Here is a 53432-nt window from a genome sequence, read left to right on the forward strand (position 1 = left end):
CGCTTCGCGATCGAGGGTGGAAACGGCGCCGATGTCATTGATATCGAAGAGGTTTCCTCGGCCGCTCCCGCCCGCCAGGGGGCCGGCTCGGTGCACCATATCGCCTTCGCGGTGGAGAACCGGGCGGCCCAGTTGGAGGTGCGCAAGGCGTTGATGGACACGGGCTATCAGGTCACGCCGGTGATCGACCGGGACTATTTCTGGGCGATCTACTTCCGCAGCCCCGGCGGCATTCTGTTCGAGGTGGCGACCAACGAGCCCGGCTTCGACCGGGACGAGGATACCGCCCATCTCGGCGAGGCCCTGAAGCTGCCGACCCGCTACGAGCAGTTCCGCGCGCAGATCGAGGACATCCTGACCCCGATCCGGGACTAACTCGGCTCCTTCCCTCCGGCCACAAGGGACTCACCGTCATGATCACGGACACCTATCACGCCCTGACCACGCAGCCGGCGCCCGGCGCGCCGCTGGTCTTTGCCTTCCACGGCACCGGCGGTGACGAGCATCAGTTCGCCCGCTTCGTCGAGGAGGCCCTGCCCGGCGCCGGCCTCGTTGCCCCGCGCGGCGATGTCTCGGAGCACGGCGCGCTGCGCTTCTTCCGCCGCACCGGCGAAGGCGTCTACGACATGGACGACCTCGCCCGGCGCACGCAGGCGATGGCCGGCTTCGTCGAGGCGCACCGCAAGGCCCATCCGGGCCGCCCGGTCTACGGCTTCGGCTATTCCAACGGCGCCAACATCCTGGCCTCCGTCGCCTTCCTGCGCCCGGAACTGTTCGACCGGATCGCGCTCCTGCATCCGCTGATCCCGTTCGAGCCAGCGACCCAGCCCGGCCTTGCCGGGCGAAAGGTGCTGATTTCCGCCGGCAAGCGGGACCCGATCTGCCCGCCGGCCGCGACCAGCGCACTGATCGACTGGTTCACGGCGCAGGGCGCAGACGTGACGCTCACCGCCCATGAGGGCGGGCACGAGTTGCGACAGACCGAAATCGACGCGCTGGTCGGCTTTCTGAAGGAGCCGCCGGACGCATGACGACGCATGACAAGGAGACGGAGCGATGGTGCTGATCCATGAGAACATGAGCCGCGGCCGCACCCAGAGCGGCTGGCTCGACGCCTGGCATACCTTCTCCTTCGGCGGTTTCCGCGATCCCGCCCGCATGGGCTACGCCGCCCTGCGGGTGCTCAACGAGGACCGCGTCGTCCCCGGCGCCGGCTTTTCCGAGCACGGCCATGCGGACATGGACATTCTCACCATGGTCCTGTCGGGCCGGCTGCGCCACACCGACACGCTGGGCAACGAGGCGGAGATTGCCGCCGGCGAACTCCAACTGATGTCGGCGGGACGCGGCATCCGCCATGCGGAGATGAACGCCTCCGGCAGCGAACCCGCCCATGTCCTGCAGATCTGGCTGATCCCGGACACCACCGGCGGCGCGCCGACCTATCAGCAGGTGAAGCTGCCGGCCCCGGAGACGGTGCGGGACTGGACGCTGCTGGCCAGCGGCAAGGACGGCGAGGCGCCGTTGCGGCTCCTGTCCGACACGCGCGTCTCGATTGCCGCGCCGCTGGCGGGAGACGCCACCGCGCTTCCCCTCGCCGATGGGCGGCGGCTCTTCGTCCATCTGGTCGAAGGCATCGCCACGGTCGAGGGCGAGCGTCTCGTCGCCGGCGACGGGTTGCAGGTCGGCGAGGAGGAGATCGGCGATCTCCTCTGGCAGACGGACGGCCGCGCCCTGCTCTTCGACATGAGCGCGCGCCACGGCGTCAGCCGGGTTGCGGGCTGACGGCACCGCCCGGTCCGGCGCTCGCGTCGGATCGGGCGCGCATCTCCTGCGCGGTCTGGCGCACCGCATCGGCGATCTGCTCCAGTTGCCGGGCGAGCGGGCTCGCCTTGCGCCAGATCATGCCGATGGTGCGCGAGGGCTGCGGCTCGTCGAAACGCGAGACGGAGACGGCGGCCGAGCGGGTTTCCACCGGCAGCGCCATTTCCGGGATCAAGGTCACGCCGATGCCGGCGCTGACCATCTGCACCAGCGTCGACAGCGAACTGCCATCCATCAGCTCTCGCGGCTGCGCCGGCCCCATGTTGCAGAAGGACAGCGCCTGCTCGCGGAAACAGTGCCCCTCCTCCAGCAGCAGCAGGCGCATCTCGCGCAAGGCTTCGCGATTCGGCACCGGCTTGCCTTCGTCCTCCGTCGGCCGGACCAGCACGAAACTCTCTGAAAACAGAGCCACTTCGCTGAGCGCCGGTTCGGAGACCGGCAGCGCGACGATGGCCGTGTCGAGCCGCCCCTCGGCGAGTTCCTGCACCAGGCGCGAGGTCACCGTCTCGCGCACATGGATGTCGAGCCCCTCGTTGGCGCGGGTCAGCCGGGCGATCACCGCCGGCAGCAGATAGGGCGCGATCGTCGGAATGATGCCGATGCGCAGGCGCCCGGCCAGCCGGTCGCGCGAGGCGCGCGCAAGGTCGCCGAGCTCGTCGACCGCCTGCAGGATGTCATTGGCCCGCCGCGCGAATTCCTCGCCGAACGCCGTCAGGCGAACCTGCCGGGCGGTGCGCTCGAACAGCTCCGTGCCGAGCGTCTCCTCCAGATCGCGGATCTGCACGGAGAGCGCCGGCTGCGAGATCGAGCAGGCTTCCGCCGCCCGGCCGAAATGGCCGTACTCGGCCAGCGCCCGGAAGTAGCGAAGCTGCTTGAGGGTGAGGTTTCTCATAATTAAAAACTATCGCGGCAATCAAAAAATACAACTTAAATTAATCATCCGACTGAGGCATAGTGAGCCTGCGAGGATGAGAAGCGACGACCTCGGCGCCCCGCTGGCGCAACGGTTTCCCCACGCACGCCGCGGCGTGCTTCGGAGGCCGGAAGGATCGTCGCCCCTCCCGGCAGTCAATGCTTCGGGACAGTCTCGAGAGGGAGAGTGCATGGCAGCGACACGAGGTCGCCATGCGGGTCACAGGGCGGGTCTCCGCCCCGTGCGCCATGATTTTCTCCTTCTCAGGCAGTCATTTACAACCTGACGAGTGAGAGACATGGACAGACCCGATTTCGACACCGCCGGCAAATGCCCGGTCGTTCACAACACCAGCCGGGCCCGGCAGAACTGGTGGCCCAACCAGCTCAACATCCGCGTCCTGCACCAGAACTCTTCCCTGTCCAACCCGATGGGCAAGGACTTCAACTATGCGGAAGAGTTCAAGAAACTCGATCTGGCCGCCGTCAAGGCCGACCTGACCGCGCTGATGACCGATAGCCAGGCCTGGTGGCCGGCGGACTGGGGCCATTACGGCCCGCTGTTCATCCGCATGGCCTGGCACAGCGCCGGCACCTACCGCACCTTCGACGGTCGCGGCGGCGGCGGCAACGGCCAGCAGCGTTTCGCCCCGCTGAACAGTTGGCCGGACAACGTCAACCTCGACAAGGCCCGTCGCCTGCTGTGGCCGGTCAAGCAGAAATACGGCGACAAGCTGTCCTGGGCCGACCTGATGATCCTGGCCGGCAATGTCGCGCTGGAGAGCATGGGTTTCAAGACCTTCGGCTTTGCCGGCGGCCGCGCCGACACCTGGGAGCCCGAGGAGCATGTCTACTGGGGCGCCGAGACCGAGTGGCTGGCCACCAGCGACAAGGCGAACAGCCGCTATTCCGGCGAGCGCGAGCTGGAAAATCCGCTGGCGGCGGTGCAGATGGGCCTGATCTACGTCAACCCGGAAGGCCCGGACGGCAATCCGGACCCGGTCGCCTCCGGCCGCGACATCCGCGAGACCTTCGCCCGCATGGCCATGAACGATGAGGAAACCGTCGCCCTGGTGGCCGGCGGCCACACGTTCGGCAAGTGCCACGGCGCGGGCGATGCCGCGCTGCTGGGCGCCGAGCCGGAGGGCGCGGGCCTTGAGGACATGGGCCTCGGCTGGACCAGCCGCTTTGCCTCGGGCCTGGCCGGCGACACGATTTCCAGCGGCATCGAGGGCGCCTGGAAGCCGAATCCGACGACCTGGGACATGGGCTATCTGAAGGTCCTGTTCAAATACGAGTGGGAACTGGTCAAGAGCCCGGCCGGCGCCAAGATGTGGCTGGCCAAGGACGTCGACGACGAGGACATGATCGTCGACGCCCACGACCCGTCGAAGAGGCATCGCCCGATGATGACGACGGCCGACCTGGCGCTGCGCTTCGACCCGATCTACGAGCCGATCTCCCGCCGCTTCCTGGCAAACCCGGCCGAGTTCGCCGACACCTTCGCCCGCGCCTGGTTCAAGCTGACCCACCGCGACATGGGCCCGAAGTCGCGCTACCTCGGCCCGGAGGTCCCGTCCGAAGACCTGATCTGGCAGGATCCGGTCCCGGCCGTCGACCATCCGCTGGTGAACGATGCGGATGTCGCCGAGCTCAAGGCCAAGGTCCTCGCCTCCGGCCTGACCGTCTCCGAACTGGTCTCGACCGCCTGGGCTTCGGCATCGAGCTTCCGCGGATCGGACAAGCGCGGCGGCGCCAACGGCGCGCGCATCCGTCTTGCCCCGCAGAAGGACTGGGAAGTCAACCAGCCGGCGCAGCTCGCCAAGGTGCTGGCGAAGCTGGAGGAGATCCGCTCCGCCTTCAACGCGGCCCAGTCCGGCGGCAAGAAGATCTCGCTTGCCGACCTGATCGTGCTGGCCGGCGGTGCCGCCGTCGAGAAGGCCGCCAAGGACGCCGGTCTCGATGTGACCGTGCCCTTCGCGCCGGGTCGCACCGACGCGAGCGCCGAGCAGACGGATGCGGAGTCCTTCGACGTGCTGGAGCCCAGCGCCGACGGCTTCCGCAACTATGTCTCGGCCAATCCGGTGCTGTCGCCCGAAGCGCTCTTGATCGACCGGGCCGAGCTGCTGACCCTGACCGCGCCGGAAATGACCGTGCTGATCGGCGGCCTGCGCGTGCTCGGCGCCAACCATGGCGGGTCGACCCACGGCGTCTTCACCGAGCGTCCGGGCACCCTCACCAACGACTTCTTCGTCAACCTGCTCGACATGGGGACAAAGTGGAAGCCGGTGTCGGATAAGCAGGACGTGTTCGAGGGCTCCGACCGGGCCACCGGCAAGGCGAAGTGGACCGGCACCCGCGTGGATCTGGTGTTCGGCTCGAACTCGCAATTGCGGGCGCTGTCGGAGGTTTACGGCCAGAACGACGCCAAGGAGAAGTTCGCCCGCGACTTCGTCGCCGCCTGGACCAAGGTGATGAACGCGGACCGCTTCGACCTGCGCTAAAGGCATGCTGTGCCCGCCGGCAGCCGGGGTTCTCCCCGCCCGCCGGCGCAGGCGACACGAGAGGCGCGGCGGACCCTCCGCCGCGCCTTTTTGTTTGGCAGCAGAGGCTTGCCGGCAATTGACTCCTGCCGCCCGCGGCCTACCATTCACGTCCCCGAGACGGGATGGGCGCGGAACTCCCCGCCGGCCCGCATGCCTCTCCACGCCCCTCGCGGATTTTGAGAAATTTTGCGCGGAATTTTGCAAAATTCCGTCTCGAAATCGCTGATTTTCGAGACTCCCGTCTCAATTCACCTCATGCGGAAGGACACCATGGCCCGACTGGACGAAAGTGCCCGCGGCGTCTACCTGATCGCCGTCACCCCCTTCACCGAGACCGGCGCGCTCGACCTCGAGGGCTGCGACCGGATGGTCGACTTCTACCTGGAGGCGGGCGCCACCGGGCTGACCCTCTTAGGGGTGATGGGCGAGGCGCCGAAGCTGACGACCGACGAGTCCGCCGCCGTGGTGGGCCGGGTGTTGAAACGCATTAACGGGCGGGTGCCGATCGTCGTCGGCGTGTCGTCGCCGGGCTTCGCCCAGATGCAGGCGCTGACGGGGCGCGTGATGGACGACGGCGCCGCCGGCGTGATGATCGCCCCGCCGGGCAGCCTTCGCACCGATGACCAGATCGCCGGCTACTACGAGCAGGCGGCCGAGATGATCGGAGATGTCCCCTTCGTGCTGCAGGACTTCCCGCTGACCACCGGCGTGCAGATGTCCGTGCCGGTGATCGCCCGCATCATCCGAGATATCCCCAGTTGCGTCTGCCTGAAGCACGAGGACTGGCCCGGCCTTGCCAAGATCACGGCGCTGCGCAAGGAGGGGGCGACCGCCCGCCGGGTGTCGATCCTGTGCGGCAATGGCGGCGTGTTCCTGCCCGAGGAGATGGAGCGCGGCGCCGACGGCGCGATGACCGGCTTCGCCTACCCCGAGATGATGACCGGCGTCGTCGAGAACCACGCCAGGGGCGACATGGAGCGGGCCCGCGACCTGTTCGACGCCTATCTGCCGCTCGCCCGCTTCGAACAGCAGCCGGGCCTCGGCCTTGCCATCCGCAAATACGTCCTTTACCGGCGCGGTGTGCTCGCCACCCCCGCCCTGCGCAAGCCGGGCGCCGCTCTCGATCCGCTGTCGCGGGCCGAGGTCGACCGGCTGATGGCCCGTCTCGACAAACGCCTGAAGGAGCTCAACTGATGGATCTCGGCCTGACGGGCAAGCGCGCCCTCGTCCTTGGCGCCAGCCGCGGCCTCGGCCGGGCCATCGCCGAAACGCTGGCGCGCGAGGGCGTCCGCGTCATCGCCGCCGCCCGCAACGAACCGGCAATCGCCGAATGGGCCGCAGCAACGCCCGATTGCGACGTGACCCCGCTGCGGATCGACCTTGCCGACATCGCCTCGATCGACGGCACGCTGGAGGCGATCCTGGCCGATGGCGGGGTCGACATCCTGATCAACAATGCCGGCGGCCCGCCCCCCGGAACGGCGCTGGCCGCAGACCATGCCGCCTGGACCGCCAATTTCTCGGCGATGGCGGCAAGCCTCTTCCACATCACCTCGAAGCTGGTGCCAGCGATGCGCGAGCGCGGCTTCGGCCGGGTGATCACCATCGGCTCGTCCGGCGTCGAGCAGCCGATCCCCAACCTTGCCATGTCGAACGGCATCCGCGCGGCGGTGCTGGCCTGGTCGAAGACGCTGGCGAGCGAGGTCGCGGGCGACGGCGTCACCGTCAACATGGTGGTGCCGGGCCGCATCCACACCGCCCGCGTCGACGAGCTGGACGCCGCCGCAGCCAAGCGCACCGGCAAGAGCGTCGAGGAGATCGCCAGGGCGTCCGCCGCCTCGATCCCGGCGGGACGCTACGGCCGGCCGCAGGAATTCGCCGACATGGTGGTGTTCCTCGCCTCCGAGCGCGCGTCCTATGTCACCGGCAGCCGCCTGCGCGTCGACGGCGGCGCGATCCGAAGCCTCTGACGGAACACGCCTTTTCGTATAACCCGCCGGGCCCCGCTCAAAAGGCGGTGATCCGGCGGGTGGTCTCCGGATCGAGGAAACCGGCGACCGTCGCCTCGGTCTCCAGATCGAGCGCGCGGTGAAGATCGCCGGCGGCGACCGCGTTGAGCACCCGCTTCATCGACCGCACGGCAAGCGGCGGCAGCTCGGCAAGCCGCCGGGCCAGCACCTCGGCTTCCGCCAGCAGCGCGTCGTCCGCCACCACCTTGTGGGCAAGGCCCATCGCGCCGAGCTCGGCCGCCGTGTAGCGCTCACCCAGAAACAGCATCTCGCGCGCCTTCATGAGGCCGACCAGCGCCGGCAGCAGCGCCGTCACCGCGCCGGTGACGAAGACGTTGAGCGAGACTTCCGGGAAGAAGGCCTTCGCCCCTTCGCCCCAGAGCGGAAAGTCGCAATTGATCGCCCATTCGAAACCGCCGCCCACAGCCCAGCCGTGGATCGCGCCGACCACCGGCTTCGGCCCGAAGGTAATGGCATGGGTCGCCCGCTGGATGGCGAGGACGAGATCGCGCGCGGCCTCCTCCGTCTCCGGGTGGACATGCGCGCGCCGGTCGTCGCCGGCGCAGAACGCCTTGCCGGTGCCGGTGAAAAGGATCGTCCGGGTAGCGGGATCGCGGTTGGCATCGTCGAAGGCGCGCGCCACATCGTCGACGAGCTGCCGGTTCATGGCGTTGAGGCTCGCCGGCCGGTTGAGGGCGATCGTGCGCACCCCGCCCTCGCTGAGCGTGCTCAGCACGGTCTCGTAAGCAAATTCGGTCATTGCCCCTCCCTGATGACGCGGCGCGTCTTGCCTTCGGTGCGCGGCAGGCTGCCGGCGGGCAGCAGCGTGACGCTGGCACTCGCCCCGAGCCGTGCCTTGATCTCGCCCGCCACCCGCATTGCGAGCTCCCCGCCCGCCACCCGGGCGGCAAGCTCCCCTGTCTCGGGCACGCCCTTCGCCAGTTCCGCCTCCACCGGCAGCGTGTCGTAGGGGGGCGGCGAGGCGAGGCGGATGCGGTATTCGCCCGACAGTTCGGCGAAGGAGTTGAGCACCGCCGCGACCATGGTCGGGAACATGTTGAGCCCGCGCACCACCACCATGTCGTCGGAGCGGCCGACGACGGAGAAGCGGAAGCCGGTGCGGCCGCAGGTACAGGGCGTGGTGGCGGCGACGCGGATGATGTCGCCGGTGCGAAAGCGCACCAAAGGCTGGCAGTCGCGCGCCAGGTGGGTGAGCACCAGTTCGCCGCTCTCGCCGGCCTCCAGGGCTTTCGGTGCGCCGCTGTCCGGGTCGATCAGCTCGGCATGCAGCACGTCGGCGGCCATGAAATGCAGATGCGTGTCGTGCTCGCATTCGGAGGCGAAATTGCAGAAGACGTCGGAAACGCCATAGTTGGAATTGCGCGGCTGCAGGCCCCAGGTCTCGGTCATGCGGGCGCGGAAGGCGGGATCGTCGACGCCGGGCTCGCCGCCGAACAGGCCGAGCCTGAGGCCGAGATCGCGCGGCAGCAGGCCGGGAAACTTCTGCGCGATCACCCGTTCCAGCACCGCCGGATAGGACGGGGTGCAGGAGATCGCCGTCACTCCGACCTCCAGGATCGTCCGCACCAGCAGTTCGGTCGAGCCGACGCCGAAGGGCACCACCGTCGCCCCCGCCTCCTCCAGCGTCAGATGGTCGGTCAGCCCGCCCATCCACATCTGGTAATTGAGACAGTGCACCACCGTGTCCTGCGGGCCGAGGCCGGCGGCGCGCTGGCAGCGGCCGCCGACTTCCTGGGTGATGCGGGCATCGCGCGCCGACAGGGCAAGGTTCATCGCCTGCCCGGTGGTGCCGGAGGTGCGGTGCAGCCGGTTGACCAGGGTGCGCGGGGCGGCGAGATAGTCGCCGAAGGGCGGATGGGCGGCCTGCGACAGGCGCAGTTGCGACTTGTCGGACAGCGGCAGCTCGGCAAGGTCGCGCAGCGAACAGGGCGGCACCGCGCCCTGCCACAGCGCCCGGTAGAACGGCGAATGCGCCATCACATGCGCCCGCTGCCGCGCCCAGGCGGCATCGATATGGGGCTGCAACTCGTGAAGCGGAACCCGGTCCGCCTGCGCAACGGTGCTCATATCGTCATCGCCCGTTTCCAGATGAGGGTGAGTGTGTCGACGACCGCCTCGTCGCGGCCCGAGATCGCGACGAGCGCGGGGTCCTGCGACAGGATGAGGCCGGAGAGATACTGGTCGACCATGCCGCCGAGCGCATAGGCGCGGCGTAGCAGCTCCTCGCGGTCGACCGCGCCGCCGCGCCCGAGGCGGGTGAGGCGGCGCTCGACCGCCGCCACCACGCTTTCCAGCCAGTCGCGGTTCAGCCGGTGAAAGGCCTCGCGCGCCTGCGGCAGCGTGTCGAGATGGTGGACGAGGCAGCGCATCAGGCCGCGATTGCCGCGAAACAGCGCGACATAGGCGCTGGTCGCCGCGCGCACCGGATCTTCCGGGTGGGCGGAGCCGGCAACCCGCATCGCCGCCTGCAGGAAGCCGACAAAGCCGACCAGCAACTCGTCGAGCAGCACGGTGCGGTCGGCGAAGTAGATGTAGAAGGTGCCGTTGGAGATGCCCGCCTCCTCGCAGACGGCGGAGACGGTGAACTCCTGCGGCCCCTGCCGGTCGAGCACGGCGCAGGCCGCCGCCTGGATCTGGGCGCGCGTGCGCTCGCCCTTGGGCCGCCCGGCGGCGCGCGCGGCGAGAGCCTGCGGATAGAACAGCACCTGATCCTCCCCCTGCCGGGGCGCGGCACGCGGCATCGCGGCGACCTCATAAATAAAAATGACATCAGTTTCATATTTCGCGGGTGGGCGAGAGTCAAACGGGATTTTGGGTGGGTCGCACCACCCAACGGCCGTCACACCGGGCAAGGCGCAGCCGCGACCCGGTGCCCATTGGCTGCCAGAGCGGCGGCGAGGACACCTCGGCGGGGAGCGTATCGGCGGGGAGCGCATGCCCGTTTTGCGCGCCCCCCGCGCGCAGGCCCCTCAGGCATCCTCCCGCACGAAGCGCCATTCGCGCGCAGACCCCTCCTTCGTCTTCCCGGACGGCGCGTAGCGCCGAGCCGGGATCGGAGAGCCAAGAACCTGTCGGGTACGCGCCCGGTGAAAACCCACAACCGCCGTGGCTCGCCGGTTCCGGATCTTCGGCCTTCGGCCTCGTCCGGAATGACGACGAGAGAGGCTGGAGCGTGCGGGAGGACGCGGGGGGCGTGCGTGGGGAAGTGCGTGGGTCATGCGGCAGGCTTGAGGCGGGACGGCGTCGCCCCCTTTCCGCTGTCACGCCTGCGCAGGCAGGCGTCCAGTATCCGCCGGGGCGGATGGTGGCACGCAGGCGGCAACCTCCAGCCTTCTGGCGGCGGCGCTGAGGCCTGAGCCGAACCGATCGGGGTTACTGGTTCCCGGTCTTCGGCTGCGCCGAAACCGGGATGACATCCTGCGTGTGGGGTTCCCGTCGGTGGGTCGGTTCCGCCTTGCGCACCGGCCCCTCCTTCGTCATTCCGGCCAAGCGAAGCGCGACCCGGTGCCCATTGGCTGCCAGAGCGGCGGCGAGGACACCTCGGCGGGGAGCGTATCGGCGGGGAGCGCATGCCCGTTTTGCGCGCCATCCCGCGCGCAGGCCCCTCCGGCGTCCTCCCGCACGAAGCGCCATTCGCGCGCAGGCCCCTCCTTCGTCTTCCCGGACGGCGCGTAGCGCCGAGCCGGGATCGGGGAGCCGAGAGCCTCACGAAGGCACTCCCGGACGAACCCACAACCGCCGTGGCTCGCCGGTTCCGGATCTTCGGCCTTCGGCCTCGTCCGGAATGACGACGAGAGAGGCTGGTGCGTGCGGGAGGACGCGGGGGGCGTGCGTGGGGAAGAGCGTGGGTCATGCGGCAGGCTTGAGGCGGGACGGCGTCGCCCCCCTTCCGCTGTCACGCCTGCGCAGGCAGGCGTCCAGTATCCGCCGGGGCGGATGGTGGCACGCAGGCGGCAACCTCCAGCCTTCTGGCGGCGGCGCTGAGGCCTGAGCCGAACCGATCGGGGTTACTGGTTCCCGGTCTTCGGCTGCGCCGAAACCGGGATGACATCCGAGAGGGAGGGGCTGCCCGCCCGCCCCGCGCCTACCGCGCTAGCGGTCTTCGAAGATCGCCAGCGCCACGAGCATCAACACGATGGCCGGGCCGGTCTTGACCAGCGCGCCGAGCGGCTCGATCCACATCTCCGGCGTGAGCACGGCCGCGCCCGCCATGTAGAAGAGCGACAGGGCGATGCCGGCAAGAAGCCCGGCGCGGCACCAGCGCCGGACCGCGATGGCGGCGCCGATGGCCATGTCGGCAAGGCTGGTGACCACGGTGATCGCTTTCGCCAGCAGCGGCGGGAAGGCATGCGCCGTCAGGATCGCCGCCGCCGCCTCGAAGGCCACCGTGAGCGCGATCAGCCCCGAGACGAACCAGAAGACGACGAGAATGCCGAGGATCGCCGGCTTGAGCATGTAGAGGCGGGCGAACCAGAGCTCCTGCACGCCGGCGGGATAACGGGCGAGCGCCGCCTCCAGCGAGCGCGGCTCAAGGCGTGTCGCCGCTACCCAAGAGCCGGGATCGCCGGCAACGCCGCGCCGCATCTCGGCAAGCGCCGTGCTGCGCACGGGCGGCGCCCAGCCGAGGCGGGCAGCAAGATCCCCCGCCCGCGCCCCCAGCGACAGGAGCGCGCGCGGCAGCCGCCAGCGCGGCGCCGGCCCGCCGATGCGGGCACGGAACGCGTCCACCACCTCGCCGACGGTGTGCGGGCGGCGCTCCATCACCTCCCAGGTCTCGCGCCAGTCGCGCCGCCCCTGCGCCCAGGCATCGGCGAGGAAAGCGACTGTGCGGGAAATGTCCGCGACATCCGTTGCGGCGAAGGGGCGGGAGGCCTCCTCCTGCGGCAGGCGCAGGGGCAGCGCGGCAAGGGCGCGGATCAGCGCGCTGCCGCCATAGGCAACGGGTGCGACGACGAAGCCGGGCCGCAGGATGGCGAAGGGAACGGTGCTGCCGGAAATCAGCCGCTCGGCCTCGCGCTTGGTGGCGGAAAAGGCGGTGCGGTCGCTCTCGGGCGCGCCTGGGATCGACAGATGCACCAGGAGCTGCGGCCGCGCGCCCTGCTGCCCCATCGCCGACAAAAGCCGCGAGACGAAGCCGCCATGCGCGTCGCTTGCCGTGCCCTTGCCCGGCATGTCCTGCAACACGCCGATGCAGTTGACGAGGATATCGACCTTGCGCCCGGCCAGCAGGCTGGCGAGGCCGCGCGCATCGAGATCGACCAGCGGCGCCTCGACGGCAGCGCCCCCGAGCGCGACCTTCTGTGCGCCGGTGAAGCGGCGGGCAAACGCGGCGACGGAGAAGCCCCGGCGCATGAGATCGAGCGCCACGGCCTGGCCGATCAGGCCGGAGGCGCCAAGAACGGCGATGCTGGGAGCGTCGGCGGCCATCGGTCAGAGCTCCGGTCTTGCGATCATCAGCCAGAGGATCGCCGCGACCGAGCCGAAGCCGGGAAAGCCGAAGACGAACCAGATGCGGAACAGGCGGTGATAGGCGGCGGGAAGCGGCGCGCCCTCAGTGGCGGCACCGCGCGCGAGATCGCGCATGCGCGCCTGGATCCACACCACCGGCAGCCAGAACGCGCCGGCGACGAGGTAAAGCCCCAGCGACAGGGCGATCCAGCCGTCGGTGAAGGCGTATCCGCTCTCGCGCATGAGCAGAGTGCCGGTGACCGGCTGCACCGCGACGGCGGTGGCGGTGAACAGCTTGTCGGCCAGCACGACCACCGCCGAGGTCTGCGCGATGAAGGCGGCGCTGCCGGAGCGATGCGCCATCAGCATGAAGAAGGCGATGCCGCTGCCCGTGCCGAGAATGACGATGGCGCCGAGGATGTGGAGATACTTGAGCAGCAGATAGGTCACGGCAGGCGGCCCCAAGAGGACGGGCTTTCGTCTTCGCATCCGCAGCAGGCGGGATCAAGCGGGGACGGACGACCTGCCCGCTCGCAAATCGCTGGCCGCATCGATCCCACGACCCTCGGCCTCGGCATTCCCGAAGCGGCGGAGCCGGCGGGCTGCAGCCATCACTAATAATCCTTGTTAGGAATTGTGAGGAATGCCATACTACCGGCATGAAAACGGCACCGATGAAAACACTCACCGTCTCCCTGTCTGCGCAGCAGGTGGCGCAGCTAAAGAGCGCGGTGGAATCCGGCTCCTATGCCTCGAACAGCGAGGTGGTTCGCGATGCGCTGCGCCTGTGGGAGCAGCGCCAGGAACTACGCAAGCTGGAGATGGCACGTTTGAAACACGCCTATAATGAAGGCATGGCCAGCGGCGAAGGCCGGTCGGTCGACGCCGACACCTTGTTGGCAGAGCTGAAGGCGGAAGCCGGGTCGCGTGGCTGACTACGTTCTAAGCCCTCGCGCCGAGCGGGATATTCGCGGCGTATGGCACGATATTGCGCCGGACAACGAAGCGGCGGCGGATGCCTTGCTGCGGCGATTGCTGGACAAGGCCGAGCTGGCGGCAGGTCAGCCTGAGATGGGCGCTCCCCGCCCGGAGCTAAGTCCTACCGCTCGCATCCTCGTCGAGGGCAGCTACATCATCATCTATGAGCCGATGCCGTACGGGATTTTCGTGGTTGCCGTGGTGTATGGCGGCCGGAATCCTGAAAACTGGCTTTGAATAGAAAGAGAGCTTCCAGCAGGCCGGATCAAGCGGTTGCGGGAGACCGCCCGCTCGCAAATCGGGTCGAACGGGGTGGGCGGCCTTCGTTAAATGCGCGCAACGCCGCCAGCGGAGCCTCAAATGCGCGCCCTCGACAGACTTGTCGCCTCGTCCTACGGACTGAACATCGCCGACCAGATCGCGCTGGTCGCCGTCCCCATCGTCGCCGCCACCGTCTTCGGGGCAAGCGCCAGCACCATCGGCCTGCTGGTCGCCTGCCAGTCGATGGCGCATCTGGTCGGCAGCCTGCCCTTCGGCGTGCTGGTCGACCGCACAGAGCCGCGCACGGCGATCCTTGCCTCGGCGGTGCTGTCGCTCGGAGGCTTTGCGGCGGCGGCGCTCGCCATCGGAGCCGGGGCGATCCTGCCCTTTGCCGGGGCGATCGCGCTCGCCGGCCTCGGCATCGTGCTTTACGGGCTGGCGAGCCTGTCGATGCTGCCGCGGATCGTGGCGCAGGCCGATCTTGCCCGTGCCAATGCGGCGATCTCGCTGCCGCGCTCGGTCGCCTCGCTGGCCGTGCCGCTCGCCCTCGGGTTGATGCTGGACGTAACGGGGGCCGCCGCCGTGTTCTGGTTTGCGGCCGCCTGCGCGCTCGCCGCGCTCATGCTGACCGCGCCGCTGCCGAAATCGGTGTCACGCCCGCAGCAGCGCGAGGCGCTGATCCGGCGGCTGGCGAAGGGGGCCGGCTTCGTGCTGCGCCACCCGATGCTGCTGCCGATCACCTTTTGCGCGGTGTTCTGGAACTTCGCCTTCGCGATGCTGGTGGTGCTGGCCGTGCCGGTGATCACGCAGGACCATGGCGGCGAGGCGACGCTCTTTGCCGGCGCGATGGCCGCCTTCGGCCTCGCCTCGGTCGCCGGCACCTATGTGGCGGGACGGATCGCAGGCCGCATTGCCCCGCGCCTGGTGCTGATGTTCGGCCCCGGAAGCTCGGTCGTTGCCGCCGCAATGCTCCTGGCGCTGCCTGAGGGCAATCCCGGCCCCTTGCTGATGGCGGCGTTCTTCGTGCTCGGTTTCGGCCCGTCGATGTGGCTGGTGACGCAGAACACGGTGCGCCAGTTGGTGACGCCGGCGCAGATGCTGGGGCGGGTCAACGCGGTGATCCAGACGGCGATCTACGGCACGCGGCCGCTCGGCGCGCTGGCGGGCGGGGCCATCGCCACCGCCGCCACCCCGCAGGCCGGGCTCGCCGTGGTGGCGGCCCTCTTCGCCCTCTCCTTCGCCGTGGTGCTGGCGAGCCGGCTGACGACGGTCGCCGACTATGGCGCGCTGGCGATCGCGCAGGAGAGTGTGTGAGACGCTTAGCCCCGGCCGCGATAGGGCGGCACGCCCTGGTCGGGGATCCAGACGTCCGTGGGCGCCGGGCCGGTCTGGTAGAAGACGTCGATGGGCATGCCGCCGCGCGGATACCAGTAGCCGCCGATGCGCAGCCACTCCGGCGCCAGCAGGCCGACGAGCCGCCGGCCGATGCTGACCGTGCAGTCCTCGTGGAAGGCGCCGTGGTTGCGGAACGAGGTGAGGTAGAGCTTCAGCGACTTGCTCTCCACCAGCCAGCCGGACGGCAGGTAGTCGATGACCAGATGCGCGAAATCGGGCTGGCCGGTCATCGGGCAGAGCGAGGTGAATTCCGGCGCGGTGAAGCGCACGGCATAGCGCACATCCGGCTGCGGATTGGGCACCCGCTCCAGCACCGCCGCTTCCGGGCTCGCCGGGATCTGCGTCGCGCTGCCGAGCTGGGTCAGGCCGGAATAGATGTCCTTGTCGCTCATCGCGCACCGTCCGTTGCTAGAATGCCGCAAGGCGCCCCCTGTAGCACCGCGCGGGGGATGCGGCAAACGGGGCGGTGAGGTCAGTGTTCGTCGTCGTCGATCAGTGTCGCATGCGGCTCGAACAGCTCGGCGAGTTGATCGACGGTCATCAGGTTCGCCATCAGATCCTTGATCGGCTGGGCAAAGAACCGCGGTTCCGGCTCCACGAGGTCGACGCCGTTGTGCTGCAGGAACAAGGTCGCCGCCAGGAAGCAGATGCGCTTGTTGCCGTCACCGAAGGCATGCGCCTTGCCGATGCCGAACGCATGCTCCGCCGCCAGGATCATCAGGTCGCTCTGATACTCGAACGCCCACTTGTTGCGGGCGCGATGAAGGCCAGCCTCCAGATCGCCGATCTTGTGGGGATAAAGCTCGATGAAATGGCCGGGAAACTCGGCCTCTATCGCCCGGACGATGACGTCGATGTCCTCAAGCGTGAGCCATGTCGGCTCGATCATTCGCCGAGCGCCTTAAGGGTCTCGGCGAAACGCTTCACATCCCGGCGGACGATCTCTTCGCTGGAACGGCGCGGCGCACCGTCCTTGCGCGCCCGCAGGACCTCCTCCGTGCTGAATTTCGGCGCGGGGCGGCCCTCGCCGTCGCGGGTCTCGCCCGGACGTTCCTCGACCTTGGGATCGTGAGCCATCGTCGCACCTCGCTGCCCGGCGGATGCCGTATCCGCGGGACCATCTTACGCCCACGCCGGGAACAACCGCAAGAACGCGGCCGTCTCACGACATATGGGACGGGATCAGGGCACCGACCAGGGCGGAACGCGGAAGGTCTCGACCAGATAGTCGATGAAGAGGCGCGCGCGCGGCAGAAGCTGGCGCTCGGGCAGATAGACCGCGTGAAAGGCGGTGTCGTCGCGCACCTGATAGTCGGCGAGCAGCGGCACCAACTCGCCGCGCGCGATGGCCGGATTGGCGAGATGCTCGGCCATGCGCATGACGCCGTGGCCGGCAAGGCAGAGCTGCACCAGCGACAGACCGTTGGCGCTGCGGAAATCCCCGGTCACCGTCACCGTCTCGACCGCACCGCCGACGAGAAACGGCCAGCGGTTGAGATGGCCGCGCCGCCCCTCCCACAGCAGGCAATTGGCGCGGGCAAGGTCGCGCGGATGGGCGATGGGCCCATGCGCGGCGAGATAGGCGGGCGCGGCGACGACGATCCGCTGCAGGTCGCAGAGCTTGCGGCTCATCAGCGAGGATCCCTCCAGCCGCCCCATGCGCACGGCGACGTCGATATTCTCCTCGATCAGGTTGGCGAAGCGGTCGGTCAGCGACAGGGCGAGGGTCAGCCCCGGATGCCGCTTCAGGAAGTCGGGAATGCGCGGCACGATCTGGTCGGTGCCGAAGGCGATGGGCGCGCTGACGCGCAGTTCGCCGGCGGCTGCCCGCGTGGCGGCGGAGACCTCCCCCTCCGCCGCCTCCACCATGTCGATGGCGCGCACGCAGGCCTCGAAATAGGCCCGCCCCTCGTCGGTCAGCCGATGCCCCCTCGTCGAGCGGTGCAGCAGCTTGACGCCCAGCCGCTTTTCCAGCCCCGAAACGCTCTGGCTGACGAAGGGCTGGCTGACGCGCAGCCGGTCGGCGGCATGGCGGAAGCCCCCCGCCTCGACGACCGCGCGGAACACCCGCATTTCCAGCAGACGATTGTCCTTCATGCCCCGTCCATGCCCCGTCCATGCCCCCCCTCGCCGCCCCTCAGGCAGCGGGACAGACTAGCAAGGCAGGCGGACGGCGTCAGCCGGGGGAGGAAAGGAGACGACCGGCGCGGGGACCGCACCGGCCGCCGGAGGCAGGCCAGACAATCGTCAGTCGAACAGGCGTCAGTCGAACATGTATCAGTCGAACATGTCGGGGCAGTCCTCGCGGAGCTGCTCCCAGATCGGCTGGAAATGCAGCCAGCCGATATATTCGCTGCCGACATGCTCGCGGCTGTAGCGGGCCCGGTCCTCGCGGATATAGACCGGCGGGATGCCGGCGGCGGCGATGGCGAGCTGCTGCTGGCAGCAGCGCTCCAGCGCGATGAACCAGAAGGCCGCCGCCTCGATGCTGTGGCGGCTCGCCGTCAGCAGGCCGTGGTTCTGGTGGATCGCCGCCTTGACGCCCTTGAAGGCCGCCGCGACGTTGGAGCCGGCATGGTTCTCGACCGCGACCGCACCGGCCTCGTCGCCGATGATGACATGGTCCTCGAAGAAGGCGCAGGCATCCTGGGTGATCGGCTCGATCGGCCGGCAAAGCGCGGCATAGGCGGTGCCGTAGACCGTGTGCGCATGGCACATGGCGATGATGTCGGGATGCGCCTCGTGCACATTGGCATGCAGCACGAAGCCGGCGCGGTTCACCGCGTAATCGCCCTCGATCACCGTGCCGGCATGGTCGACCAGGATCAGGTTCGACATCTTCACCTTGTCGAAATGCACCGCCATCGGGTTGGTCCAGTAGAGCTCCGGCCGCTCCGGATCGCGCGCGGTGAGATGGCCGGCGAAGCCGTAGTCGAAGCCCTGCCGGGCGAAGGCGCGGCAGGCGGCGACAAGGCGCTCCTTGCGGTGCCGGCGCTCCTCCTCGACGCTCTGGAAGGACGGCTCATACGGGAAGATCAGGCCTTCCTGCTCCGGCTGGTAGATCGACACCCGTCCCTTGAGATCCAGCATTGCAACTCCCTCCTGAAGATCGGCCCCCTCGCCTCTCTTCTGGGTCGCATGCGACCTAGGTCGCGGACTCATAATTCTGGCGAGAAACGGTATGCCCGAACCCGACCGGATACAAGGAGCAAGACCGCAGGAAACCATCAGGTTTTCAAGGGCTTGCGACGCTGTTGCCGGCGGGTTCCGGCATACCCGAAGGGCGCCGTTCGAGCTTCGATCTGCGGCGTCGGATCGCTCGGCCGGGGGACCTGCCCCGGCCATCGCGCTCCTCCTGGCATATCATTGCCCGAACGGACGCCGTTTCCGGCACAATTATGAGTCCACGACCTAGACCGGGTCAATTCCGCCCCGGTGATAACTGTTATCGCCCCGCGCCGGGGCGATAACAGTTATAGCGGGCGCGCCGGCCGTCAGAACGCCGAGGCCACCACCAGATAGAGCAGGATGAACAGCGGCGGCACGCCGAGGAAGGCATCGCCGAACAGGAACAGCTTCAGCAGGAAGAACAGGAAGGCCGCATAGAGGCAGACGGCGAAGGGCATCAGGAAGCCCGGCGTGATCGGCGCGGTGAGCGCCAGCAGCGGGTCGGTCAGCTTTCGCAGCACCACGAAGAAGGTGATGTTGCGGTCCGAGCCGACGAAGAACTCCAGCAGGCCGCGCGAGAACAGGAAGGCGGCAAGCCCGGTCAGCGCATAGGTGCCGCCAAGGAAGATCGCCACCTCGGCCGGGGCGCCGGCGAACAGGAAGGTGCCGAGCGCGAGCAGATAGGTGGCGATGAGCAGGAGAATGCCGCCGAGCGCGGAAGCTGGCATGACTGTCTGTCCGTCCCTTGAGAAATGAAAAACGCAGGGCCCGGAAGCCCAGGCCCTGCGTCATCTCTATAGCCACTTTGTCAGTGGGATTGAACCATCAACTGGCCGCCCTTGGGCAGTCGCAGACGGTCGACGAAGTCCTGCATCTCCTGACTGGGTTCCGGCGTGATCAACGACACCACATAGGTGACGACGAACCCGACGGGGACACCGAAGATGCCGGCGGAGATCGACTGCACGCCGAACCACGAGATCTCGTCGCCCGTGCCCTTGACGAAGTCGAAGCCGTAGACGTTGCCGATCAGGTAGTACATCGTGACGAGGAAGCCCGCGGCCATGCCGAGGATGCCGCCCAGCGTCGTCGTCCGCTTCCACCACACGCCCATGACGAGCGGGGCGAAGAGGCCGGCAGCGGCGATCGAGAACGCCCACGCCACCATCGACAGAATGTCGGACGGCTTGGTGCGCGCCAGGAAGGCCGCCGCGAGCGCGACCACCACAAGCAGGATCTTGGCGACCATCAGGCGGCGCTTGGCGTCGGCCTTGGGGTCGATCATCTTGTAGTAGACGTCGTGCGACAGGGCATTGGCGATGGCCAGCAGCAGGCCGTCGGCGGTCGAGAGCGCCGCGGCGAAACCGCCCGCACCGACGAGACCGACAACCCAGATCGGCATGCCGGCGATCGACGGGGTCGACAGCACGATCATGTCGTTGTTGAGCCGCAGTTCGCCGTAGGGGAAGCCTTCCGTGAAGCCCTTGGCCTCGCAGGCCGCCTGGATCGCCGCGACGGTCTCGGCCTTGACGCCGCAGATCGTCACAAGCTGGTGACCCGCGATGGAGCCCCAGTTGATCATCCATTGCGGGATCGCGGAGAACGCGAGCTGGTAGCTCGACTCCGCGCCGGCCGCCACGAAGAGACCCATCAGGTTGAACTTCGAGAAAGCCGCATAGGCGGGAGCCGTGAAGTACAGCAGGAAGATGAAGAACAGCGACCAGCCGACCGACTTGCGCGCCTCACGAACCGTCGGGGTCGTGAAGAAGCGCATCAGGATGTGCGGCAGCGACGCGGTGCCGACCATCAGGCAGAAGATCAGGAAGAAGTAGTCGCGCGGGCTGTAGCTCTGGAACGGCGCCACATGGGTCCGCGTGACCTCCAGGATCCGCTCGTACTCGGCGATCTGCGTCAGGGCGCCGCCATAGGTCAACTGCGGGATCGGAATGCCGAACTGCACGGTCGACATCCACACCGCCGGAAGCAGATAGGCGACGATCAGCACGATGTACTGCGCCACCTGCGTCCAGGTCACCGCCTTCATGCCGCCCAGCATCGAGCAGACGAGAATGCCGGCAAGACCGGCGAACACCGCCCATTCGAAGTCGATGTTGAGGAACTGCGAGGCGATGATGCCCGAGGCATAGACCTGGGCGGTGATGTAGGTGAACGAGCACGAGAACAGCACGACGATGCCGACGAGCCGCGCGGCGTTGCCGCCGTAGCGGGTGCCGAGGAAGTCGGGCACGGTGTAGGCGCCGAACTTGCGCAGGTAGGGTGCGAGCAGCACCGCGACCAGCACATAGCCGCCGGTCCAGCCGAGCACGAAGGCGAGGCCGTCATACCCCAGCACGAACAGCGTGCCGGCCATACCGACGAAGGACGCGCCGGACATCCAGTCCGCGCCCGTCGCCATGCCGTTGTAGACGGCGGGCACCGAGCGGCCGGCGACGTAGTATTCCGAGACCTGCGCCGTTCGCGACATGATGCCGATGAACGCGTAGATGCCGATGGTTGCGGCCATGTAGGACCACAGGATGAAACGGTCGGGCACGCCGACCGTGGACAGGATCGCCATCAGGACGACGAAGGCGGCGAAGCCGCCGACATAGACCCCGTAGATCTTGCCCAGGTTGTCGGTGAAATCACCCTTCATGGAAAATGCCATTGGATCCCCCTCAGTCTTCGGCGACGCCGAATTCCTCGTCGATGGCGTTCTGGCGCGCAGAGAACCAGAAGATCAGCACGACGAAGACGATCAGCGACCCCTGTGCGGCCATGTAGAAGCCGAGCGGGAAGCCAAGGAAGACGATGTTGTTCATCGCCGTTACGAAGAAGTGGATGAAGAAGCTGAAGATCGCCCAGACCGCCAGCGTCACCCACATCAGGTTCCGCGTCTTGGTCCAGTGCGCCTCCGCCACTTCCGGTGGCAGTTTCTCGGTCAAAACAAATCCTCCCACTGAATGCACCCGGTCGGCTGATCGACCTCCGTCAGCCCCACCGTCCCCGCTGCAATAATCACAAAGTCGAATATCGGTCCTCCCCGACTTCTTCGCACAAGCAGCATGCGATATATTGCAATGCAGGGACACTTGCGCCGTCAGGTTATTCTCTTCAATGTAGAAAAGGAAAGTTATCCGAAAGACTAATCACGGCGCCGGAGCCAACCGGCCGGCCACCAGGGAGACACACCAAGTGCTTGATTTGATTGGGTCCATTCTGCCCCAACGGCAAAAATCCGACTGGCCGTCGGCGGTCGAGGCGATCCGCGGAGGCGCCGCGTTTCTCGCGCAAGGGGCGAGCTATTCCTACCTGCGCGCCCGCACGCTCTTGGCCGGGCCCCGCCTGTTCCAGGACGAGGGATTCGGTTTCGCCCTGACCATCTGCAAGTGGGAGACCTTCGCGGTCGCGGCGCAGGACCTGATCCTGATGATCGAGGCCGAGATCCGTCCGCATCTGCCCGAGGACCCGAAGCTGCGCGCCCGCGGCCTTGCCGAGCTCTATCGCGCCGTGCTCGACGCCGAGGAGGTGCCCGCGCACCGCGCCGAGCAGGGCTGGGCCGACGCCATCGAGGAATTCGACCGCCGGCTGGAGGTCTACATGGACAAGCCGCCCTTGAAGCCGGACGCGATCTCCATCGCCACCGCGTTGCGCCTGCTCGACCACGCGCCGATCGACGACGCGGTGCGCGAGGCCGACAAGATGATGGTGGTCAACAACGTCGCCTTCCGCTTCATCGACTACCAGGCGACCCTGCGCAAACGCATCGACCTTGTCGCCTTCGCCGGCCAGCTCAGCGACCGGATGGTGGCCGTTCCGTGAGTCCGGCGGCACGCGACGGCAACGGGCAGCGAGCCGGCGCGACGCCGCTGATCGCGCTCGACGTGGTCGTGCTCGACACCGAGACGACCGGGCTCGACATCCGCAAGGACCGCATCGTGCAGATCGGCGCGGTGCGCATGGAAGGGGTGGAGCTGCACCCGGAACAGAGCTTCCGCAAGCTGGTCGACCCCGGCATGCCGATCCCGGAAGTCGCCCGCCGCATCCATGGCCTCGGCGACCAGGACGTCGCCGGCCAGGCGACCTTCGCCGAGGCGGGGCCGGAACTGCTCGCCTTCATCGGCGACTCGGTCGTCGTCGGCCATTCCATCCATTTCGACCTCGCCGTGCTGCGCCACGAGGCCGACCGCCACGGCCTCACCTGGCGCGAGCCGCGCTCACTCGACATCGCGCTGCTGGCCGCCGGCCTCGACCGGGCGATGATCGACACCTCGCTCGACAGCCTGGCGCTCGGCCTCGGCATTCCGGTGGAGGGCCGGCACACCGCCTATGGCGACGCGCTGACCACAGCCCGGGTCTATGCCGCCCTGATCCCGGCGCTGCTGGCCAAGGAGGTGCGCACGCTCGCCGAGGCGGAGAACCTGTCGCGCAAGCCGGCCGGCCTGATCGCCCGCCAGGAGGAGGCCGGCTGGTTCGACCGCCCCTCCGACCGTCCGGACTTCTCCCGCGCGGTGCTGCGCGGCGGCAGCCAGCGCGCCATCGACAGCTTTCTCTACCGCCACCGGCTCGGCGACGTGATGAGCAGCCCGCCGATCTCCATCGCCCAGGGTGCGAGCCTGCACGAGGCCGCGCAACTGATGGCCGAACGCCGGATCGGCTGCCTGATCGTAGATCCGGCCGGCGAGGAGGACGAGCCCGGCATCCTGACCGAGCGCGACGTGCTGCACGCGCTCGCCCGCGAGGGCGCCGGCGCCAGCGACGAACCGGTCGCCCGGCTGATGAGCGCGCCGGTGATCAGCGCGCCGGAGGACACGTTCCTCTACCGCGCGCTCGGCCTGATGGCCCGGCGCAACCTGCGCTATATCGGCGTCACCGACGCCGGCGGCCGGCTCGCCGGCGTCTTCACCCTGCGCACCTTGCTGCGCAAGCGGGCGCTGGCGACGCTCACCGTCGGCGACGAGATCGCCGCCGCCGGAAGGCCGCGCGACCTTGCCCGCGTCCAGGCCGCCCTGCCCTCGCTCGCCGCCGGGCTGCTGGCCGACGGCCAGGACGCACGGCAGGTGGCCGCGATCATCGCCGCCGAGGCGCGGGCGATGACCTCGCGCGCGGCGGAACTGGCCGAAGCGGAGCTGGTCGCCGCCGGCCACGGCCCGGCGCCGGCCGACTATGCGCTGCTGGTGCTCGGTTCGGGCGGGCGCGGCGAAAGCCTGCTCGCCCCAGACCAGGACAACGCGCTGGTGATCGCCGACGACTATGCGGGAAACCTCGACGATGCCGAGGACTGGTTCGCCCGCTTCGCCGCCCGCATCAACGAGATCCTCGACCGCGCCGGCATCCCCTATTGCAAGGGCGGGGTGATGGCGAAGAACCGCCCGTGGCGGCGGCGCCTCGGCGAATGGCTGGCGCAGGCGCGCGACTGGGCCGGGCACCCCTCGCCGCAGGCGCTGCTCAGCGTCGACATCTTCTACGATTTCACCCCGGCGCATGTGTCGGGCAGCGGCGGCAGCCGGCTCGCCGACCGGCTGCGGCGGGAGACGAGCGAGATCGCCCGCGGCTCGCTCTCCATGCTGCGGGCGCTCGGCGACACCGCCGGCAGCCATGCCGCGCCGCTCGGCCTGTTCGGCCGCATCAAGAAGGACGACACCGGCCGGGTCGACCTCAAGACCGGCGGCCTGCTGCCGATCGTCGCCGGCGCCCGCGCCATCGCCCTGCGCCATGGCGTCGTCTCGCTGTCGACGCCGCAGCGCCTGCGCCAGGCGGCGGAGAAGGCCGGCCGCTCGCAACCCGACGCGGAGCTGCTCGCCGACATTCACGGCTTCCTGATGCGGCTGATCCTGACCCAGCAGATCGCCGACCTGGAGGCGGGCGTGCCGCCGACCAACCGGGTGCGCGTCGATGCGCTGAGCCACCGCGACCAGGACGAGCTGCGCGAGGCGCTCGGCCGCATCGACCTGATCACCCATATGCTGCGCGACCTGCTGCAGGGGCTTTAGGGCCCCCTTTTGCCCTGCTCAGCCGCCGAGCCGGCCGGGCGCCAGCGCGACGACGACGGCGGGGGCCAGCACTGGCGCCCGCTCGAGGATCAGGTCGGCGGCGAGCCGCGACAGCGCCGGTGAGGTCTGGATGCCGTAGCCGCCCTGCCCGGCGAGCCAGACGAAGCCCTCCGCCGCGCCCGAAAACCCGGCGACCGGCGTGCGGTCGGGCGCGAAGGACCTGAGGCCCGCCCAGCTCCGCTCGACCCGCGTCACCGCGACCGTCGTCGCCTTCTCGAACCGGTCGAGCCCCTCGGCCAGCACCATGTCGTCCGGCCAGGCATCCTGCGGCGGCAGCGGATCCTCGTCGGCCGGCGAGACCAGCAGCTTGCCGGCCTCGGGCTTGGCGTACCAGGCCTCCGAGGCGCTGACCACCGCCGGCCAGGCCGAGACATCCAGGCCCGCCGGAGCCGGCAGGATCGCCGCCGAGCGCCGATAGGGCTGGATGCCGAGCGGCGACAGGCCGGCAAGGCCGGCGACGGTGTCCGCCCAGGCGCCGGCGGCATTGACCACGACCTGCGCCTCATAGGTCTCGCCGCCCGCCTCGACCCGCCAGACGCCGCCCTTGCGGGAAATCGCGGAGACGCGCGCCGAGGTCACCAGCCGGCTGCCGGCATGGCGGGCGGCGCGCAGATAGGCCTGCAGCAGCCGGTCGACATCGATATCCGCGGCACCTGCCTCATAGGCCGCCGCCACATGATCGCCGGAGAGAATCGGGAAGAGCCGCATCGCCTCGGCGACGGAGATCTGCTCCAGCCCCTCGGCGCCGTCCAGATAGGCGGCGAAGCGTTCCATCTCCTCCGGCCGGGCGACGACCAGCTCGCCGCGCGGGGCGAGGAAGCCGGTCTCCGCGAAAGCGCCGCCGCCACCGAGCACCTCGACCGACGCGTCGTTCAGCGCCCGCAAGGTGGCATTGCCGTAGTTGCGGATGAAGATCGCCGCCGAGCGGCCGGTGGCATGGCGGCCGGGCGCGTCTTCCATCTCCAGCACCACGGTGGAGCGCTCGGCGCCCAGATGCGCGGCAAGGCCGATGCCGGCAATGCCGCCGCCGATGATCAGACAGTCGCAGGTGATGGACATGGCGTGGCGGGTCCCTTGGGCGATTCGGCCATCATCCTGACACGCATGGACAATCCTGGAAAAGGGGCCGCTGGACCGCCCCGCCCCTCACGCCGCGTCGGCGGCCACGCCGAGGGCACCGAGAAAGGCGCGGGCGGCGGGCGCAAGATGGCGGGCGCGGTGGCGCAGCACGAAGAAGGGACGCGGCGGCAGGTCGAGCTCCAGCGCCGCGAGCTGGCCCGAGCGCACCGCCCCGTCCGCCACCAGCGCGGAGAGCACGGCCGCCCCCGCCCCGGCCTCGACCGCGCTGCGCAGCGCCTCGTTCGACGGCAGTTCCATCGAGATGTCGAGATCGGCAAGCGACAGGCCGAAGCTTGCCGCCAGCCGCTCCAGCATCACGCCGGTGCCCGATCCCGCCTCGCGGGCAACGAAGGTCAGCGCCTGCAGCGCGGCGGCATCGAGGGGGCCGCCACGGGCGAGCGGATGGCCGGGCGGCAGCACCAGCACCATGCGGTCCTGCCCGACCTCGACCGGCGACAGGTCGACGTCGGCCACCGGCCCCTCGACCATGCCCAGATCCGCCTCGCCACCGCCGATCCAGGCGGCGACCTGCTCGCTGTTGCCGATGGCGAGGGTGACGGCAAGGCGCGGATGGGCGGCGCGAAACGCCGTCAGCCGCGCCGGCAGCCAATAGGCGCCGACCGTCTGGCTGGCGGCGATCCGCAAGGTTCCCCGGCGCAGGCCGGCAAGCTCGGCCAGCACCTCGCCGGCGGCCTCGGCGCGGGCGAGCACGGCGCGCGCCTCGACCAGGAACACCCGGCCGGCCTCGGTCAGGCGGACGCCCCGGCCGACCCGGTCGAACAGGCGCACGTCGTGGCGCGCCTCCAGCGCGGCGATCGCCGCGCTGATCGTCGACTGGGTGAGATGAAGCGCCTGCGCCGCGCGCGTGACATGCTCGCGCTCGGCCACCGCCACGAAGATCCGCAACTGCTCCAGCGTCATCGCGCCCCGCCCGCCGTCACATCAGGACCTTCACCATTAGCAGGGCAAGCGCGGCGATGAACAGGGCGGCGAGAGCGGCCAGCAGCAGCGGACGGGGGCCGCGGGCGCGGATCTCGCGCAGATCGGTGCCAAGGCCGAGGCCGGCCAGCGCCATCGCCATCAGGAAGGTCGTCGCCATGCCGGCCCCGGCGCGCATGGCCTCGGGCAGCTCGGTGCTGCTTGCGACCAGCACCATGGCGAGAAAACCGAACACGAACCACGGCAGCGGCAGGCGGGCGGCCCCGTCCTGCGCGATCTTGCTGGCGCCGCCGCGCCGCAGCCAGGCGGCAAGCCCCAGCACCATCGGCGCCAGCAGCAGCACCCGCGACAGCTTGGCGACCATAGCCGCCTCGCCCGCCTGCGCCGAATGGCGGAAGCCGGCGCCGGCCACCTGCGCCACCTCATGCACCGAGGCGCCGACAAGGAGGCCGTAGCCGGCCGCATCCAGCCCGGCGAGCGGCGGCAGCAGCGGCATCAACACCATGGCGAGCGTGCCGAACAGGGTGACGCAGGCGACCGCATAGGCGGCATCGCCCGCGCTCGCCCCGGTCACCGAGCGGGCGGCGGCCACCGCCGAGGCGCCGCAGATGGAGGTGCCGGCGGCGATCAGCCGGGCGAGCTCCGGCGCGACGCCGAGCCGGCGGCCGAGCCAAAGGGTCAGCGCGAAGGTGGCGAGAAGCGCAGTGACGGTGACGGCAAGCCCGGCCAGGCCCAGCGACAGGAGGTCGGCGAGCGTCAATTGCAGGCCGAGCAGCACGACGGCGGCGCGCAGCAGCGGCCCGGCGGCAAGGCGCGCCCCCGGCACGACCAGCGCCGGCAGCGGCAGCACCGCGCGCAGCCCCAGCCCCAGCGCCATCGCCAGCGCCATCGGCCCGAACAGGTCGAGGCCGGGAAGCCGCCGCAGCCCCTCGCCGGCAAGGGCGAGAAGGACGCACAAGGCAAGACCGGGCAAAGCATGACCCCAATTCGCGACGCGCGCCGCGAATTTCGTCTCATATTTTCCGCTTCCGGCGAAATTCATACCTTGCCTCCTGCGATGCCGGTGCAGGATGGCAGGACGCTTTCATTCGCACAAACTGATTGTTTTTGTAATTATCATCGTAAAAATCGATTTATCTTCCGGGGCGGGAAGATGGAAGCGGTTTCAGCCCCCCTGCTCGCCGCCGACCTCAAGGACTTATCCCTGGGGGAGTTCGCCGCGGCCTCTCCCGCAGCTTCCCGGACGAGGCCTCGCTTTAGCGTTTTCCCGGCCGCGACCCCTCCTTGGCGTCTTCCCGGACGAGGCCGAAGGCCGAAGATCCGGGACCGGGGAGGCACGGCGGTGTGATGTCGGTCGGGAGCGTGCCCGATACGCTCTCCGATCCCGGCTCGGCGCTGAGCGCCGTCCGGGAGGACGAAACGCGAGGGCGGTGTGCCGTTTCGGCTGCTCTGGCAACCAATAGCCCCCGGCTCTGCGCTGGCGCGCGGCCGGGGTGACCTCGGAGGGGATGTGAGGCCGTGCCACTTTCTCAGGCCGTCTTCCCGGCCGCAGGCGAAGCCGGAGAGCCGGGAACCAGAGGCACCCTCGGCGGGTGTTTTGCTCCAACCTTTCCCCGCGTCGTCCTGGCCGCTGCCCCTCCTTGGCGTCTTCCCGGACGAGGCCGAAGGCCGAAGATCCGGGACCGGGGAGGCACGGCGGTTGTGGGGACGGCCGGGAGCGCGGCCGAGAGGCCCTCGGCTCTCCGATCCCGCATCTTCGCTGCGCTTCGTGCGGGATGACGCCGGGAGAGGTTTCAGCGTCATCGCTGCCGCTCTGGCAACCAATAGCCCCCGGCTCTGCGCTGGCGCGCGGCCGGGGTGACCTCGGAGGGGATGTGAGGCTGCGCCCTCTCACTCAGAACGTCGTTCCGGCCGCGTCGACGCCGTGAACCGGAGAAACCTGCTTGACCAGAGCAAAACCAATGGTGCTAATATCCACGGTGGGCGGCTCCTCTTGTTGGTGGCGTTGTTTCAACGACCCCGTTTTGGCACTTCGATGCCGTTGAGAAGGGCCGTCCACCCCATCATTCATTCCGGCATTCATTCCGGCCAGGCGCGGCGCGCCCCGAGAGGCAGGAAGCTCGAGGGGCGACCCAAGCGCATGTGATAGGCTTCTGGCTCTCCGGTCCCGGCTCGGCGCTAGCGCGCCGTCCGGGAGGACGACGGAGAGGATTGCGTCCGGGAGGACGCGGGGAGAGGGACGAGCACGGGCAGCAGATTCCGGCCGTCCGGCGGTTGCGCCGAGGCGTCAGTCGCGATCGATCGTGGTTACTGGGTCCCGGCCTTCGGCTTCACCGAGACCGGGACGACAGCCGAGAGCTGGGGCTCGTGCGGGCGTGTCCTCGCCGCCGCTCTGGTAGCCAATGGGCACCGGGGCGCGGCTGCGCCTTGCCCGGTGTGACGGCAGAGGGTGGGGCGAGGCGGTGCCTCCTCCTCGGAGGTCATCCCGGCCGCGCGCCAGCGCAGAGCCGGGAACCATTGGCAACCTCGGCGGATATTTGTCGCACATGCCTCTCCCCGCGTCTTCCCGGACGAGGCCGAAGGCCGAAGATCCGGGACCGGGGAGGCACGGCGGTTGCGGGTTCGTTCGGGAGTGCCTTCGTGAGGCTCTCGGCTCTCCGATCCCGCATCTTCGCTGCGCTTCGTGCGGGATGACGCGGGGCGGGGTGGGCGCGTCCTCTCGACCACTCTGGCAACCAATAGCCCCCGGCTCTGCGCTGGCGCGCGGCCGGGGTGACCTCGGAGGGGATGTGAGGCCGTGCCTCCTCCTCCGAGGTCATCCCGGGCAAGGCGAAGCCGCGACCCGGGACCCATTGGCAACCTCGGCAAGCATGAGGCGGGCGGTGCCACCGCCACGGCTGACGCAGCGAGAGGCGGACCTGCCACCTCCCGCCGGCCGGTCTTCCCGCAGCTACTCGGCTGCGGTCATGCCGCGGGCCGGGCGGCGCTCCAGCACCTCGCGCAGGAAGTGGCCGGTATGGCTCGCCGGCGCCTCGGCGATCTCCTCCGGCGTGCCGGCCGCGACGATGGTGCCGCCGCCATCGCCGCCTTCCGGCCCGAGGTCGATCACCCAGTCGGCGGTCTTGATCACCTCCAGATTGTGCTCGATGACCAGCACCGTATTGCCCTGGTCGACCAGTTCGTGCAGCACTTCCAGCAGCTTGGCGACATCGTGGAAATGCAGGCCGGTGGTCGGCTCGTCGAGGATGTAGAGCGTGCGGCCGGTGGCGCGCTTCGACAGTTCCTTGGCCAGCTTGACGCGCTGCGCCTCGCCGCCGGACAGGGTCGTCGCCTGCTGGCCGACCTTGATATAGCCGAGACCGACACGGGCCAGCGTCTCCAGCTTGTCGCGCACCGCCGGCACGGCGGCGAAGAAGCGCGCGCCCTCCTCCACCGTCATGTCGAGCACGTCGGCGATCGACTTGCCCTTGAACTCCACCTCGAGCGTCTCGCGGTTGTAGCGCTTGCCCTTGCAGACGTCGCAGGTGACATAGACGTCGGGCAGGAAGTGCATCTCGATCTTGATGACGCCGTCGCCCTGGCAGGCCTCGCAGCGCCCGCCCTTGACGTTGAACGAGAAGCGCCCCGGCTGGTAGCCGCGCGTCTTGGCCTCGGGGAGGCCGGCGAACCACTCGCGGATCGGCGTGAAGGCGCCGGTATAGGTCGCCGGGTTCGAGCGCGGCGTGCGCCCGATCGGCGACTGGTCGATGTCGATCACCTTGTCGAGCTGCTCCAGCCCGTCGATATGGTCGTGCGGGGCCGGCGTCTCGCGCGCGCCGTTCAGCCGCCGCGCCGCCGCCTTGTACAGCGTGTCGATGAGGAAGGTCGACTTGCCGCCGCCGGAGACGCCGGTGATGCAGGTGAAGGTGCCGAGCGGAATGTCCGCCGAGACGTTCTTCAGGTTGTTGCCGCGTGCGCCGGCCACATGGATGCGGCGGTGTTTTTTCGGCTTGCGCCGCTCGGCCGGCATCGGGATCGCCATGGCGCCGGAGAGATACTGCCCGGTCAGCGATTTCGGATTGGCGAGGATCTCCGCCGGGGTTCCCTGCGCGACCACCTCGCCGCCATGGATGCCGGCGCCCGGACCGATATCGACCACATGGTCGGCGGTCAGCACCGCATCCTCGTCATGCTCGACCACGATCACCGTGTTGCCGAGGTCGCGCAGGTGCTTCAGCGTGTCGAGCAGGCGGGCATTGTCGCGCTGGTGCAGGCCGATGGACGGCTCGTCGAGCACATAGAGCACGCCCGTCAGCCCCGAGCCGATCTGCGAGGCAAGGCGGATGCGCTGGCTCTCGCCGCCCGACAGGGTGCCGGAATTGCGCGACAGCGCCAGATAGTCGAGCCCGACATCGTTGAGGAACCGCAGCCGCTCGCGGATCTCCTTGAGGATGCGCAGGGCGATCTCCGACTGCTTGTCGGTGAGCTTTGCCGGCAACTCGGCGAACCAGGCGGCGGCATCGCGGATGGAGAGCTGCGAGATCTCGCCGATATGACGCGTGGCGATCTTCACCGACAGCGCCTCGGGCTTCAGCCGGTAGCCGTTGCAGGCCGGGCACGGACGGTCGGACTGGTAGCGCGACAGTTCCTCGCGCACCCACTCGCTGTCGGTCTCGCGCCAGCGCCGCTCGATATTGCCGATGACGCCCTCGAAGGTCTTGGCGGTGCGGTAGCTGCGCACGCCGTCGTCATAGACGAACTCGATCTTCTCCCGGCCCGAGCCGTTGAGGATCGTCTCGCGCACCGGCTCCGGCAGGTCGGCCCAGGGGGTCGCCATCGAGGCGCCGAAATGGCGGCAGATCGCCTCCAGCGTCTGGGCGTAATAGGGCGAGGTCGAGCCGGTCTTGGCCCAGGGCAGCACCGCGCCTTCGCGCAAGGTCAGCGTGTGGTCGGGCACCACCAACTCGGGCTCGAAGGCGAGCGTGGTGCCGAGCCCGTCGCAGGTCGGGCAGGCGCCGAACGGATTGTTGAAGGAGAACAGCCGCGGCTCGATCTCGGAAATCGTGAAGCCGGAGACCGGGCAGGCGAATTTTTCCGAGAACACCAGGCGCTCGTGGGTCTCGTTGCGGTTCTGCAGCACGGCGCCGTCGGCCGGCGCGGGCAGCGCCCTGTCGGCAAACTCGGCGATGGCGATGCCGTCGGCCAGCGACAGCGCGGTCTCCAGCGAATCCGCCAGCCGGCCGGCGATGTCCGGGCGCACGACGATGCGGTCGACGACCACGTCGATGTCGTGCTTCAGCTTCTTGTCGAGGGCCGGCGCCTCGGCGATCTCGTGGAAGGTGCCGTCGATCTTGACGCGCTGGAAGCCCTTCTTCATCAGCTCGGCGAGTTCCTTGCGGTACTCGCCCTTGCGGCCGCGCACGATCGGGGCCAGCAGGTAGAGCCGGGTGCCCTCCTCCAGCGCCAGCACCCGGTCGACCATCTGGCTGACCGTCTGGCTCTCGATCGGCAGGCCGGTGGCCGGCGAATAGGGCACGCCGATGCGCGCGAACAAGAGGCGCAGGTAGTCATAGATCTCCGTCACCGTGCCGACGGTCGAACGCGGATTGCGCGAGGTCGTCTTCTGCTCGATGGAGATCGCCGGCGACAGGCCGTCGATCTGGTCGACATCCGGCTTCTGCATCATCTCCAGGAACTGGCGGGCATAGGCCGACAGGCTCTCGACATAGCGGCGCTGGCCCTCGGCATAGATCGTGTCGAAGGCGAGCGACGACTTGCCGGAGCCGGACAGGCCGGTCATCACGATCAGCGCGTCGCGCGGCAGGTCGAGGTCGATGTTCTTGAGATTGTGCTCGCGCGCGCCGCGCACGCTGATCACCCGCCGGTCGGCGAGGGAGGCGGGCGGCATGGTGGTCGAACGCGGCTTGGACATGCGTGCGGTCCCTGGATGGACGGCCCTGCGGCCTTTTGCGGGCTTCCGGGCCGCGCAGGAGGGCGCGGCGCGAAGGCAGGTTGAACGTTACCCGGCGCCGCCGGGATGGAACGGGCCCCGGCGCGGCCGGGACGAAACGGCAGCCTGGGGCAGCCGGAGCAGAACAGGGCCGGACGACAGGCCGGGCACGACAGGCCGGACATGACAGGGCCGCTCCGCCCGACGGCGGCAACGCCCTTCTACGATATACGCCGGGTGCCGTCGATTCCCGTTGCCGGTCCGCCCCGCCCGATCCGCTCCCGCCTGATCCGGACTGACCCGATCCGGTCTGGTCCGATCCGGTCTGGTCCGGCCGGCGCCGCAACCAGCCGGAAGCCGGCAAGCCGCAACTCCCGGCCCAAGCAACTCCCTGCTCAAGCAACTCCCGGCTCGACTGGGGCAGACCTTTCTACGCGCGCCGATGCGAATCCGATTGCGTGAACATATCAGGAACATATACTGTCGCGCAAGACTGCCGGCATGTGGTGCGGGCGGGCGTCGCGGGCAAGGGGCAACGTCATCCGGGACTGAGCCGCCTTGCGTGCCTGCGGCAAGCGATTGTGGAAAAGCGGGCTGCATGCGCGCAAAAAGCGGGCCGAGGCTGCAGTTCGCCGGTCGCGGGCCTTTCGCCGGCGTCCCGGCCGGGGCTAAGGTCCACGGGATGATCTCGGGCCCCGGGGCGCGCAAAGGCGTGCCGCCGGCGCGCCGCATGCACTCAACGGGGTCCGCCGCAGCGCCGGCGGACCACATCGAAGCAGCAAGCCCGGCCGCTGCGCGCGGGCGGGCGACAGTAAAGCAGCAAGCCCGGCCGCGACGCGCCGGCTTGAGGACAGGCCGGCAACGTCCGGCAGGCAAGGAGACGACAATGTCGGGAAGCGTCAACAAGGTGATCCTGGTGGGCAATCTGGGAGCCGATCCTGAGGTCCGCCGGATGCAGGACGGGCGCCCGGTGGTCAACTTGCGCATCGCCACCTCGGAGACCTGGCGCGACCGCAGTTCCGGCGAGCGCAAGGAGCGCACCGAGTGGCACCGCGTGGTGATCTTCAACGAGGGCCTGGCCAAGGTCGCGGAGAACTATCTGCGCAAGGGCGCCAAGGTCTATATCGAGGGCCAGTTGCAGACCCGCAAGTGGCAGGACCAGTCGGGCCAGGATCGCTATTCCACGGAAGTCGTGCTGCAGGGCTTCAATTCGACGCTGACCATGCTCGACGGCCGCGGCGAAGGCGGCGGCGGCGGTGGCGGCCGCTTTGTCGAAGGCGGCGGCGGGGGCTATGAGGGCGGCTCCGGCGGCGGTTACGGTGGAGGGTCTGGCGGCGGCTCAGGCGGCGGTGGTTATGGCGGCGGCTCGGGCGGCGGTTATGGCGGCGGCTCGGGTGGTGGGTCGGGCGGATCGGGCGGCGGCTTCGGCGGCGGCCCGGACATGGACGACGAAATCCCGTTCTAGGCCGCAGGGCGATCGGAGCGCGTTCGGGAGGACGCGCGGGGAGGATGCGCGGGGCGACACGGGAGAGGCGCGCGGCCACACTGCGGCATGAGGCGGGAGCGCTTCGCCACCTCCCCGGCTGTCATACCTGCGAAGGCCGATGAGCGCTAGGCGACGCCCCTCTCACTCAGGATGTCGTCCCGGACGAGGCCGCAGGCCGAAGATCCGGGAACCATTGGCACCCTCAGCGGGTGTGAGGCGAAAGGCGCTCGCCCCCCTCTCGGCTGTCACGCCCGCGCAGGCGGGCGTCCAGTATCCGCCGGAGCGCGTGGGCGTAGAAAAGCAGCCGCAGCCGGGGCGGGGGGGGGTGCGAAAGCAGCAGCTTTCCGCCTTCCTCTCCTTTCGTCGTCCCGGACGAGGCCGCAGGCCGAAGATCCGGGACCGGCGAGCCGAGGGCGATTGCCGAAGCGTTCCGGCAAGGGGCCGCAAGCGCTGTGCCTCTCCGATCCCGCATCTCCGGCTTCGCCTGCGTGCGGGATGACGCAGGGAGGGGCCTGCGCGTGGGGGGCGCGCCGTCCGGGAGGGCGAAGGAGGGGCTGCGCGCGAATGGCGCTTCGTCCGGGAGGACGCAGCGCGAGGGCGGAGCGCGGGAGGATGCCGGGAGAGGCCGAGCCGGGCGTGAGGCGAAAGGGAGCCGATCCTACGCAGCCGCCTTCTGCCTCACGATCGCCTCGGCGCTCGCATGGCGGCAGCCCGCCGGTCCCGATCAGGCCCGTGTGGCGACATAGTGCCAGGCCCCGGCCGCCACCGCGCCCGCCGCAATGCCGAGCGCGACCCCCGTGCCGGTGTTTCCGCCCAGATAGCCGATGGCCAGGCCTGCGACGAGGCGCCGAGAATTCCCCATACCAACCGGTTTGCCATCTCACATCCCTCCGTGCCAGGATCTGCCCCGCACCAACGCCCGCAAGCGAAACCGCCGGCCTGCCAGCATGTTCCCGTCCGGCATGTTCCCGCCCGGCATGTTCCCGGCCGGCATGTTCCCGCCAGCATGTTCCCGCCCAGCATGTTCCCGGCCGGCACGGCAGCATCCGCGAGGCAGGACGGGCAGTCCTGTGGCGGCAGCGCAGCTTGTCGGGGAGTTTTTCGGCAGGTCGCCCTTTCGCGTCTTGCTGTCGCCGTTTGCGGCGGGCATCGTCCTTCCCGCCGGCCACCGGTCGCCGGCCGGTTCGTACCGCTCCCCTTATCCGCTCCCTATGGAGGCTCCCATGCTGCAACTCGACCAGGATGCCACCCGCGCGGCGCTCGACTGGCGGCCGCTGATCGAGGCGCTGCGGGCGATGTTCCGCGACGGCTGCGAGAGCCCGGTGCGCCATCACCACGACTTCGCGGTGCCGGGCGAGACGGACGGCACGCTGCTGTTGATGCCGGCCTGGGTGCCGGGGCGCTATCTCGGCACCAAGCTGGCGACGGTGGTGCCGGGCAATGGCGCGCGCGGCCTGCCGGCGGTGATGGCGAGCTACCTGCTGAACGACGCGCGCACCGGCGAGATGGTGGCGCTGATCGACGGCGGCGAGCTGACCGCCCGGCGCACGGCGGCGGCCTCCGCCCTGGCCGCCGACTACCTGGCGCGCGCCGACGCCCGCCATCTGGTGGTGGTCGGCACCGGCCGCCTGTCGCGCAACCTCGCCGCCGCCCATGCCTCGGTGCGGCCGATCTCGCGCATCTCCGTCTGGGGGCGCGACATCGAAAAGGCGCAGGCGGTCGCCGAGGACATTTCCGGTGAACTGGGCATCCTGACGCAGGCCGCCGGCGATCTCGAGGCGGCGGTGCGCGAGGCCGACATCGTCAGTTGCGCCACCCTGTCGGAGGCGCCGCTGGTGCGCGGCGCCTGGCTGCAGCCGGGCAGCCATGTCGATCTGGTCGGCGCCTTCAAGCCGACCATGCGCGAAAGCGACGACGAGGCGATGGCGCGGGCCCGCGTCTTCGTCGACACCCGCGAGGGCGCAACAACGGAGGCCGGCGACATCGTCCAGGCGCTCGCCTCCGGCGCGCTCGCCGAGGACGGCATCGAGGCCGATCTCTTCGACCTCGTTCGCGGCACCCACCCGGTGCTGCGCCAGGCCGAGGACATCACCCTGTTCAAGTCGGTGGGCGCGGCGCTGGAGGACCTCGCCGGCGCGATCCTCGCCTTCGAGACCGCCTCGGCAACGCCCGAGCCGGCCGTCTCGCCGCGCGTCCTGCCGGTGATGTGAGCGCGAGGCCGCCAAGCGCTCAAGGACGGAAAGGCGCGGCGATCCGCCGCCCCTCCCCGGCAGGCAGTCAGACCGTGCCGCCGAGTTCCGCGCCGAGGTCCTGCAACTCCTTGCCGCCGGCCATCAGGTTCTGCAATTCGTCGATGGTGATGCCGCCCTTGGTATGGGTGCCGAGCGTCCGCCCCCGGTTGAGCACGGTGAAGCGGTCGCCGACCGCATAGGCATGGCGGACATTGTGGGTGATGAAGATGACGCCGAGCCCCTTGGCCCGCACCTGGCCGATGTATTTCAGCACCATCGAGGTCTGGGCGACGCCGAGCGCCGAGGTCGGCTCGTCGAGGATCAGCACCCTGGCGCCGAAATAGACCGCCCGGGCGATCGCCACGCATTGCCGCTCGCCGCCCGACAGGGTGCCGACCGCCTGCTGCGGATCGCGCACGTCGATGCCGATGCGCCGCATCTCCTCGCGCGTCACCGCATCGGCATGGGCCATGTCCATGTGGCGGAGCGGCCAGACGCCCTTGAGCGGCTCGCGGCCCATGAAGAAATTGCGGGTGATCGACATCAGCGGGATCATCGCCAGGTCCTGGTAGACGGTGGCGATGCCGGCATCGAGCGCAGCGCGCGGGCTGGCAAAAGCGACCTCCTCGCCGCCGACGAGGAAGGACCCCGCCGTCGGCCGGTGCACGCCCGAGAGCGTCTTGATCAGGGTCGACTTGCCGGCGCCGTTGTCGCCGAGCAGGCACAGCACCTCGCCGGCATGCACCTTCATCGAGACGCCGCCAAGCGCGATGACCGAGCCGAAATGCTTGACGAGGTCGCGCACCTCGATCAGCGGAACGGTGGGCGCGGGGTCGGTGCGGGCGGGGTCCGAATGTGCCAGAGCTGTCGCGGCCATGGTCAGCGCTCCCCCGTCGCCCGCTTGCGGATGAAATTGTTGAACAGCACGGCGATCAGCAGCATGCCGCCGAGGAACACCAGGTACCAGTCCTGGTCGATGGTGGTGTAGGTCAGCCCGATCAGCACCATGCCGAAGATGATGGCGCCGAAGAAGGCGCCGATGGCCGAGCCGTAGCCGCCGGTCAAAAGGCAGCCGCCGATCACCGCCGCGATGATCGCCTCGAACTCCTTCTGGAAGCCGCGCCGCGCGTCGGTGGAGCCAGCATCGAGCACGGTGAGGATGGCGACCAGCGCCGCGCACATGGCGGTGACCATGAACAGGATGGTCTTGACCCGGGTCACCGGCACGCCGGAATTGCGCGCCGCGTTGGCATCGCCCCCGGCGGCGAAGATCCAGTTGCCGAAGCGGGTGCGCAGCAGCACCCAGGTGGCGATGAGGGCGATGGCGACGAACCACAGGATCTCCACCGGCACGCCGGTGACCTTGGGCGCGCCGTTGCGGAAGGTCTCGATATGGCCGTTGGCGGCCAGCCAGGCGAACAGCCCCTCGAAGGCATCGCCCGAGAACAGTTCGAGGATCCAGCCCTCGCCCGCCGCCTCCTTGACGCCGCGCAACTGGGTCGAGCCGCCGGTCGCCCATTTCAGCCCGACCAGGGTGAGGCCGCGCAGGATGAACAGGAAGGCCAGGGTGACGATGAAGGACGGCAGACCGGTGCGCAGCACGATCTGGCCGTTGACCGCGCCGATGCCGGCGGCGAAAGCGAGCGTCGCGGCGATGGCGACGATCAGCGGCATGTCCCAGACCACCAGCACCGTGCCGAAGGCCAGCCCGGCGAAGGCGACCATCGAGCCGACCGACAGGTCGAACTCGCCGCCGACCATCAGCAGCGCCGCGCCGATGGCGAGAATGCCGAGCTGGGCGGCGGGCGCCATGAAATTCATGATGCCGGCGAGCGAGAACATCGCCGGATTGGCCACCGTGACGAAGAACAGCGTGACCAGCACCAGCCCGGCCAGCGCACCGAGCTCTGGCCGGCGCAGCAGTTTCGTCGCAAGACCCGTCTTCCTCAGCCGCTCGTCCACGCCTTCGGGCGGAGAGGCGACCGCCTGTCCTTCACTCATCGACCCTGTCCTTCAGATGCCGGAAACCGGGCCGCCGCGACCGGCAATCAGACGCGGCAGCCTGAAACGGCAGGCTGGAACGGCCCGGCAGGGCGCGGCCGCATGGCCCCGCCCCGCCGGCGCACGTCAGCGGATGCCCTTGGCCGACAGGTCCACCACCTGCCCGGCCTTGTCCTTGGTGATCAGGTTCGGACCCGAGGGCACGTTGCCGCCCGGCATCAGGCCGTAGCGGGCATGGTTGGCGAGGAACACCACCGGCAGGTAGCCCTGCAGGAACTGCTGCTGGTCGATGGCGAAGGCGGCCTCGCCATCGGCGATCGCCTGCAGGAAGTTCGCCGACATGTCGAAGGTCGCGACCTTGACCTGCTCCAGCATGCCGCTGTCCTTCACCGCCCGCAGGCTCGGCTCGCCGGCGAGCGCGGCGCCGAGCGCCATGACCGTGTCGATGTCGCCGTCGGAGGCGAGCGCCGCCTTCACCTTGGCGAGGATCTCGGCCGGGTCGTTGGTGGTCGGCAGCACGGAGACCGAGCCGCCGAAGCCATCGGCGAAGCCCTGGCAGCGCTGGTCGAGCGAGACGTTGCCGACCTCGTGATTGACGCAGAGCCCCTTCTTGCCGCCCATTTCGGCGAGCGCCTCGCCGGCCTTCTTGCCCGCGTCATACTCTTCCTGGCCGACATGGAGCGCTGCGCCGAGCGAGGCGGAGACGTCCGAGCCGGAATTCATCGAGATCACCGGAATGCCGGCGGCGACCGCCTTGCGGATCGAATCGCCGAGCGCGTCGGCATCGGGGATCGAAACGATCAGCCCGTGCGGCTCCTGGTTGACGGCGGCGTCGATGAGCTGGCCCATCGCCACCATGTCGAAGGTCTCGGGCGCGCGGTAATCCACGGAAACGCCGAGATCCTCGCCGGCCTTGGCGACGCCGTTCTTCACCACCGACCAGAACGGATCGGATGCCTGGCCGTGGCTAACCACGATAATGTTGATATCCTCGGCGTTTGCCGGCGAGGTGCCGGCGCCGGCGACCAGACCGACAACGGCGGCAGCCGTCAGCAGACGAGCGACGAAACGTTTCATGTGCCTTCCTCCCATAGTCCCCTGCGCGGGGATCCTGTCGTCCGTTGCCCCGGTCCGCCGGCCCTGCGCCGGTGCCGCCCGAGGCGTTTCCCGGCGGTCGGCGCCTCCCGCGCGGGCCTCCGGAAAAATCGGAATGATGCATTCCAAAACACATCATATGGAATTTTTATTCCATTTTTGGTTCGACGGTGTCAAGCTGAAAACCACCGCGCCGAGCCGGGCGCCGGCGCACGCCCGGATCCGGCGGGCCTCGAGCGGAAAACACGGTATCGGGTCAACGAGGAGAGACGGCCGATGAGCGACAGGCAGACCGGCACGGCGGAGGATGCCCCGCCGCGCGACTATGACGGCTTGCGGACGCTGCTGATCGAGCGGAAGCCGGCGATGCCCAAGCGCCTCGCCCAGGTCGCCGCCTTCGCGGTCGACCGGCCGGACGACGTCACGTTCGGCACGGTGGCGGTGATCGCCGAGCAGGCCGGCGTGCAGCCTTCGACCCTGGTGCGCTTTGCCCAGTCGCTCGGCTATCAGGGCTTTTCCGAGTTGCAGGACGTGTTCCGCGCAAGGCTGCGCGAGCGCTGGCCCGACTATGACGAGCGGCTGGAAGTGCTGCGGCGGCGCAGCGGCGACAGCCACGGCGCCCATGCGCTGTTCGGCGATTTCGTCGACACCGCGGTTGCCTCCTTGCTGCGCATGCGCAACTCGCTCGCGCCCGAGACGATGGAGGAGGCGGCCCGCGCCATGGCGGGCGCGCGGGTGATCTATCTCGTCGCCCAGCGCCGTGCCTTCCCGGTCTCCGCCTATATGGCCTATGCGCTGTCGAAGCTCGGCATGGCGGCGGTGCTCGTCGACAATCTCGCCTCGCTCGGCCCCGAACAGGCCTCCGCCGCCGGCCCGCAGGACCTGCTGGTGGCGGTGAGCTTCACCCCTTACGCCTCGCTGACGGTGGATGTCGCCAATGCGGCGGCGGCGCGCGGCGTGCCGGTGCTGGCGCTGACGGATTCGCCGTTCTCGCCGCTGATCCAGTCGGCCCAGGTGGTGGTGGAGGTGGCGGAGGCCGATCTCGGCGCCTTCCGCTCGCTGTCCGGCACGCTGTGCCTTGCCATGGCGCTCTGCGTCGCTGCCGCCGAAATGCGCCGCGACGGGCTGGGCGAGGCGCGCTGAGGCCGGCGAACGCCCCGGCGGGGGACTATGTCGTTGCCGGCATGATCGCCGGGCTGCGGTCGAATTTCGAGGCGAGCACGATGGAGGATTGCGAGCGGCGCACGCCCGGCACCACGGCGATCTCGTCCAGCGCCTCGTCGAGATCCTCCAGTTGCGGCGCCTCGACCACCAGGAAGATGTCGAACTCGCCGGCGATGGTCTGGCAGGCGCGGATCTCCGGGAAGGTGGCGAGCCGGCGGATCGTCTCGCGCATCTGCTGCTGCTCGACGGCCAGCATGACGAGGGCGCGCACCACATTGCCGGTCTCGGGGCGGGTCAGCACCGCCGTATAGCCGGCAATCGCCCCGGTGCGCTCCAGCCGGGCGATGCGCTCATGCACGGTGGAGCGGGCAACGCCGAGCCGGCGGGCGATATCGGCCGTCGGCATGCGGGCATTCATCTGCAGCAAGGCGATCAGCTTGCGGTCCAGCGCATCGCGGCCCGTGGTCATGACGATCCGTCCGTTTTCCGTCGATCCGCCGGTTATAGCGGCCCTGCGTCGGCCCGTCAGGCGGAATCGTCGGGGCAGGATGGATGGCGGGATGGGGCGGCAGTGCGCCGGCCCCAGTCTCGGCTGTGCTCTTCCCCCCAACCTCCCTCCTCGTCATTCCGGGCAAGCGAAGCGCGATCCGGAACCGGCGAGCCACGGCGGGCGTGAGGCGGAAGGGCGCGTGTCCGACAGGCCCTCGGCTCCCCGGTCCCGGCTCGGCGCTGGCGCGCCGTCCGGGAAGACGCCGGAGGGGCTTGCGCGTAGGGGGACGCGCAAAAGGAGATGCGCTCCCCGCCGAGGTGTCCTCGCGCCCGCTCTGGCAGCCAATAGGCACCGGCGCGCGCTGTGCGCGGCCGGGGTGACGACCGAGGGAATAGTGTGACGACCGAGGGTATGCGAGGCGGCGCCTCTCACTCAGGATGTCGTCCCGGCCGCAGGCGAAGCCGGAGAGCCGGGATCCATTGGCAACCCCGGCAGGCGTGAGGCGGAAGGGGGCTGCCGCGCCCCATGCGACCAAACGCGGCAGCATCGCCCCGCCCCCTCACGCGGTCTTGTTGAAGATCTCCCGGCCGATCAGCATGCGGCGGATTTCCGAGGTGCCGGCGCCGATCTCGTAGAGCTTGGCATCGCGCAGCAGCCGGCCCGTGGGATATTCGTTGATATAGCCGTTGCCGCCGAGCAACTGGATCGCGTCGAGGGCCATTTTCGTGGCGTTCTCGGCAGCATAAAGGATCGCGCCGGCCGCATCCTCGCGCGTGGTCTCGCCGCGGTCGCAGGACTGCGCCACCGCATAGACATAGGCGCGGCTGGCGTTCATCGAGACATACATGTCGGCGATCTTGCCCTGGACGAGCTGGAAGGTGCCGATCGGCTGGTCGAACTGCCGGCGCTCGTGGATATAGGGAATGACCACGTCCATCGCCGCCTGCATGATGCCGATGCAGCCGGCGGCCAGCACCGCGCGCTCGTAGTCGAGGCCGGACATCAGCACGTTGACGCCCTTGCCGACCTCGCCGAGCACGTTCTCCTCCGGCACCTCGCAGTCCTCGAACACCAGCTCGCCGGTGAGCGAGCCGCGCATGCCGAGCTTGTCGAGCTTCTGGGCGACGGAGAAGCCCTTGAAGTCCTTCTCGATCAGGAAGGCGGTGATGCCCTTCGGCCCGGCGGAGGGATCGGTCTTGGCATAGACGATCAGCGTGTCGGCATCCGGGCCGTTGGTGATCCACATCTTGGTGCCGTTGAGGATGTAGCGGTCGCCGCGCTTGTCGGCGCGCAGCTTCATCGACACGACGTCGGAACCGGCACCGGGCTCGGACATCGCCAGCGCGCCGAGATGCTCGCCGCTGACCAGCTTGGCGAGGTAGCGCGACTTCTGCTCCCTGGTGCCCCAGCGGCGGAGCTGGTTGACGCAGAGATTGGAATGGGCGCCGTAGGACAGGCCGATGGAGGCGGAGGCGCGGCTGACCTCCTCCATGGCGATGCAGTGCTCGAGATAGCCGAGGCCCGAGCCGCCCCACTCCTCCTCCACCGTGATGCCGTGCAGGCCGAGCTCGCCCATCGCCGGCCACAGCTCCTCGCGCGGGAACCAGTCCTCGCGGTCGATGCGGTCGGCGAGCGGGGCGATGGTGTCCTGCGAGAAGGAGCGGACACTGTCGCGCAGCATGTCGGCGGTGTCGCCGAGGTTGAAGTTGAAGGAGGGGAAGTCGTTGCGGATCATCGGTTCGTCTCCGGAAAGCGGCAGGCGGCGCGCGGCGCCTCAGTCCTGCGAAAACACGTGGTCGTAGCGCACGAAGGGGCTGAGCACCGCGACCTGGTCGTAAAGCCGGCGGGCGCGGGCATTGTCGTCATGGGTCTGCCAGTAGACCGAGCGGCAGCCGAGCCGGCGGGCGGCCACATAGACGGCCTCGATCAGCGCCCGGCCGACGCCGCCGCCGCGCAGCGTCTCGTCGACATAAAGGTCTTCCAGGTAGCAGGTCGGGGCGATCGACCAGGTGGTCTCCTGCACCACATGGTGCACGAAGCCGATCATCCGCCCGCCGCGCTCGGCGACCAGACCGTCATGGGCGCCATCGCCGGAAATCCGCGCGAAAACCGCATCGGTGATGTCCGCGGGAAGCTCCTGCTTGTAGAAGGCGAGATAGGCCTGCCAGAGCGGCTCCCAGGCGGCGCGGTCGGCAGGTTCCAGGCGGCGGATGACCAGGGCCTCCGCCGGCACTTGCGCGTCAGTCATCCAGTCCCTCCAGCGCGATCATCGTGAAAAGCCCGGTGGCGACGTGAATGTCCGCCTCGCCCGGCGTCTGACCATAGACGTCGGAGGCGGTGACGGTGAGCGTGCGCCCCGGCTTGATCACCCGCCCGCGCGCCACGAGACGCCGGCCCCGGCCCGGATTGAGCAGGTTCACCTTGAACTCGGTGGTCAGCACGCCGAAGCCCTTCGGATAGAGCGACAGGGCGGCGTAGCCGGCGGCGGTGTCGGCGAGCGTCGTGGTGACGCCGGCATGGAAATAGCCGTGCTGCTGCACCAGGCCGGTGGCGAAGGCGACGGCAAGGTCGACCTCGCCCGGCTCCAGCCGGTCGATGCTGGCGCCGAGCGTCGCCGTCATGAAGGCCTGGCGGACAAAACTCGCCTCGACCCGGCGCCGCCAGTCGGGATCGCGCGGCTCGAACCGCCGCACCGTCTCTGCTGCCTGCATTCTCACTCCCTCCCGAAAAACCCCGCCTGTGGCGCGAAACGGCCGCCCGCGCGGCATCTTGTCATTTTTCGGCGCGCCGGCCGGCGGCGGCGTCGGAAAACAGATCGCTCATCGGCCCGAGCTCGCCGAGCCGGGTGCGGGCGCCCTGCTCCACCTCGTCGAGTTCGGCCAGCGTCAGGTCGATGTCGTGGCGCTTGGCCATCAGCTCGGCCCGCCGCGCCTCGATGCGCTGCAGCAGAAGCTGCAACTGCCCCGCCTCGCCGGGCGACTTGTCGTACATGGTGATGATGTCGCGGATCTCCGCGAGGGTGAAGCCGAGCCGCTTGCCGCGCAGGATCAGCTTCAGCCGCGTCCGGTCGCCGGGCTTGTAGAGCCGCTGGCGCCCGCGCCGCGTCGGCTTGAGGAAGCCCTCCGCCTCGTAGAAGCGCAAGGTGCGTGTGGTCACGCCGAATTCCTGCGTCAACTGGGTGATGGTGTAATAGGGCTGCATGGCCTCCTCCGCAGAAAACCCTGCATGACGTTTACGTTCCAGTCAACAGGGTATATTTCCGTCATTCAATACAAGGATTTATGATGAGATAATTTCAGCATTGCCGAACCGACCGGCGCCGCCCGGACAGGCCGAACTGCCCGAACAGGCCGACAGGCGGCGTCAGCGGATCGCGTAAGGCACCAGCCGGCGGTCGTCGCTGTCGATGGAGATCGCCCGGTTGAGCGGCGGCACCGAGCGCTGCGGGCAGGTCAGCCGTTCGCAGATGCGGCAGGAGACGCCGATCGGCTCGAACGCCGCCTCGCGGGTGAGGTCGAGATCGTCGCAATAGACGATGTCGCGGGCATGGGCGATCTCGGCGCCGAGCGCGATGGCATAATGCAGCACCGGACCGCTGTAGCCGCCGGACTTCTTCACCACATGGGCGGCGAGCGAGATGTAGCGCGAGCCGTCCGGCGTCTCGGCGAGCTGGCGGATGATCGCCCCGTGGCTCTCGAAGGCGCGGTGCACGTTCCACAAGGGACAGGCGGCGCCGAAGCGGGCGAATTGCAGCTTGGTGGCCGAGTGGCGCTTGGTGATGTTGCCGGCCCGGTCGACCCGGGCGAAGAAGAAGGGAATGCCCTTCAGACGCGGCCGCTGCATCGTCGACAGGCGATGCGCCACCTGCTCCAGGCTGGCGCCGAACCGGTCGGCGATGAGATCGAGGTCGTGGCGGGTCTCCTGTGCCGCCGCCAGGAAGGCGCGATAGGGCAGCACCAGCCCGCCGGCATAGGCATTGGCAAGGCCGATGCGCGCGACCTGCACCGCGTCCGGGGTCTGGAGCCGGGCGCGGGCCAGCACCGCCTCGACGATGTCGCCGGCCTCCAGCAGCGCGATCTGGTGGGCGAGCTGGAAGACGATGGTGGCCTCGGGCAGCGCCTCGTTGAGATAGAGCCGGCGCTGCTCCCGGTCGAAGCGGCGGATGGTGCCCTCCCCTGCAGTGCCCGCGCGGCGGCGCTCGACGGCGATGCCGTGCCGCTCCTCCAGATATTGCGCGAGATCGCGGGCGAAGATCCGGCCCGACGGCGACAGGCGCGTCGCCAGGTCCTCGGCGGCAAGGTCGAGCTCGTGGATATAGTTGTTCTCGAAATGGAAGAAGTCGCGCACTTCCTCGTAAGGCGTCGGGCGCGCGAGCCCCTCGTCGCGGGCGAGCCGGTCGTCGAACTGCGCGAGCTGTTCGCCCATCTGGCGATAGGCCTGATGCAGGCGGACCAGCGCATGGGCGAAGTCCGGCGCGTTCTGGCTGACCATCTTGACCTCCTGCAGGCCGGGCGCGGCGCCCGCCAGCACCGGATCGGCGAAGACCTCCTGCAGGGCGGCGATCAGCCGGTCGTCGTCATCGACCGAGAGCGAGGCGAGATCGAGCCCGAACCGCTCCGACAGGGTGAGCAGGACGGGCGCGGAGACGGGGCGCTGGTTGTTCTCGAGCTGGTTGACATAGCTGGTCGACAGGCCGAGGCGCTCGGCGAAATCCCGTTGCGTCAACTGGGCCTTCTCGCGCAGGCTGCGGATCTGGCGGCCGAGGAACAGCTTCTTCATGGCAGGCTCTTGTCGACGGGCCCTTCAGGATGAGATCCCTGCGCGCCGGGTGAAGTTTGCAAATTCGCAAAATCATATTTGCAAACAGATTAAGTTTGCTTTGCGGCTTTTTCAACACTCCCGCAAGCCGGCGAAAAGGAGTAGCGATCAGGCCACGCGCCGCGCATCCTGCGGGATATGCGGCCACAATCGCAGAACTTGCGGCATCCGGGTCCGCCGCGACCCGCTCGCCGCCGTCAGGAGGGAACGCCATGTCCGGCAACGTCGCCGCCACCACCACGACCCGCAGCCTCGTGCGCTCGCTCGCCATCGCGCTGGCCGGCTCGCTGCTGCTCACCGCCTCGGCCAAGGTCAGCGTGCCGTTCTATCCGGTGCCGATGACGCTGCAGACGCTGGCGCTCCTGGTGCTGGGCTTCACGCTCGGCCCGCGCCTCGCCCTGTTGAGCGTCGCCGCCTACCTGATGCAGGGCGCGGCCGGCCTGCCGGTCTTCGCCGACACGCCCGCCAAGGGCATCGGCCTTGCCTATATGATGGGCCCGACCGGCGGCTTCCTGCTCGGCTTCCTCGCCTCGGCCTGGCTTGCCGGCGTCTTCGCCGAGCGCGGCTGGACCCGCAGCCTGTGGCAGGCGATCCCGGCCTCGATCGTTGCGCAGGCCGTCGTCTTCATCCCCGGCCTGCTGTGGCTCGGCGCCGTTATCGGCTTCGACAAGCCGATCCTGGCGCTGGGGCTTTATCCCTTCGTCATCGGCGGTATCGTCAAGTCGGTGCTCGCCGCCGCCATCGCCGTCGCGCTGGTGCGCGCCCGCGCCCGCTGACGCCACCAGAACGCAACGCCACAAGAGCCCGAAAGGCCGGTCATGCAGCAGATCTTGCAGGAACTGGAAAACCGCCGCGCCGCCGCCCGACTTGCCGGCGGCACGGCCCGCATCGCGGCGCAGCATGCCAAGGGCAAGCTGACGGCGCGCGAGCGCATCGAGGTCTTCCTCGATGAAGGCTCGTTCGAGGAATACGACATGTTCGTCACCCACCGCTGCGTGGATTTCGGCATGCAGGAGACCTCGATGCCGGGCGACGGCGTCATCACCGGCTGGGGCACGGTGAACGGGCGCATGGTCTATGTGTTCTCGCAGGACTTCACCGTGTTCGGCGGCTCGCTGTCCGAGACCCATGCCCAGAAGATCTGCAAGATCATGGACATGGCGATGAAGAACGGCGCGCCGGTGATCGGCCTCAACGACAGCGGCGGCGCCCGCATCCAGGAAGGCGTCGCCTCGCTCGCCGGCTATGCCGACGTCTTCCAGCGCAACATCATGGCCTCGGGCGTGGTGCCGCAGATCTCGATGATCATGGGCCCCTGCGCGGGCGGGGCGGTCTATTCGCCGGCGATGACCGACTTCATCTTCATGGTCCGCGACACGTCCTACATGTTCGTCACCGGCCCGGATGTGGTGAAGACGGTGACCAACGAGGTGGTGACGGCCGAAGAACTGGGCGGCGCCAAGACCCATACCAGCAAGTCCTCGGTCGCGGATGGCGCCTTCGACAACGACGTGGAGGCGCTGATCGCCCTGCGCCGCTTCATCGACTTCCTGCCTTCCAGCAACCGCGAGAAGCCGCCCGTCCGCCCGTTCTTCGACGATCCGGCGCGCATCGACAACTCGCTCGACACGTTGATCCCGGACAATCCCAACAAGCCCTACGACATGAAGGAGCTGATCGTGAAGATCGCCGACGAGGGCGACTTCTTCGAGCTCCAGGAGAACTATGCCGGCAACATCGTCACCGGCTTCATCCGCATCGAAGGGCAGACGGTGGGCGTCGTCGCCAACCAGCCGATGGTGCTGGCGGGCGTGCTCGACATCAACTCCTCGCGCAAGGCTGCGCGCTTCGTGCGCTTCTGCGACTGTTTCAACATCCCGATCCTGACCCTGGTCGACGTGCCCGGCTTCCTGCCCGGCACCAGCCAGGAATATGGCGGCGTCATCAAGCACGGCGCCAAGCTGCTCTTCGCCTATGGCGAGGCGACCGTCCCGAAGGTCACCGTCATCACCCGCAAGGCGTATGGCGGCGCCTATGACGTGATGTCGTCCAAGCATATCCGCGGCGACATCAACTACGCCTGGCCGACGGCCGAGATCGCGGTGATGGGCGCCAAGGGCGCGACCGAGATCCTCTACCGCTCAGAACTGGGCGACCCGGAGAAGATCGCCGCGCGCACCAAGGAATACGAGGACCGCTTCGCCAACCCGTTCGTGGCGGCGGAGAAGGGCTTCATCGACGACGTGATCATGCCGCACTCGACCCGCCGGCGGGTCGCACGGGCGCTGGCGACGCTGCGCAACAAGCAACTCTCCAACCCCTGGAAGAAGCACGACAACATTCCGCTGTAACGGCGACGCCGGCGCAACGGGGAATCGGGGGGGAACCGGGGGGAAGCGGGCGTGCCGACGGTGCTGAGATGGAGGGGATACCAGTTCCTGTTCTATTCCAAGGAGATCGGGGAACCGCCCCATATCCACGTCCTGAAGGACGGGAAACAGATCAAGATCTGGCTCTCAAGCTGTTCCGTCGCCCGCAACGTCGGTTTCGCCCCGCACGAGGTGAATGATATCTTGAAAGCAACGGAGCGACACCGGTCGGCATTTCTGGAGGCCTGGAATGACCACTTTGGACATTGACGAAAAGCAGCTTCAGGTGGCCGGCGTAGACGTCACCGAGGCGACGATCGTCTTCAAGATGGCCGACGGCCGCCGCATCGAGGCGCCGCTGTGGTGGTATCCGCGCCTTCATGCCGCAACGCCCGAGCAGCGCGGGCGCTGGACCATCCTGCCCTTCGGCGATGCCGTCGGCTGGGACGAGATCGACGAATATATCAGCGCCAAGGCCCTGATCGTCGGCGGGGCCGCCCCCGGCGCCAAGCCTCCGGCGGAGGCGGCGGAGTGACAGCGTCCCTGCATTTTCCAGAGCCCTTTGCGCGAAACCGCAACGACCTTCCGGCCGCAAGCGCCGCATAGCCAGACGCCACGAACGGGACCGAACAGAACAATGATCAAGAAAATCCTGATCGCCAATCGCGGCGAGATCGCCTGCCGGGTCATCAAGACCGCGCGCAAGATGGGCATCGAGACCGTTGCCGTCTATTCCGACGCCGACCGCGACGCGCTGCATGTGAAGATGGCCGACGAGGCGATCCATATCGGTCCGCCGCCGGCCAACCAGTCCTACATCGTCATCGACAAGATCATGGACGCGATCCGCGCCAGCGGCGCCGATGCGGTGCATCCGGGCTACGGCTTCCTGTCGGAGCGCGCCGAGTTTGCCGAGCGGCTGGCCAAGGAGGGCGTCGCCTTCATCGGCCCGCCGGCCTCGGCCATCGAGGCGATGGGCGACAAGATCACCTCCAAGAAGCTGGCCGCGGAAGCCGGCGTTTCCACCGTGCCGGGCTATATGGGCCTGATCGCCGATGCGGACGAGGCGGTGCAGATCTCCGGCGAGATCGGCTATCCGGTGATGATCAAGGCCTCCGCCGGCGGCGGCGGCAAGGGCATGCGCATCGCCTGGAACGATGCGGAGGCGCGCGAAGGCTTCCAGTCGTCGAAGAACGAGGCGGCCAATTCCTTCGGCGACGACCGCATCTTCATCGAGAAATTCGTCACCCAGCCGCGCCATATCGAGATCCAGGTGCTGGCCGACAGCCACGGCAACACGATCTATCTGGGCGAGCGCGAATGCTCGATCCAGCGCCGCAACCAGAAGGTCATCGAGGAGGCGCCCTCGCCCTTCCTCGACGCGGCGACCCGCAAGGCCATGGGCGAGCAGGCGGTGGCGCTGGCCAGGGCCGTGAACTACGCCTCGGCCGGCACGGTCGAGTTCATCGTCGACGGCAACCGCAACTTCTACTTCCTGGAGATGAACACCCGCCTGCAGGTGGAGCATCCGGTGACCGAGCTGATCACCGGCATCGATCTGGTGGAACAGATGATCCGCGTCGCCGCCGGCGAGAAGCTGTCGATCACGCAGGCCGACGTCAAGCTGAACGGCTGGGCGATGGAAAGCCGGCTCTATGCCGAGGATCCCTATCGCAACTTCCTGCCCTCGATCGGCCGCCTGACCCGCTACCGCCCGCCGCAGGAAGGCACGCGCGAGGACGGCACCATCGTGCGCAACGACACCGGCGTCTTCGAAGGCGGCGAGATCTCGATGTTCTACGACCCGATGATCGCCAAGCTGTGCACCTGGGCGCCCGAGCGCATCGACGCCATCGACGCCATGGCCGACGCGCTCGACCGGTTCGAGGTGGAGGGCATCGGCCACAACCTGCCCTTCCTCTCCGCCGTGATGGACCATCCGCGCTTCCGCACCGGCGCCATCACCACCGCCTTCATCGCCGAGGAATATCCCGAAGGCTTCGCCGGCGTGACGCCGGCGGCACATGCGCTTGAGGACCTTGTCGCGGTGGCCGCGGCCTGCAACCATGTGTCGGAGACGCGGGCAACGCAGATCAGCGGCGCCATGGACAATCACCGCCGGGTGATCGGGCCGAACTGGACCATCGTGGTGGAGCGCGAGGAGTTTCCGGTCGCGATCACCGAAAACGGCGACGGCAGCTACACGGTCGCCGCGCGCGAGGACGCGGACGGCACCAAGCTGTCGGCCCCGCGCAAGGTGGCGCTCAGTGACTGGAAGCCCGGCACGCCGCTCGTCGAGGCGCGCATCGACGGCCGGCCGCTGGCGGTGAAGGTGAACCCGACGCGGCAAGGCTTCCGTCTGCGCCAGCGCGGCGCCGAGGTGGTGCTCGCCTGCCTCACCCCGCGCCAGGCGATGGCCGCGCGGCTGATGCCGGAGAAGATCCCGGCCGACACTTCGAAGATGCTGCTGTGCCCGATGCCGGGCCTGGTCGTCTCCATCGCGGTGGAGGAAGGCCAGACGATCGAGGCGGGCCAGACGCTCGCCACGGTCGAGGCGATGAAGATGGAGAACGTGCTGAAGGCCGAGCGCAAGGGCGTGGTCAAGACCATCGCCGCCAAGCCGGGCGACAGCCTCGCCGTCGACGAGATCATCATGGAATTCGAATAGGAGCGGGTCATGACCGAGAAGAAGACCGTTCGCGACTGGATGGACCTGGCCTCGAAGGAGCTCAAGGACAGCGATCCGCAGGACCTCGTCTGGCAGACGCCGGAGGGCATCCCGGTCAAGCCGCTCTACACCGAAGAGGACCTGGACGGGATCGGGCATCTGGGCACCCTGCCCGGCTTCGAGCCCTTCCTGCGCGGCCCGCGCGCGACCATGTATGCCGGCCGCCCCTGGACGATCCGGCAATATGCGGGCTTCTCCACCGCCGAGGAATCCAACGCCTTCTACCGCAAGGCGCTGGCCGCCGGGCAGCAGGGCGTCTCGGTCGCCTTCGACCTTGCCACCCATCGCGGCTACGACAGCGACCATCCGCGCGTCGTCGGCGATGTCGGCAAGGCGGGCGTCGCCATCGACAGCGTCGAGGACATGAAGATCCTGTTCGACGGCATCCCGCTGGAGCAGATCTCCGTCTCCATGACCATGAACGGCGCGGTGATCCCGATCCTCGCCAATTTCATCGTCGCGGGCGAGGAACAGGGCGTGCCGCGGGCGAAGCTCTCCGGCACGATCCAGAACGACATCCTCAAGGAGTTCATGGTCCGCAACACCTATATCTACCCGCCCGAGCCCTCGATGCGGATCATCGCCGACATCATCGAGTACACGGCGAAGGAGATGCCGAAGTTCAACTCCATCTCGATTTCCGGCTATCACATGCAGGAAGCCGGGGCGACCCTGGTGCAGGAGCTGGCCTTCACGCTGGCGGACGGGCGCGAATATGTCCGTGCCGCGCTGAAGAAGGGGCTCGATGTCGACGCCTTCGCCGGGCGCCTGTCGTTCTTCTTCGCCATCGGCATGAACTTCTTCATGGAAGCCGCCAAGCTGCGCGCCGCGCGCCTTTTGTGGACCCGCATCATGAAGGAGTTCCAGCCGAAGAAGGCCTCCTCCCTGATGCTGCGCACCCACTGCCAGACCTCCGGCGTGTCGCTGGCCGAGCAGGACCCGTACAACAACATCGTGCGCACCGCCTTCGAGGCGATGTCGGCGGCGCTCGGCGGCACCCAGTCGCTGCACACCAACTCCTTCGACGAGGCCATCGCCCTGCCGACCGAGTTTTCCGCGCGCATCGCCCGCAACACCCAGCTCATCCTGCAGCACGAGACGGGCGTGACCAAGGTCGTCGACCCGCTCGCCGGCTCCTATTACGTGGAGAGCCTGACCCATGAGCTCGCCACCCGCGCCTGGGAGATCATCGAGCGCATCGAGGCCGAGGGCGGCATGACGGCGGCCGTCGACAAGGGCCTGCCGAAGCGGATGATCGAGGAGGCCGCGACCCGTCGCCAGGCCGCCGTCGACCGCGGCGACGAGGTGATCGTCGGCGTCAACAAGTTTCGCCTGGAGAACGAAGACGAGATCGAGATCCTCGACATCGACAACAAGGCGGTGCGGGAGTCGCAGATCGCCCGCATCGAGCGCACCCGGCGCCAGCGCGATCCCCAGCGCACGCAGGAGACCCTCGACGCGCTGCGCGAGGTCGCCCGCACCGGCGAGGGCAATATCCTGGAAGCGGCCGTGGAAGCGGCCCGCGCCCGCGCCACGCTCGGCGAGATTTCCGATGCGCTGCGCGAGGCCTTCGGCGACCACGCGGCCGAGCCCAAGGTGGTGCGCCAGGTCTACGGCCCGGCCTATGAGGGCGAGCCGGAATACGAGACATTGGTGCAGCGGCTCTCCGACTTTGCCGCCTCGCTGGGCGAGACGCCGCGCGTGCTCGTCGCCAAGCTCGGCCAGGACGGCCACGACCGCGGCGCCAAGGTGATCGCCTCGGCCTTCGGCGATATCGGCTTCGACGTGATCGCCGGCCCGCTGTTCCAGACGCCGGAAGAGGCGGCCGACCTGGCGGTGAAGAACAAGGTGCATGTGGTCGGCATGTCCTCGCTCGCCGCCGGCCACAAGACGCTGGCCCCGCAGCTTGTCGAGGCGCTGAAGGCGCGCGGCGCCTCCGACATCATCGTCGTCGTCGGCGGCGTGATCCCGCGCCAGGACTACCAGTTCCTCAAGGACGCTGGCGTTTCGGCGATCTTCGGCCCCGGCTCCAACGTGCTCGACGCCGCCCGCTCGGTACTCGACCTGATCGCCGGCCGCCGCCGCAACGTCGCGTAAGCTCAAGGCACGGCGGTTGCGGGTTCGATCCAGAGCGCGCCACCAGCGCCCTCGGCTCTCCGATCCCGGGTCGCGGCTGCGCCTTGCCCGGGAGGACGCAGGGAGAGGGCCGCATCCGGGACGACGCGGGGAGAGGCCTGCATCCAGAAGGCGAAACGCCAAGGCGGAGCGCCCATTCCGCCGCTCTGGCAACCAATAGCCCCCGGCTCGCCGGCTTCGCCTGCGGCCGGGGTTGTTTGTTTGCATTGGTGGTAGAGTTTGGGTGGTCTCCCGGACACACCCGTCCGGGAGACCAGCGGCCGGCGACCGTGCCGGGGTCGGGTTTGCACCCGTAGTCATCAAGGTTCCCGG

At 68.9% G+C, this 53432-nt stretch carries 48 protein-coding genes (1 of these 48 cut by a window edge); 20 read left to right on the forward strand and 28 right to left on the reverse strand.

What is annotated here, in order from left to right; translation table 11 throughout:
* The 3 genes in view from P2PM1_RS15375 to P2PM1_RS15385 are tightly spaced (at most 38 nt apart) and all read left to right on the forward strand, a layout consistent with a single transcriptional unit that may run on beyond the window.
* On the forward strand, window positions 1-375 hold the 3' end of the coding sequence (locus tag P2PM1_RS15375; RefSeq protein WP_186399645.1) for a VOC family protein. 558 nt of this gene lie to the left of the window's left edge; only the last 375 of its 933 coding nucleotides appear in the window; the start codon falls outside the window, past its left edge; its stop codon occupies window positions 373-375.
* Window positions 376-413: 38 nt separating this feature from the next.
* A complete protein-coding gene (locus P2PM1_RS15380; RefSeq protein WP_186399646.1) occupies window positions 414-1031 on the forward strand; it encodes an alpha/beta hydrolase in 618 nt (205 codons plus the stop codon).
* Window positions 1032-1056: 25 nt separating this feature from the next.
* Window positions 1057-1785, forward strand: coding sequence for a pirin-like bicupin family protein (locus P2PM1_RS15385; RefSeq protein WP_186399647.1), 729 nt, complete (start codon window positions 1057-1059; stop codon window positions 1783-1785).
* Here P2PM1_RS15385 and P2PM1_RS15390 read toward each other — a convergent pair.
* Entirely contained in the window at window positions 1766-2716 is a 951-nt protein-coding gene (locus tag P2PM1_RS15390) for a LysR substrate-binding domain-containing protein (RefSeq protein WP_186386748.1), read from the reverse strand. The two genes, P2PM1_RS15385 and P2PM1_RS15390, sit on opposite strands and share 20 nt — an antisense overlap.
* A gap of 319 nt (window positions 2717-3035) precedes the next feature.
* On the opposite strand from P2PM1_RS15390, the gene katG reads away from it, so the two are divergent.
* The 3 genes from katG (at window position 3036) to P2PM1_RS15405 (ending at window position 7252) form a co-directional block, all read left to right on the forward strand.
* Entirely contained in the window at window positions 3036-5240 is a 2205-nt protein-coding gene (katG, locus tag P2PM1_RS15395) for a catalase/peroxidase HPI (protein WP_186399648.1), read from the forward strand.
* A gap of 312 nt (window positions 5241-5552) precedes the next feature.
* On the forward strand, window positions 5553-6476 hold the full coding sequence (locus P2PM1_RS15400; protein ID WP_186399649.1) for a dihydrodipicolinate synthase family protein: 924 nt from the start codon (window positions 5553-5555) through the stop codon (window positions 6474-6476).
* Window positions 6476-7252 (forward strand): SDR family oxidoreductase, encoded by a 777-nt coding sequence (locus tag P2PM1_RS15405; protein ID WP_186399650.1) that lies wholly within the window; start codon window positions 6476-6478, stop codon window positions 7250-7252. The genes P2PM1_RS15400 and P2PM1_RS15405 overlap by 1 nt, the downstream gene beginning before the upstream one ends.
* 37 nt (window positions 7253-7289) lie before the next feature.
* On the opposite strand, the gene P2PM1_RS15410 is transcribed toward P2PM1_RS15405, so the two are convergent.
* The 5 genes from P2PM1_RS15410 to P2PM1_RS15430 all read right to left on the reverse strand — a co-directional run bounded on the left by P2PM1_RS15410 (window position 7290) and on the right by P2PM1_RS15430 (window position 13210).
* Complete coding sequence (locus tag P2PM1_RS15410; RefSeq protein WP_186399651.1) at window positions 7290-8051, reverse strand: enoyl-CoA hydratase/isomerase family protein; 762 nt, start codon at window positions 8049-8051, stop codon at window positions 7290-7292.
* The gene (locus P2PM1_RS15415; protein ID WP_186399652.1) at window positions 8048-9379 is read right to left on the reverse strand and encodes a phenylacetate--CoA ligase family protein; all 1332 of its coding nucleotides are present in this window, start codon (window positions 9377-9379) and stop codon (window positions 8048-8050) included. Before P2PM1_RS15415 ends, P2PM1_RS15410 begins: the two co-directional genes overlap by 4 nt.
* Window positions 9376-10053, reverse strand: coding sequence for a TetR/AcrR family transcriptional regulator (locus P2PM1_RS15420; protein ID WP_186386742.1), 678 nt, complete (start codon window positions 10051-10053; stop codon window positions 9376-9378). The genes P2PM1_RS15415 and P2PM1_RS15420 overlap by 4 nt, the downstream gene beginning before the upstream one ends.
* 1351 nt (window positions 10054-11404) lie before the next feature.
* Window positions 11405-12739: an SDR family oxidoreductase gene (locus tag P2PM1_RS15425; RefSeq protein WP_186399653.1), complete on the reverse strand. Its 1335-nt coding sequence runs from the start codon at window positions 12737-12739 to the stop codon at window positions 11405-11407.
* 3 nt (window positions 12740-12742) lie between these two features.
* Entirely contained in the window at window positions 12743-13210 is a 468-nt protein-coding gene (locus P2PM1_RS15430; RefSeq protein ID WP_186390157.1) for a DUF2269 domain-containing protein, read from the reverse strand.
* A 224-nt stretch (window positions 13211-13434) separates the two neighbouring features.
* On the opposite strand from P2PM1_RS15430, the gene P2PM1_RS15435 reads away from it, so the two are divergent.
* The 3 genes from P2PM1_RS15435 to P2PM1_RS15445 all read left to right on the forward strand — a co-directional run bounded on the left by P2PM1_RS15435 (window position 13435) and on the right by P2PM1_RS15445 (window position 15313).
* The gene (locus P2PM1_RS15435; RefSeq protein ID WP_186390140.1) at window positions 13435-13695 is read left to right on the forward strand and encodes a type II toxin-antitoxin system ParD family antitoxin; all 261 of its coding nucleotides are present in this window, start codon (window positions 13435-13437) and stop codon (window positions 13693-13695) included.
* Window positions 13688-13975 (forward strand): type II toxin-antitoxin system RelE/ParE family toxin, encoded by a 288-nt coding sequence (locus tag P2PM1_RS15440; protein WP_186399654.1) that lies wholly within the window; start codon window positions 13688-13690, stop codon window positions 13973-13975. Before P2PM1_RS15435 ends, P2PM1_RS15440 begins: the two co-directional genes overlap by 8 nt.
* Window positions 13976-14098: 123 nt before the next feature.
* Window positions 14099-15313 carry an MFS transporter gene (locus tag P2PM1_RS15445; protein WP_186399655.1) on the forward strand — a complete coding sequence of 405 codons (1215 nt, stop codon included), beginning with the start codon at window positions 14099-14101 and terminating at the stop codon, window positions 15311-15313.
* 5 nt (window positions 15314-15318) lie between these two features.
* On the opposite strand, the gene queF is transcribed toward P2PM1_RS15445, so the two are convergent.
* The 8 genes from queF to P2PM1_RS15485 all read right to left on the reverse strand — a co-directional run bounded on the left by queF (window position 15319) and on the right by P2PM1_RS15485 (window position 21507).
* Window positions 15319-15786, reverse strand: coding sequence for a preQ(1) synthase (gene queF / locus P2PM1_RS15450; RefSeq protein ID WP_186399656.1), 468 nt, complete (start codon window positions 15784-15786; stop codon window positions 15319-15321).
* 80 nt (window positions 15787-15866) lie between these two features.
* A complete protein-coding gene (locus tag P2PM1_RS15455; protein ID WP_186399657.1) occupies window positions 15867-16283 on the reverse strand; it encodes a type II toxin-antitoxin system death-on-curing family toxin in 417 nt (138 codons plus the stop codon).
* Window positions 16280-16471: a hypothetical protein gene (locus P2PM1_RS15460; protein ID WP_186390145.1), complete on the reverse strand. Its 192-nt coding sequence runs from the start codon at window positions 16469-16471 to the stop codon at window positions 16280-16282. Before P2PM1_RS15460 ends, P2PM1_RS15455 begins: the two co-directional genes overlap by 4 nt.
* Window positions 16472-16576: 105 nt before the next feature.
* Window positions 16577-17491 carry a LysR family transcriptional regulator gene (locus tag P2PM1_RS15465; protein WP_186399658.1) on the reverse strand — a complete coding sequence of 305 codons (915 nt, stop codon included), beginning with the start codon at window positions 17489-17491 and terminating at the stop codon, window positions 16577-16579.
* A 180-nt stretch (window positions 17492-17671) separates the two neighbouring features.
* Entirely contained in the window at window positions 17672-18484 is an 813-nt protein-coding gene (locus P2PM1_RS15470; protein WP_186399659.1) for a class II aldolase/adducin family protein, read from the reverse strand.
* Window positions 18485-18888: 404 nt separating this feature from the next.
* On the reverse strand, window positions 18889-19290 hold the full coding sequence (locus P2PM1_RS15475; protein ID WP_186390148.1) for a hypothetical protein: 402 nt from the start codon (window positions 19288-19290) through the stop codon (window positions 18889-18891).
* A gap of 80 nt (window positions 19291-19370) precedes the next feature.
* Window positions 19371-21230: a sodium:solute symporter family protein gene (locus tag P2PM1_RS15480; RefSeq protein ID WP_186399660.1), complete on the reverse strand. Its 1860-nt coding sequence runs from the start codon at window positions 21228-21230 to the stop codon at window positions 19371-19373.
* A 10-nt stretch (window positions 21231-21240) separates the two neighbouring features.
* Entirely contained in the window at window positions 21241-21507 is a 267-nt protein-coding gene (locus P2PM1_RS15485; RefSeq protein WP_244293213.1) for a DUF4212 domain-containing protein, read from the reverse strand.
* 250 nt (window positions 21508-21757) lie between these two features.
* On the opposite strand from P2PM1_RS15485, the gene P2PM1_RS15490 reads away from it, so the two are divergent.
* Together P2PM1_RS15490 and P2PM1_RS15495 are read left to right on the forward strand one after the other, a co-directional pair.
* Entirely contained in the window at window positions 21758-22384 is a 627-nt protein-coding gene (locus P2PM1_RS15490; protein ID WP_186390151.1) for an esterase, read from the forward strand.
* On the forward strand, window positions 22381-24555 hold the full coding sequence (locus tag P2PM1_RS15495; RefSeq protein WP_186399661.1) for a DUF294 nucleotidyltransferase-like domain-containing protein: 2175 nt from the start codon (window positions 22381-22383) through the stop codon (window positions 24553-24555). The genes P2PM1_RS15490 and P2PM1_RS15495 overlap by 4 nt, the downstream gene beginning before the upstream one ends.
* An 18-nt stretch (window positions 24556-24573) precedes the next feature.
* Here P2PM1_RS15495 and P2PM1_RS15500 read toward each other — a convergent pair whose 3' ends face one another.
* The 4 genes from P2PM1_RS15500 to uvrA form a co-directional block, all read right to left on the reverse strand.
* On the reverse strand, window positions 24574-25674 hold the full coding sequence (locus P2PM1_RS15500) for an FAD-binding oxidoreductase (RefSeq protein WP_186399662.1): 1101 nt from the start codon (window positions 25672-25674) through the stop codon (window positions 24574-24576).
* An 87-nt stretch (window positions 25675-25761) separates the two neighbouring features.
* Window positions 25762-26655, reverse strand: coding sequence for a LysR family transcriptional regulator (locus P2PM1_RS15505; protein ID WP_186399663.1), 894 nt, complete (start codon window positions 26653-26655; stop codon window positions 25762-25764).
* A 16-nt stretch (window positions 26656-26671) separates the two neighbouring features.
* The gene (locus P2PM1_RS15510; RefSeq protein ID WP_186399664.1) at window positions 26672-27715 is read right to left on the reverse strand and encodes a YeiH family protein; all 1044 of its coding nucleotides are present in this window, start codon (window positions 27713-27715) and stop codon (window positions 26672-26674) included.
* Between the two features lie 1908 nt (window positions 27716-29623).
* Entirely contained in the window at window positions 29624-32560 is a 2937-nt protein-coding gene (gene uvrA / locus P2PM1_RS15515; protein WP_186399694.1) for an excinuclease ABC subunit UvrA, read from the reverse strand.
* Window positions 32561-33488: 928 nt separating this feature from the next.
* Between uvrA and P2PM1_RS15520 the strand changes: the two genes are divergently transcribed.
* Complete coding sequence (locus tag P2PM1_RS15520; protein ID WP_186390156.1) at window positions 33489-34067, forward strand: single-stranded DNA-binding protein; 579 nt, start codon at window positions 33489-33491, stop codon at window positions 34065-34067.
* A 745-nt stretch (window positions 34068-34812) separates the two neighbouring features.
* Here the strand turns inward: P2PM1_RS15520 and P2PM1_RS15525 are convergent.
* Complete coding sequence (locus tag P2PM1_RS15525; RefSeq protein ID WP_186399665.1) at window positions 34813-34950, reverse strand: hypothetical protein; 138 nt, start codon at window positions 34948-34950, stop codon at window positions 34813-34815.
* A gap of 361 nt (window positions 34951-35311) precedes the next feature.
* On the opposite strand from P2PM1_RS15525, the gene P2PM1_RS15530 reads away from it, so the two are divergent.
* On the forward strand, window positions 35312-36298 hold the full coding sequence (locus P2PM1_RS15530) for an ornithine cyclodeaminase family protein (protein ID WP_186399666.1): 987 nt from the start codon (window positions 35312-35314) through the stop codon (window positions 36296-36298).
* A 67-nt stretch (window positions 36299-36365) separates the two neighbouring features.
* Here the strand turns inward: P2PM1_RS15530 and P2PM1_RS15535 are convergent, their stop codons facing one another.
* The 3 genes from P2PM1_RS15535 to P2PM1_RS15545 form a co-directional block, all read right to left on the reverse strand.
* Entirely contained in the window at window positions 36366-37196 is an 831-nt protein-coding gene (locus P2PM1_RS15535; RefSeq protein ID WP_186399667.1) for an ATP-binding cassette domain-containing protein, read from the reverse strand.
* Window positions 37197-37198: 2 nt separating this feature from the next.
* Window positions 37199-38320: an ABC transporter permease gene (locus P2PM1_RS15540; RefSeq protein ID WP_186386506.1), complete on the reverse strand. Its 1122-nt coding sequence runs from the start codon at window positions 38318-38320 to the stop codon at window positions 37199-37201.
* 126 nt (window positions 38321-38446) lie between these two features.
* Window positions 38447-39397 carry a sugar ABC transporter substrate-binding protein gene (locus tag P2PM1_RS15545; protein WP_186399668.1) on the reverse strand — a complete coding sequence of 317 codons (951 nt, stop codon included), beginning with the start codon at window positions 39395-39397 and terminating at the stop codon, window positions 38447-38449.
* Between the two features lie 294 nt (window positions 39398-39691).
* Here P2PM1_RS15545 and P2PM1_RS15550 point away from each other — a divergent pair, with 294 nt between their 5' ends.
* Complete coding sequence (locus tag P2PM1_RS15550) at window positions 39692-40558, forward strand: MurR/RpiR family transcriptional regulator (RefSeq protein WP_186399669.1); 867 nt, start codon at window positions 39692-39694, stop codon at window positions 40556-40558.
* Window positions 40559-40583: 25 nt separating this feature from the next.
* Here P2PM1_RS15550 and P2PM1_RS15555 read toward each other — a convergent pair whose 3' ends face one another.
* The 6 genes from P2PM1_RS15555 to P2PM1_RS15580 form a co-directional block, all read right to left on the reverse strand.
* Window positions 40584-41048: an Lrp/AsnC family transcriptional regulator gene (locus tag P2PM1_RS15555; protein WP_186396325.1), complete on the reverse strand. Its 465-nt coding sequence runs from the start codon at window positions 41046-41048 to the stop codon at window positions 40584-40586.
* 580 nt (window positions 41049-41628) lie between these two features.
* Window positions 41629-42804, reverse strand: a complete 1176-nt coding sequence (locus P2PM1_RS15560) for an isovaleryl-CoA dehydrogenase (protein ID WP_186399670.1) — start codon at window positions 42802-42804, stop codon at window positions 41629-41631.
* A 39-nt stretch (window positions 42805-42843) separates the two neighbouring features.
* Complete coding sequence (locus tag P2PM1_RS15565) at window positions 42844-43317, reverse strand: GNAT family N-acetyltransferase (protein WP_186399671.1); 474 nt, start codon at window positions 43315-43317, stop codon at window positions 42844-42846.
* Window positions 43310-43780: a PaaI family thioesterase gene (locus tag P2PM1_RS15570; protein WP_208985290.1), complete on the reverse strand. Its 471-nt coding sequence runs from the start codon at window positions 43778-43780 to the stop codon at window positions 43310-43312. Before P2PM1_RS15570 ends, P2PM1_RS15565 begins: the two co-directional genes overlap by 8 nt.
* 61 nt (window positions 43781-43841) lie before the next feature.
* Entirely contained in the window at window positions 43842-44270 is a 429-nt protein-coding gene (locus tag P2PM1_RS15575; RefSeq protein WP_186399672.1) for a MerR family DNA-binding transcriptional regulator, read from the reverse strand.
* 162 nt (window positions 44271-44432) lie between these two features.
* On the reverse strand, window positions 44433-45848 hold the full coding sequence (locus P2PM1_RS15580) for a short-chain fatty acyl-CoA regulator family protein (RefSeq protein WP_186386499.1): 1416 nt from the start codon (window positions 45846-45848) through the stop codon (window positions 44433-44435).
* A 251-nt stretch (window positions 45849-46099) separates the two neighbouring features.
* Between P2PM1_RS15580 and P2PM1_RS15585 the strand changes: the two genes are divergently transcribed.
* From P2PM1_RS15585 to scpA, 6 genes are all read left to right on the forward strand, one after another.
* Complete coding sequence (locus tag P2PM1_RS15585; protein ID WP_186399673.1) at window positions 46100-46663, forward strand: biotin transporter BioY; 564 nt, start codon at window positions 46100-46102, stop codon at window positions 46661-46663.
* A gap of 42 nt (window positions 46664-46705) precedes the next feature.
* The gene (locus tag P2PM1_RS15590; RefSeq protein WP_186399674.1) at window positions 46706-48238 is read left to right on the forward strand and encodes an acyl-CoA carboxylase subunit beta; all 1533 of its coding nucleotides are present in this window, start codon (window positions 46706-46708) and stop codon (window positions 48236-48238) included.
* A 51-nt stretch (window positions 48239-48289) separates the two neighbouring features.
* On the forward strand, window positions 48290-48526 hold the full coding sequence (locus P2PM1_RS15595; RefSeq protein ID WP_186399675.1) for a DUF4160 domain-containing protein: 237 nt from the start codon (window positions 48290-48292) through the stop codon (window positions 48524-48526).
* Complete coding sequence (locus P2PM1_RS15600) at window positions 48507-48791, forward strand: DUF2442 domain-containing protein (RefSeq protein ID WP_158192671.1); 285 nt, start codon at window positions 48507-48509, stop codon at window positions 48789-48791. Before P2PM1_RS15595 ends, P2PM1_RS15600 begins: the two co-directional genes overlap by 20 nt.
* 102 nt (window positions 48792-48893) lie before the next feature.
* Window positions 48894-50924 (forward strand): acetyl/propionyl/methylcrotonyl-CoA carboxylase subunit alpha, encoded by a 2031-nt coding sequence (locus tag P2PM1_RS15605; RefSeq protein WP_186399676.1) that lies wholly within the window; start codon window positions 48894-48896, stop codon window positions 50922-50924.
* A gap of 9 nt (window positions 50925-50933) precedes the next feature.
* Window positions 50934-53081, forward strand: a complete 2148-nt coding sequence (scpA, locus tag P2PM1_RS15610; RefSeq protein WP_186399677.1) for a methylmalonyl-CoA mutase — start codon at window positions 50934-50936, stop codon at window positions 53079-53081.
* Window positions 53082-53432 lie beyond the last annotated feature (351 nt).

Origin of the sequence: Stappia sp. P2PMeth1 (assembly GCF_900185735.1) — a bacterium.
Taxonomy (GTDB): Bacteria; Pseudomonadota; Alphaproteobacteria; order Rhizobiales; family Stappiaceae; genus Stappia.

What these genes read in the sequence shown, in the direction of transcription:
- P2PM1_RS15510 (WP_186399664.1), bottom strand. Translation starts at nt 27,715, where the DNA reads ATGAATTTCGCCGGAAGCGGAAAATATGAGACGAAATTCGCGGCGCGC.
- P2PM1_RS15575 (WP_186399672.1), bottom strand. Translation starts at nt 44,270, where the DNA reads ATGCAGCCCTATTACACCATCACCCAGTTGACGCAGGAATTCGGCGTG.
- P2PM1_RS15425 (WP_186399653.1), bottom strand. Translation starts at nt 12,739, where the DNA reads ATGGCCGCCGACGCTCCCAGCATCGCCGTTCTTGGCGCCTCCGGCCTG.
- P2PM1_RS15470 (WP_186399659.1), bottom strand. Translation starts at nt 18,484, where the DNA reads ATGCTGGATCTCAAGGGACGGGTGTCGATCTACCAGCCGGAGCAGGAA.
- P2PM1_RS15505 (WP_186399663.1), bottom strand. Translation starts at nt 26,655, where the DNA reads ATGACGCTGGAGCAGTTGCGGATCTTCGTGGCGGTGGCCGAGCGCGAG.
- P2PM1_RS15570 (WP_208985290.1), bottom strand. Translation starts at nt 43,780, where the DNA reads ATGCAGGCAGCAGAGACGGTGCGGCGGTTCGAGCCGCGCGATCCCGAC.
- P2PM1_RS15525 (WP_186399665.1), bottom strand. Translation starts at nt 34,950, where the DNA reads ATGGGGAATTCTCGGCGCCTCGTCGCAGGCCTGGCCATCGGCTATCTG.
- P2PM1_RS15420 (WP_186386742.1), bottom strand. Translation starts at nt 10,053, where the DNA reads ATGCCGCGTGCCGCGCCCCGGCAGGGGGAGGATCAGGTGCTGTTCTAT.
- scpA (WP_186399677.1), top strand. Translation starts at nt 50,934, where the DNA reads ATGACCGAGAAGAAGACCGTTCGCGACTGGATGGACCTGGCCTCGAAG.
- uvrA (WP_186399694.1), bottom strand. Translation starts at nt 32,560, where the DNA reads ATGCCGCCCGCCTCCCTCGCCGACCGGCGGGTGATCAGCGTGCGCGGC.
- P2PM1_RS15540 (WP_186386506.1), bottom strand. Translation starts at nt 38,320, where the DNA reads ATGAGTGAAGGACAGGCGGTCGCCTCTCCGCCCGAAGGCGTGGACGAG.
- P2PM1_RS15475 (WP_186390148.1), bottom strand. Translation starts at nt 19,290, where the DNA reads ATGCCAGCTTCCGCGCTCGGCGGCATTCTCCTGCTCATCGCCACCTAT.
- P2PM1_RS15565 (WP_186399671.1), bottom strand. Translation starts at nt 43,317, where the DNA reads ATGACTGACGCGCAAGTGCCGGCGGAGGCCCTGGTCATCCGCCGCCTG.
- P2PM1_RS15555 (WP_186396325.1), bottom strand. Translation starts at nt 41,048, where the DNA reads ATGACCACGGGCCGCGATGCGCTGGACCGCAAGCTGATCGCCTTGCTG.
- P2PM1_RS15405 (WP_186399650.1), top strand. Translation starts at nt 6,476, where the DNA reads ATGGATCTCGGCCTGACGGGCAAGCGCGCCCTCGTCCTTGGCGCCAGC.
- P2PM1_RS15465 (WP_186399658.1), bottom strand. Translation starts at nt 17,491, where the DNA reads ATGAAGGACAATCGTCTGCTGGAAATGCGGGTGTTCCGCGCGGTCGTC.
- P2PM1_RS15550 (WP_186399669.1), top strand. Translation starts at nt 39,692, where the DNA reads ATGAGCGACAGGCAGACCGGCACGGCGGAGGATGCCCCGCCGCGCGAC.
- P2PM1_RS15600 (WP_158192671.1), top strand. Translation starts at nt 48,507, where the DNA reads ATGACCACTTTGGACATTGACGAAAAGCAGCTTCAGGTGGCCGGCGTA.
- P2PM1_RS15585 (WP_186399673.1), top strand. Translation starts at nt 46,100, where the DNA reads ATGTCCGGCAACGTCGCCGCCACCACCACGACCCGCAGCCTCGTGCGC.
- P2PM1_RS15590 (WP_186399674.1), top strand. Translation starts at nt 46,706, where the DNA reads ATGCAGCAGATCTTGCAGGAACTGGAAAACCGCCGCGCCGCCGCCCGA.
- P2PM1_RS15455 (WP_186399657.1), bottom strand. Translation starts at nt 16,283, where the DNA reads ATGATCGAGCCGACATGGCTCACGCTTGAGGACATCGACGTCATCGTC.
- P2PM1_RS15535 (WP_186399667.1), bottom strand. Translation starts at nt 37,196, where the DNA reads ATGGCCGCGACAGCTCTGGCACATTCGGACCCCGCCCGCACCGACCCC.
- P2PM1_RS15385 (WP_186399647.1), top strand. Translation starts at nt 1,057, where the DNA reads ATGGTGCTGATCCATGAGAACATGAGCCGCGGCCGCACCCAGAGCGGC.
- P2PM1_RS15410 (WP_186399651.1), bottom strand. Translation starts at nt 8,051, where the DNA reads ATGACCGAATTTGCTTACGAGACCGTGCTGAGCACGCTCAGCGAGGGC.
- katG (WP_186399648.1), top strand. Translation starts at nt 3,036, where the DNA reads ATGGACAGACCCGATTTCGACACCGCCGGCAAATGCCCGGTCGTTCAC.
- P2PM1_RS15545 (WP_186399668.1), bottom strand. Translation starts at nt 39,397, where the DNA reads ATGAAACGTTTCGTCGCTCGTCTGCTGACGGCTGCCGCCGTTGTCGGT.
- P2PM1_RS15380 (WP_186399646.1), top strand. Translation starts at nt 414, where the DNA reads ATGATCACGGACACCTATCACGCCCTGACCACGCAGCCGGCGCCCGGC.
- P2PM1_RS15480 (WP_186399660.1), bottom strand. Translation starts at nt 21,230, where the DNA reads ATGGCATTTTCCATGAAGGGTGATTTCACCGACAACCTGGGCAAGATC.
- P2PM1_RS15435 (WP_186390140.1), top strand. Translation starts at nt 13,435, where the DNA reads ATGAAAACACTCACCGTCTCCCTGTCTGCGCAGCAGGTGGCGCAGCTA.
- P2PM1_RS15530 (WP_186399666.1), top strand. Translation starts at nt 35,312, where the DNA reads ATGCTGCAACTCGACCAGGATGCCACCCGCGCGGCGCTCGACTGGCGG.
- P2PM1_RS15390 (WP_186386748.1), bottom strand. Translation starts at nt 2,716, where the DNA reads ATGAGAAACCTCACCCTCAAGCAGCTTCGCTACTTCCGGGCGCTGGCC.
- P2PM1_RS15560 (WP_186399670.1), bottom strand. Translation starts at nt 42,804, where the DNA reads ATGATCCGCAACGACTTCCCCTCCTTCAACTTCAACCTCGGCGACACC.
- P2PM1_RS15520 (WP_186390156.1), top strand. Translation starts at nt 33,489, where the DNA reads ATGTCGGGAAGCGTCAACAAGGTGATCCTGGTGGGCAATCTGGGAGCC.
- queF (WP_186399656.1), bottom strand. Translation starts at nt 15,786, where the DNA reads ATGAGCGACAAGGACATCTATTCCGGCCTGACCCAGCTCGGCAGCGCG.
- P2PM1_RS15500 (WP_186399662.1), bottom strand. Translation starts at nt 25,674, where the DNA reads ATGTCCATCACCTGCGACTGTCTGATCATCGGCGGCGGCATTGCCGGC.
- P2PM1_RS15415 (WP_186399652.1), bottom strand. Translation starts at nt 9,379, where the DNA reads ATGAGCACCGTTGCGCAGGCGGACCGGGTTCCGCTTCACGAGTTGCAG.
- P2PM1_RS15580 (WP_186386499.1), bottom strand. Translation starts at nt 45,848, where the DNA reads ATGAAGAAGCTGTTCCTCGGCCGCCAGATCCGCAGCCTGCGCGAGAAG.
- P2PM1_RS15460 (WP_186390145.1), bottom strand. Translation starts at nt 16,471, where the DNA reads ATGGCTCACGATCCCAAGGTCGAGGAACGTCCGGGCGAGACCCGCGAC.
- P2PM1_RS15400 (WP_186399649.1), top strand. Translation starts at nt 5,553, where the DNA reads ATGGCCCGACTGGACGAAAGTGCCCGCGGCGTCTACCTGATCGCCGTC.
- P2PM1_RS15445 (WP_186399655.1), top strand. Translation starts at nt 14,099, where the DNA reads ATGCGCGCCCTCGACAGACTTGTCGCCTCGTCCTACGGACTGAACATC.
- P2PM1_RS15605 (WP_186399676.1), top strand. Translation starts at nt 48,894, where the DNA reads ATGATCAAGAAAATCCTGATCGCCAATCGCGGCGAGATCGCCTGCCGG.